Annotated in this window: 56 protein-coding genes and 1 pseudogene (1 of these 57 running past the window's edge); 25 read left to right on the top strand and 32 right to left on the bottom strand. The window is 61.9% G+C overall.

Annotation, left to right across the window (positions count from 1 at the left end; genetic code table 11):
- Nucleotides 1-21: the 5' portion of an LUD domain-containing protein gene (locus DV706_RS15930; RefSeq protein ID WP_006067915.1), read on the bottom strand. The gene continues 2,208 nt to the left of window position 1, outside the view; the window shows 21 of its 2,229 coding nt (coding positions 1-21); it begins with the start codon at nt 19-21; its stop codon lies off the left edge, out of view.
- Nucleotides 18-542, bottom strand: coding sequence for an LUD domain-containing protein (locus DV706_RS15925; protein WP_006067916.1), 525 nt, complete (start codon nt 540-542; stop codon nt 18-20). The genes DV706_RS15930 and DV706_RS15925 overlap by 4 nt, the downstream gene beginning before the upstream one ends.
- Before the next feature lie 656 nt (nt 543-1,198).
- Between DV706_RS15925 and DV706_RS15920 the strand changes: the two genes are divergently transcribed.
- Nucleotides 1,199-2,986, top strand: a complete 1,788-nt coding sequence (locus DV706_RS15920; RefSeq protein WP_006067917.1) for an L-lactate permease — start codon at nt 1,199-1,201, stop codon at nt 2,984-2,986.
- A 187-nt stretch (nt 2,987-3,173) separates the two neighbouring features.
- Here the strand turns inward: DV706_RS15920 and DV706_RS15915 are convergent, their stop codons facing one another.
- Nucleotides 3,174-3,791, bottom strand: a complete 618-nt coding sequence (locus DV706_RS15915; RefSeq protein ID WP_006067918.1) for a helix-turn-helix transcriptional regulator — start codon at nt 3,789-3,791, stop codon at nt 3,174-3,176.
- Between the two features lie 270 nt (nt 3,792-4,061).
- On the opposite strand from DV706_RS15915, the gene DV706_RS15910 reads away from it, so the two are divergent.
- The 5 genes from DV706_RS15910 to gatB all read left to right on the top strand — a co-directional run bounded on the left by DV706_RS15910 (nt 4,062) and on the right by gatB (nt 13,325).
- Entirely contained in the window at nt 4,062-5,840 is a 1,779-nt protein-coding gene (locus DV706_RS15910; protein WP_006067919.1) for an L-lactate permease, read from the top strand.
- Between the two features lie 240 nt (nt 5,841-6,080).
- On the top strand, nt 6,081-7,838 hold the full coding sequence (locus DV706_RS15905; RefSeq protein WP_006067920.1) for an L-lactate permease: 1,758 nt from the start codon (nt 6,081-6,083) through the stop codon (nt 7,836-7,838).
- 86 nt (nt 7,839-7,924) lie between these two features.
- Nucleotides 7,925-11,005, top strand: a complete 3,081-nt coding sequence (locus tag DV706_RS15900) for an FAD-binding and (Fe-S)-binding domain-containing protein (RefSeq protein ID WP_006067921.1) — start codon at nt 7,925-7,927, stop codon at nt 11,003-11,005.
- Between the two features lie 78 nt (nt 11,006-11,083).
- On the top strand, nt 11,084-11,761 hold the full coding sequence (locus DV706_RS15895; RefSeq protein ID WP_006067922.1) for a LiaF transmembrane domain-containing protein: 678 nt from the start codon (nt 11,084-11,086) through the stop codon (nt 11,759-11,761).
- A 67-nt stretch (nt 11,762-11,828) separates the two neighbouring features.
- Nucleotides 11,829-13,325, top strand: a complete 1,497-nt coding sequence (gatB, locus tag DV706_RS15890; protein ID WP_006067923.1) for an Asp-tRNA(Asn)/Glu-tRNA(Gln) amidotransferase subunit GatB — start codon at nt 11,829-11,831, stop codon at nt 13,323-13,325.
- Nucleotides 13,326-13,403: 78 nt separating this feature from the next.
- On the opposite strand, the gene DV706_RS15885 is transcribed toward gatB, so the two are convergent.
- On the bottom strand, nt 13,404-13,859 hold the full coding sequence (locus DV706_RS15885; protein ID WP_006067924.1) for an acyl-CoA thioesterase: 456 nt from the start codon (nt 13,857-13,859) through the stop codon (nt 13,404-13,406).
- Between the two features lie 132 nt (nt 13,860-13,991).
- On the opposite strand from DV706_RS15885, the gene DV706_RS15880 reads away from it, so the two are divergent.
- From DV706_RS15880 to DV706_RS15870, 3 genes are all read left to right on the top strand, one after another.
- Nucleotides 13,992-14,126 (top strand): hypothetical protein, encoded by a 135-nt coding sequence (locus tag DV706_RS15880; protein ID WP_006067925.1) that lies wholly within the window; start codon nt 13,992-13,994, stop codon nt 14,124-14,126.
- A 99-nt stretch (nt 14,127-14,225) separates the two neighbouring features.
- A complete protein-coding gene (locus DV706_RS15875; RefSeq protein ID WP_006067926.1) occupies nt 14,226-15,518 on the top strand; it encodes an NAD(P)/FAD-dependent oxidoreductase in 1,293 nt (430 codons plus the stop codon).
- Between the two features lie 150 nt (nt 15,519-15,668).
- Nucleotides 15,669-16,148 (top strand): cupin domain-containing protein, encoded by a 480-nt coding sequence (locus DV706_RS15870; protein ID WP_049890019.1) that lies wholly within the window; start codon nt 15,669-15,671, stop codon nt 16,146-16,148.
- Nucleotides 16,149-16,182: 34 nt separating this feature from the next.
- Here DV706_RS15870 and DV706_RS15865 read toward each other — a convergent pair whose 3' ends face one another.
- Entirely contained in the window at nt 16,183-16,893 is a 711-nt protein-coding gene (locus DV706_RS15865; RefSeq protein WP_006067928.1) for a metallophosphoesterase, read from the bottom strand.
- 2 nt (nt 16,894-16,895) lie between these two features.
- A complete protein-coding gene (gene artA / locus DV706_RS15860) occupies nt 16,896-17,912 on the bottom strand; it encodes an archaeosortase A (protein ID WP_049890003.1) in 1,017 nt (338 codons plus the stop codon).
- A gap of 176 nt (nt 17,913-18,088) precedes the next feature.
- Here artA and DV706_RS15855 point away from each other — a divergent pair, with 176 nt between their 5' ends.
- Nucleotides 18,089-18,868 carry a DUF7839 domain-containing protein gene (locus tag DV706_RS15855; RefSeq protein WP_006067930.1) on the top strand — a complete coding sequence of 260 codons (780 nt, stop codon included), beginning with the start codon at nt 18,089-18,091 and terminating at the stop codon, nt 18,866-18,868.
- Nucleotides 18,869-18,925: 57 nt separating this feature from the next.
- On the opposite strand, the gene DV706_RS15850 is transcribed toward DV706_RS15855, so the two are convergent.
- Nucleotides 18,926-19,825 carry a glycosyltransferase family 2 protein gene (locus tag DV706_RS15850; RefSeq protein WP_006067931.1) on the bottom strand — a complete coding sequence of 300 codons (900 nt, stop codon included), beginning with the start codon at nt 19,823-19,825 and terminating at the stop codon, nt 18,926-18,928.
- 147 nt (nt 19,826-19,972) lie between these two features.
- Nucleotides 19,973-20,680, bottom strand: coding sequence for a class I SAM-dependent methyltransferase (locus DV706_RS15845; protein WP_006067932.1), 708 nt, complete (start codon nt 20,678-20,680; stop codon nt 19,973-19,975).
- A gap of 342 nt (nt 20,681-21,022) precedes the next feature.
- Between DV706_RS15845 and DV706_RS15840 the strand changes: the two genes are divergently transcribed.
- The 4 genes from DV706_RS15840 to DV706_RS15825 all read left to right on the top strand — a co-directional run bounded on the left by DV706_RS15840 (nt 21,023) and on the right by DV706_RS15825 (nt 23,794).
- Nucleotides 21,023-21,304, top strand: a complete 282-nt coding sequence (locus DV706_RS15840; protein WP_006067933.1) for a helix-turn-helix domain-containing protein — start codon at nt 21,023-21,025, stop codon at nt 21,302-21,304.
- A 113-nt stretch (nt 21,305-21,417) separates the two neighbouring features.
- Entirely contained in the window at nt 21,418-22,203 is a 786-nt protein-coding gene (locus tag DV706_RS15835; protein ID WP_006067934.1) for an MBL fold metallo-hydrolase, read from the top strand.
- Nucleotides 22,204-22,232: 29 nt separating this feature from the next.
- Complete coding sequence (locus tag DV706_RS15830) at nt 22,233-22,940, top strand: YkgJ family cysteine cluster protein (protein ID WP_006067935.1); 708 nt, start codon at nt 22,233-22,235, stop codon at nt 22,938-22,940.
- 128 nt (nt 22,941-23,068) lie between these two features.
- Complete coding sequence (locus DV706_RS15825; RefSeq protein WP_006067936.1) at nt 23,069-23,794, top strand: heptaprenylglyceryl phosphate synthase; 726 nt, start codon at nt 23,069-23,071, stop codon at nt 23,792-23,794.
- Between the two features lie 17 nt (nt 23,795-23,811).
- Here the strand turns inward: DV706_RS15825 and DV706_RS15820 are convergent, their stop codons facing one another.
- From DV706_RS15820 to DV706_RS15810, 3 genes are all read right to left on the bottom strand, one after another.
- On the bottom strand, nt 23,812-25,176 hold the full coding sequence (locus DV706_RS15820) for a hypothetical protein (protein ID WP_006067937.1): 1,365 nt from the start codon (nt 25,174-25,176) through the stop codon (nt 23,812-23,814).
- A 182-nt stretch (nt 25,177-25,358) separates the two neighbouring features.
- The gene (locus tag DV706_RS15815; protein ID WP_006067938.1) at nt 25,359-25,763 is read right to left on the bottom strand and encodes a TRAM domain-containing protein; all 405 of its coding nucleotides are present in this window, start codon (nt 25,761-25,763) and stop codon (nt 25,359-25,361) included.
- A gap of 121 nt (nt 25,764-25,884) precedes the next feature.
- Nucleotides 25,885-27,612, bottom strand: coding sequence for a radical SAM protein (locus DV706_RS15810; protein WP_006067939.1), 1,728 nt, complete (start codon nt 27,610-27,612; stop codon nt 25,885-25,887).
- 114 nt (nt 27,613-27,726) lie between these two features.
- Between DV706_RS15810 and DV706_RS21830 the strand changes: the two genes are divergently transcribed.
- Nucleotides 27,727-27,885, top strand: coding sequence for a DUF7559 family protein (locus DV706_RS21830; RefSeq protein ID WP_006067940.1), 159 nt, complete (start codon nt 27,727-27,729; stop codon nt 27,883-27,885).
- Nucleotides 27,886-28,093: 208 nt separating this feature from the next.
- Nucleotides 28,094-28,543: an Hsp20/alpha crystallin family protein gene (locus DV706_RS15805; RefSeq protein ID WP_006067941.1), complete on the top strand. Its 450-nt coding sequence runs from the start codon at nt 28,094-28,096 to the stop codon at nt 28,541-28,543.
- A gap of 24 nt (nt 28,544-28,567) precedes the next feature.
- Here the strand turns inward: DV706_RS15805 and DV706_RS15800 are convergent, their stop codons facing one another.
- The gene (locus tag DV706_RS15800) at nt 28,568-29,752 is read right to left on the bottom strand and encodes an NAD(P)/FAD-dependent oxidoreductase (RefSeq protein WP_006067942.1); all 1,185 of its coding nucleotides are present in this window, start codon (nt 29,750-29,752) and stop codon (nt 28,568-28,570) included.
- 165 nt (nt 29,753-29,917) lie between these two features.
- Complete coding sequence (locus DV706_RS15795; RefSeq protein WP_006067943.1) at nt 29,918-30,697, bottom strand: DUF7388 family protein; 780 nt, start codon at nt 30,695-30,697, stop codon at nt 29,918-29,920.
- 198 nt (nt 30,698-30,895) lie between these two features.
- Between DV706_RS15795 and DV706_RS15790 the strand changes: the two genes are divergently transcribed.
- Complete coding sequence (locus DV706_RS15790; RefSeq protein ID WP_006067944.1) at nt 30,896-31,576, top strand: DUF502 domain-containing protein; 681 nt, start codon at nt 30,896-30,898, stop codon at nt 31,574-31,576.
- A 154-nt stretch (nt 31,577-31,730) separates the two neighbouring features.
- Here DV706_RS15790 and DV706_RS15785 read toward each other — a convergent pair whose 3' ends face one another.
- The 3 genes from DV706_RS15785 to DV706_RS15775 all read right to left on the bottom strand — a co-directional run bounded on the left by DV706_RS15785 (nt 31,731) and on the right by DV706_RS15775 (nt 34,049).
- Complete coding sequence (locus tag DV706_RS15785; protein WP_049890020.1) at nt 31,731-32,321, bottom strand: NUDIX hydrolase; 591 nt, start codon at nt 32,319-32,321, stop codon at nt 31,731-31,733.
- 64 nt (nt 32,322-32,385) lie between these two features.
- The gene (locus DV706_RS15780) at nt 32,386-32,862 is read right to left on the bottom strand and encodes a DUF7109 family protein (protein WP_006067946.1); all 477 of its coding nucleotides are present in this window, start codon (nt 32,860-32,862) and stop codon (nt 32,386-32,388) included.
- Between the two features lie 26 nt (nt 32,863-32,888).
- Nucleotides 32,889-34,049, bottom strand: a complete 1,161-nt coding sequence (locus DV706_RS15775) for a glycosyltransferase family protein (RefSeq protein ID WP_006067947.1) — start codon at nt 34,047-34,049, stop codon at nt 32,889-32,891.
- Nucleotides 34,050-34,218: 169 nt separating this feature from the next.
- Here DV706_RS15775 and DV706_RS21530 point away from each other — a divergent pair, with 169 nt between their 5' ends.
- Nucleotides 34,219-34,389 (top strand): HVO_0758 family zinc finger protein, encoded by a 171-nt coding sequence (locus DV706_RS21530; RefSeq protein ID WP_006067948.1) that lies wholly within the window; start codon nt 34,219-34,221, stop codon nt 34,387-34,389.
- 143 nt (nt 34,390-34,532) lie between these two features.
- On the opposite strand, the gene DV706_RS15770 is transcribed toward DV706_RS21530, so the two are convergent.
- From DV706_RS15770 to DV706_RS15745, 6 genes are all read right to left on the bottom strand, one after another.
- Nucleotides 34,533-35,087 (bottom strand): metal-dependent hydrolase, encoded by a 555-nt coding sequence (locus tag DV706_RS15770; RefSeq protein WP_006067949.1) that lies wholly within the window; start codon nt 35,085-35,087, stop codon nt 34,533-34,535.
- 109 nt (nt 35,088-35,196) lie between these two features.
- Complete coding sequence (locus DV706_RS15765; RefSeq protein ID WP_006067950.1) at nt 35,197-35,712, bottom strand: metal-dependent hydrolase; 516 nt, start codon at nt 35,710-35,712, stop codon at nt 35,197-35,199.
- 1 nt (nt 35,713) lies between these two features.
- On the bottom strand, nt 35,714-36,343 hold the full coding sequence (locus tag DV706_RS15760) for a hypothetical protein (RefSeq protein ID WP_006067951.1): 630 nt from the start codon (nt 36,341-36,343) through the stop codon (nt 35,714-35,716).
- Between the two features lie 59 nt (nt 36,344-36,402).
- Nucleotides 36,403-37,584, bottom strand: a complete 1,182-nt coding sequence (gene glmU, locus DV706_RS15755) for a bifunctional sugar-1-phosphate nucleotidylyltransferase/acetyltransferase (protein WP_136350762.1) — start codon at nt 37,582-37,584, stop codon at nt 36,403-36,405.
- A gap of 221 nt (nt 37,585-37,805) precedes the next feature.
- Nucleotides 37,806-39,341, bottom strand: coding sequence for an aldehyde dehydrogenase family protein (locus DV706_RS15750; RefSeq protein WP_006067952.1), 1,536 nt, complete (start codon nt 39,339-39,341; stop codon nt 37,806-37,808).
- A 65-nt stretch (nt 39,342-39,406) separates the two neighbouring features.
- A complete protein-coding gene (locus DV706_RS15745; protein WP_006067953.1) occupies nt 39,407-40,216 on the bottom strand; it encodes an RIO1 family regulatory kinase/ATPase domain-containing protein in 810 nt (269 codons plus the stop codon).
- A gap of 194 nt (nt 40,217-40,410) precedes the next feature.
- On the opposite strand from DV706_RS15745, the gene DV706_RS15740 reads away from it, so the two are divergent.
- The 3 genes from DV706_RS15740 (at nt 40,411) to DV706_RS15730 (ending at nt 43,133) form a co-directional block, all read left to right on the top strand.
- On the top strand, nt 40,411-41,601 hold the full coding sequence (locus DV706_RS15740) for a DUF7544 domain-containing protein (protein ID WP_136350763.1): 1,191 nt from the start codon (nt 40,411-40,413) through the stop codon (nt 41,599-41,601).
- A gap of 156 nt (nt 41,602-41,757) precedes the next feature.
- The gene (locus tag DV706_RS15735; protein ID WP_006067955.1) at nt 41,758-42,909 is read left to right on the top strand and encodes an acyl-CoA dehydrogenase family protein; all 1,152 of its coding nucleotides are present in this window, start codon (nt 41,758-41,760) and stop codon (nt 42,907-42,909) included.
- A 5-nt stretch (nt 42,910-42,914) separates the two neighbouring features.
- On the top strand, nt 42,915-43,133 hold the full coding sequence (locus tag DV706_RS15730; RefSeq protein WP_006067956.1) for a hypothetical protein: 219 nt from the start codon (nt 42,915-42,917) through the stop codon (nt 43,131-43,133).
- Nucleotides 43,134-43,163: 30 nt separating this feature from the next.
- Here DV706_RS15730 and DV706_RS15725 read toward each other — a convergent pair whose 3' ends face one another.
- The 4 genes from DV706_RS15725 to DV706_RS15710 all read right to left on the bottom strand — a co-directional run bounded on the left by DV706_RS15725 (nt 43,164) and on the right by DV706_RS15710 (nt 46,990).
- On the bottom strand, nt 43,164-43,985 hold the full coding sequence (locus DV706_RS15725; protein WP_006067957.1) for a DUF6517 family protein: 822 nt from the start codon (nt 43,983-43,985) through the stop codon (nt 43,164-43,166).
- Nucleotides 43,986-44,090: 105 nt separating this feature from the next.
- Complete coding sequence (locus tag DV706_RS15720; RefSeq protein WP_006067958.1) at nt 44,091-44,594, bottom strand: DUF2062 domain-containing protein; 504 nt, start codon at nt 44,592-44,594, stop codon at nt 44,091-44,093.
- A gap of 117 nt (nt 44,595-44,711) precedes the next feature.
- Nucleotides 44,712-45,968, bottom strand: coding sequence for a Glu/Leu/Phe/Val family dehydrogenase (locus DV706_RS15715; RefSeq protein WP_006067959.1), 1,257 nt, complete (start codon nt 45,966-45,968; stop codon nt 44,712-44,714).
- A 146-nt stretch (nt 45,969-46,114) separates the two neighbouring features.
- Nucleotides 46,115-46,990, bottom strand: coding sequence for an HpcH/HpaI aldolase/citrate lyase family protein (locus DV706_RS15710; protein ID WP_083902078.1), 876 nt, complete (start codon nt 46,988-46,990; stop codon nt 46,115-46,117).
- A 930-nt stretch (nt 46,991-47,920) separates the two neighbouring features.
- On the opposite strand from DV706_RS15710, the gene DV706_RS15705 reads away from it, so the two are divergent.
- On the top strand, nt 47,921-49,204 hold the full coding sequence (locus tag DV706_RS15705; protein ID WP_006067961.1) for a Cdc6/Cdc18 family protein: 1,284 nt from the start codon (nt 47,921-47,923) through the stop codon (nt 49,202-49,204).
- Between the two features lie 119 nt (nt 49,205-49,323).
- Here the strand turns inward: DV706_RS15705 and gdhB are convergent, their stop codons facing one another.
- Nucleotides 49,324-50,598, bottom strand: coding sequence for a glutamate dehydrogenase GdhB (gdhB, locus tag DV706_RS15700; protein ID WP_006067962.1), 1,275 nt, complete (start codon nt 50,596-50,598; stop codon nt 49,324-49,326).
- Between the two features lie 307 nt (nt 50,599-50,905).
- Between gdhB and DV706_RS15695 the strand changes: the two genes are divergently transcribed.
- A complete protein-coding gene (locus tag DV706_RS15695; protein ID WP_006067963.1) occupies nt 50,906-51,583 on the top strand; it encodes a PH domain-containing protein in 678 nt (225 codons plus the stop codon).
- Nucleotides 51,584-51,684: 101 nt separating this feature from the next.
- Here the strand turns inward: DV706_RS15695 and DV706_RS15690 are convergent, their stop codons facing one another.
- Entirely contained in the window at nt 51,685-52,035 is a 351-nt protein-coding gene (locus DV706_RS15690; protein WP_006067964.1) for a DUF5658 family protein, read from the bottom strand.
- Nucleotides 52,036-52,588: 553 nt separating this feature from the next.
- Here DV706_RS15690 and DV706_RS15685 point away from each other — a divergent pair.
- Together DV706_RS15685 and DV706_RS15680 are read left to right on the top strand one after the other, a co-directional pair.
- Nucleotides 52,589-53,761, top strand: coding sequence for a hypothetical protein (locus tag DV706_RS15685; RefSeq protein WP_006067965.1), 1,173 nt, complete (start codon nt 52,589-52,591; stop codon nt 53,759-53,761).
- A 143-nt stretch (nt 53,762-53,904) separates the two neighbouring features.
- A complete protein-coding gene (locus DV706_RS15680; RefSeq protein WP_006067966.1) occupies nt 53,905-54,153 on the top strand; it encodes a hypothetical protein in 249 nt (82 codons plus the stop codon).
- Here DV706_RS15680 and DV706_RS22505 read toward each other — a convergent pair.
- The 4 genes and pseudogenes from DV706_RS22505 to DV706_RS15660 form a co-directional block, all read right to left on the bottom strand.
- Nucleotides 54,150-54,380 carry an ADP-dependent glucokinase/phosphofructokinase gene (locus DV706_RS22505; RefSeq protein WP_136350765.1) on the bottom strand — a complete coding sequence of 77 codons (231 nt, stop codon included), beginning with the start codon at nt 54,378-54,380 and terminating at the stop codon, nt 54,150-54,152. The two genes, DV706_RS15680 and DV706_RS22505, sit on opposite strands and share 4 nt — an antisense overlap.
- Nucleotides 54,328-54,468 (bottom strand): annotated as a pseudogene (locus DV706_RS15670) (ADP-dependent glucokinase/phosphofructokinase); the annotation flags it as partial. The pseudogene DV706_RS15670 and the gene DV706_RS22505, both read right to left, overlap by 53 nt.
- Before the next feature lie 9 nt (nt 54,469-54,477).
- On the bottom strand, nt 54,478-55,335 hold the full coding sequence (locus DV706_RS15665) for a class 1 fructose-bisphosphatase (RefSeq protein ID WP_006067968.1): 858 nt from the start codon (nt 55,333-55,335) through the stop codon (nt 54,478-54,480).
- Entirely contained in the window at nt 55,332-56,120 is a 789-nt protein-coding gene (locus tag DV706_RS15660) for a class I fructose-bisphosphate aldolase (protein ID WP_006067969.1), read from the bottom strand. Before DV706_RS15660 ends, DV706_RS15665 begins: the two co-directional genes overlap by 4 nt.
- Nucleotides 56,121-56,160: the final 40 nt, after the last annotated feature.

Here is a 56,160-nt window from a genome sequence, read left to right as displayed (position 1 = left end):
TTCGCGTGCGTTCCCGCTCATTCGTCATCACCGCCGTTCTCGAGGACGAGAACGTGGACGTCTTTCGGGCCGTGAGCACCCTTGACGAGTGCGCCCATATCGGCGGTCGCGCTCGGGCCAGTCGCGACGATGGCGCTCCCGCCATCGCGGAGTTGGGGACCGAGCCGTTCGATCGCCGTCGACATATCCGCGACGAGATCCGCCTCCCGGAGCACGGGGACGTGGAGGTCCGGAAAGAGACTCACCTGCTCGCTGCCGTCGGGCGTCGACGGCAACACGACGCTGCCGTAGTCCGCGATTCCCAGCGAGGCCGCGGTAACACTCGTCGTCGCCGCCTCGAGCGTCGACGGGGTTGGTTCGTCGTCGACCCACGACGGTACCGACACGCCCTCGAAGGGCAGTGGCGTTCCGACGACGGGGTCGGAAACGATCGTCTCGAGTGTCGACTCGAACGCTTCCGGAGTCGTCCTGGTTACAGGGACGTCGAGATCGGCAAGGGATGCTTCGAACCGGTTTCGGATCGAACCTGTCTCGGCGCTCATGAGACGATTCTTCGACCGTGCCTATTTGATTGTTCTGTTCGTTCACGCTGGTCGGCTGACACGCCGTGGACGGAAGCAGAACATGCCGCCGCTTTCAGCCGATATCGGATACGAAAGAGCCACTCTCAGAACCTATTCGTGGCCTAACAGGTACGCCGTCAATCTATGTGTCTTGGAAGCGCGCACCAACCGTCGTAGCCATCACAGTTGTCTGTACTGGCCTCTTCACACATGTATACTTTCCTATGCACACGTGTATACAGGTCATCGTCGGTTCTCTCGCTACCCTCCAAATCGTGGGTGGCGGTGAGTATCCGATCGGAGACACTGTACAAAGTAATTCAATAACCAGCAGACAGAGCCGGGATACACAACTGTACAGGGCAGATAAGCCGCCAACCGAACGCCCCTCATCGCATCTGTTTCCGCTCAGTCGTGGCGCAGTCAGGCGTTTTCACTATTATTTACTAATTACGTTGGTGGAAATAGCGGAATACAGGTCTCAAACACCGGTTCTGTCGGGCGCACGACTCAAACGGTCGAAGATTATATATACTGGTTTAACAGTCCTCCCTCCATGCCAGATATAATTCCACATGGCATCGGCACTGATCGCTCGGCACTGACTCCGCGGCGGGACCGCCGAGGTGAGTTACATGGTTAGCACGCTCGACGTACTGCTCGCGGCGATACCGCTCGTACTCGCGGGCGTCTTGCTCGTCGGATTCTTGTGGCCCGCAACGCGGGCGATGCCAATCGCCTGGGTCGTCGCGGTCCTGGTCGGCTTTTTCATCTGGGGGATGCCGGTTGACTGGATCGCCGCGGCGTCGATCGTCGGTGTCATGACGGCCATCCAGATTCTCTGGATCGTCTTCGGCGCATTGTTACTCCTGTACACGCTGATGCAGGCCGGCGCGTTCGATCGCATCAACGAAGGGTTCGCGAAGATCAGCAACGACCGGCGCGTGCAGGTGATCCTGCTCGGCTTCTTCTTGGCGACGTTCATCGAGGGGGCAGCCGGGTTCGGGACGCCCGCCGCCGTCGTCGCCCCGCTGTTGCTCGCACTCGGATTCCCAGCGCTTGCGGCGGTGATCGCGGCGCTGATCGGACACATCATCGCCGTCACCTACGGCGCAGTCGGGACGCCGATCATCATCGGGATCGAGAACCCGCTCGCAACGACGGAATCGACCAATACGGCGATCACCGACGCCGGGTTTACCGTCCAGGCGTACTCGGTCGAAGTCGCGGTCTGGGCAGCGACCTACCACGCCCTCGTCGGATTCGTCATGCCGCTGTTCGCCGTCGGGATGGTCGTCTACTTCTTCGGCGATCAGGACGAGCGTAGCCTCCAGCCGGCGTGGGACGTCGCGCCGCTGGCGCTGTTCTCGGGGATCGCGTTCGTGGTCCCCTACTGGCTGTCGGCACAGATCAGTGCTGAGTTCCCCGCCCTGATGGGTGCGATGGTCGGCGGTGCAATCGTCGTCGGCGCGCTCAAAGCGGGCTACTTCGTCCCCGACGAGGAGTGGGACTTTCCGGACCGGGAGGAGTGGCCGGCCCACTGGGTTGGCACGATCGAACCCGGACAGGCAAGCGCTCCGGGCGTCGAGCAGGGGGCCGATGACGGTGCGACGACCGCCGATGGCGGGCTCGTCGCCAGTCAGATGTCGCTGTTTCGCGCCTGGACACCGTACATTCTGCTGGTCGTCTTGCTCGTCGTCACGCGAGTCGTCGATCCGCTTCCAGCGTTCTTGCAGGGAGAGGCCGTTGAGGTCGCCGGAACCACGATCACGGCCCACCAACTGCTGTTCACCACGACGTGGGAAGGGATCTTTGGAACCGGTCTCGACGGTGGCATCGACTGGGTGTACGTCCCCGGCTTCTGGCTGGTTCTCTGTGCACTGATCGCGATCCCGCTGTACGGAATGTCCGGCACACAGGTGAAAGCCGCCTGGGCTGAAGCGGGTGAGAAGCTCGTCGCACCGTTCATCGCGCTGGTGTTCGTCATCGCAATGGTGCAGGTGATGCTCCAGTCCGGTGCACACGCCGAGGGCGTCGAAAGCATGATCTTCGTCCTCGCACAGGCGACTGCAAACGCCGTCGGACCCGCCTATCCGTTCGTCGCCGCGCTCATCGGCGCGCTCGGCGCCGCGATGGCCGGCTCGAACACGGTGTCGAATATCACCTTCGGCGGGTTCCAGTTCGAGGCCGCCTCGCAGCTCGAGCTGCCGACCCAGCTCATCGTCGGCGCACAGGCCGTCGGCGGCGCGATCGGGAACCTCGTCGCGATCCACAACGTGGTTGCCGCGCTCGCGACCGTCGGCCTCGTCGGCCAGGAGGGACGTGTGATGCGGTTGAACCTGATCCCGCTCGTCTACTACGCAGTCGGGGTCGGAATCGTCGCAATGGTGTTCAGCTACGTCCTCTTCCCGGGTCTCTTCTAGGGCCCGGTTTCGAACGGTCTTTTTTTGACTGAACAGCTGCCGCAGGAACCCTGAGACTGTTTTTGCTCGAGCGTGAATCCGAGCGAGAGCTGTCGCGTCACGGCACCGAACGCCAACCGGATTCAGCCCCGGACCACGAGTAGCGAGTCGAGAACGGACGGAAGCCAGCGCCGGTGTAACAGCGTTCTCAGCCGAGCGTTGGCGTGAACCGATCGTCCCCGAGGAAGTTCCAGATGTGACCTCGCTCTTCGGGCGGGTCGACGGCAGGCAACTCCTTGAGCGCGGGTTGAATCGCGTTCCACCACCCTTCCGCCGTCTCGAACTCGGCTGGGTGGTCGGGATAGACGTGTTCGAGGAACTCCGACTTGGTCGCGCTCGGGTGATCGACGATGTACTCGTAGGCTGCCCGTAACGCGTCGCGGCGCGCCTCGAGCGACTGCCCGGTTCCTGGGAGGTCGGCAGTGCGGATCGCCGTCTCGATGGCGGCGGACGACTCGTCACCCTTGGTTCGTTCTCCCGCCGGCGACGCCACCTCGGGCTGTCCTCGTTCCGGTGGCGTCTCGATCGGAATCCACCACACCCGTCCTCGAGCACCCACCTTGCGCGTCTCGAGGGTCCCGCGATCGACGAGCTCATTCAGTTTGTTGTGGGCGGTTCGGCGGGAACACTCGAGCGCGTCCATGACGTCGTCAGCAGTCAGCGGCCGACCGTAATCTGACCGATCCTCGAAGACAGTGAGGGCGGCCTCCGGGGGGATTCGATCGGTGTACTGCCCGTGTTCGTTCCGTTCTCGATCAGCACCCATACGCGCTACCAGTGCAGTCGACTGTAAATGCTTTTGCCCCGCGAGCCGAGTCGGAACTGGAAATGATACCGAATTCGGTCGGATACCCGCGTGAGGAGTACACGTTTGTGGTCTCAGTTTATATCATCGTGCGATATCCGTGGGGGGTTCCGATCCGACAACTATAACTGGTACATGTACACAGATATCATACGACATGATGCCAGGGGAACGCCAGCGGCGGGGCGCTGTAGGAGTCGTCTGTGAGACCGGTGTGACGAATTGACGAGTATGGTATCGGAACTAGACGTACTGTTCGCCGCCCTCCCCCTGCTCGTCGTCGGCGTCTTGCTCGTTGGATTGCTGTGGCCGGCGACACGGGCGATGCCGATCGCGTGGCTCGCTGCCATCGGCGTCGCCGCCGTTGTCTGGAACATGCCGCCAGCGTGGCTCGCCGCGGCGACGATCGAAGGAATCCTCACCGCGATACAGATCCTGTGGATCGTCTTCGGTGCCCTCGTGCTCTTGTATACGATGATGCTAGCGGGGGCGTTCGATGCCCTCAACCGGAGCTTCGCGACGGTCAGCGAGGACCGCCGCATCCAAGTGGTTCTGGTCGCCTTTTTCCTCGCGACGTTCCTCGAGGGCGTCGCCGGCTTCGGGACGCCGGCAGCCGTCGTCGCGCCGCTGTTGCTGGGACTCGGCTTCCCGGCGCTTGCGGCAGTGATCGCAGCGCTGATCGGCCACATCATCGCCGTCACCTACGGCGCGGTTGGGACGCCGATCATCGTCGGCATCCGGGAACCGATGGATAGCGTCTTCCGGATCAGAACGGCGCTCGAAAGCGAGGGGGTGACTGCAGCGGAGTTCTCGGTCAACGTCGCAGCGTGGGCGGCGACCTACCATCTGCTCGTTGGCGTCTTGATGCCGTTCATCGCGGTCGCGATGGTCGTCTACTTCTTTGGCGAGCGCCGATCGATCAGGCCCGCACTCGAGGTCGCGCCGCTGTGTCTGTTCGCAGGCGTCGCGTTCGGCGTTCCGTACTGGTTTTCGGCCTGGTATGTCACGCCGGAGTTTCCGAGTCTGATCGGATCGATGGTCGGCGCGACGGTCGTCGTCGGCGCGCTGCGGGCGGGCTACTTCGTTCCCGACGAGGACTGGGAGTTTCCCGACCAGTCCGAGTGGCCCGACCACTGGCTGGGCGACATCCAGCCCGGCGACCGCGGATCGGTGTTGTCCAGCGAGCCACGGATGTCTCTCGTTCGTGCGTGGACGCCGTACCTCCTGTTGCTCGTATTGCTCGTCGTCACTCGGCTGGTGGAACCGCTCCCGGCACTGTTACAGGGAGAGACGGTGACGATCCTCGGCCGAGAGCTGTCGTTGACGCTCTGGTCGATCAGTACCGGCGTGGGCCAGTTTACGATCGGCCTCGTCTCCCTCGAGTGGGCCGAGATATTCGGGACGAGAATCGGCAACGAGATCGACTTCGGCTACGTCCCCGGCATGTGGCTGCTGGGCAGCGCGCTCGCGGCGATGGTGCTGTTCGATATGGAACGATCGGACGCGACAACCGCCTGCCTCGAGGCCGCCAGAAAGCTCGTGACGCCGCTGATCGCGCTGGTGTTCGTCCTTGCAATGGCACAGGTCATGCTCCAGTCGGCCGCCCATCCGGATGCACCGCCCCAGAGCATGATCGTCGTCCTCGCGATGGCAACCGCGACCGTCTTCGGGCCCGCCTACCCGTTCGTCGCCGCGCTCATCGGCGCGCTCGGGGCCACACTCGTGGGATCGAACACCGTCAGCAACATCACGTTCGGCCCGCTGCAGTTCATCGCTGCGGAGAACCTCGGCATCTCGCGGGAACTCACCGTCGGCTCACAAGCTGTCGGCGGCGCGATCGGGAACCTCGTTGCGATCCACAACGTCGTCGCTGCGCTCGCAACGGTCGGCCTCGTCGGCCAAGAGGGGCGCGTGATCCGGGTGAATCTCGTTCCGCTCGTATACTACACCGTCTTTGTGGGCGTCTGGACCGTACTCTTCGTCTACGTCCTCTTCCCAGATGTCTTCTGACCTGTGGCTTCGACGTTTCCGCGCTTGTCTCCGAACGAACACTAAATCGACCATCCCTGGATGTATGGCCAGCAATCATCCCATATATTCATTATATATGCAACAATCATGGGAGTGCTCGACAATTCCGATAAATATACATGGTGATCCCCTCGAGACTCGACCGATGCGGCCATCTCACATTCGATGGGACGACGAGAGAACAATTCAGTGGATTGAATCTTCTGGAACGGGTCCGCTATGACCGGTCTGATCGAAGTCGGAGCGGCACTGGCACCGCTCGTTATCGTCGCTGTGTTGCTGGTCGGCCTGTTGTGGCCCGCCGCACGGTCGATGCCAGTCGCGTGGCTCGTCGCTGCGATCGTCGGGTTCGTGATCTGGGATATGCCGTTCGAGTGGATCGTTGCGGCGAGTATCCGTGGCGGCATGGCGGCGATCGAGATCCTCTGGATCGTCTTCGGCGCGCTCGTATTGTTGTATACACTGATGCGATCGGGAGCGGTCGACCGAATCAACGACGGGTTCGCCTCGATCAGTGAGGATCGCCGCGTGCAGGTCGTCCTGCTCGCCTTCTTCCTCGCGACGTTCATCGAGGGAGTCGCTGGCTTCGGGACGCCGGCGGCAGTCGTCGCGCCGCTGTTGCTCGCGCTGGGGTTCCCGGCGCTGGCTGCGGTCGTCGCGGCGCTGGTCGGACACGCAGTTGCGACAGTGTTCGGCGCGGTCGGCACGCCGGTCATCGTCGGCTTCGAGGCACCACTCGGGAGCGTCGAGGATGTAATCGCCACCGGCGGGATGTCGGTCGGCGAATTTGCCGCGTCGGCCGGCGGCTGGGCGGCGCTGTTCAACGGCATTCTCGGCGTCTTGATGCCGATGTTCGCCGTCGGAATGGTCGTCTACTTCTTTGGCGACACCGAGGAGCGATCGCTCGCCCCGCTGTGGGACGTCGCGCCGCTGTGTCTGTTCGCCGGCGTCGCCTTCGCCGTCCCCTACTGGGCGTCGGCGTGGTTCATCGGCCCGGAACTCCCCTCGCTCATCGGCGCGATGGTCGGCGGCGCAATCGTCGTCGGCGCGCTCAAAGCGGGCTACTTCGAACCGGACTCCACCTGGGAGTTCCCTCCACAAGACGAGTGGCCCGACCACTGGGTCGGGACCATCGAGCCGGGAAGCGACGAGACGGACACGGCGACGGCCGATACGCAGTCGATGTCGCTGCTGCGTGCGTGGTCGCCGTACCTGATTCTCGTCGTGTTGCTGATCGGGACCCGCGTGGTCGAACCCGCCGCGGACTTCCTGCAGGGAGAGGTGGCCGAACTCTTCGGAACGACCGTCCAGACCAACCTCGTCTTCCTCGAGTGGAATTCGATTTTCGGAACCGAAATCAGCGGGGCGATCGACTGGGCCTACGTTCCCGGCACCTGGCTCATCATCAGCGCGCTGATCGCCATCCCGCTGTTCGGGATGGATCTCGAGGAGGCCGCTGGTGCGTGGCGCGAGGCCGGGAGCAAAATCGTCTCGCCGCTGGTCGCGCTCGTGTTCGTCATCGCGATGGTCGAAATCATGCTCGAGACCGACGCCCACTTCGAGGACGGAGCCGCCGCCGGCGTCCCCGACGGGAGCATGATCGTCGTCCTGGCGGATGCAACCGCAGCAGTGATCGGGCCCGCCTATCCGATGTTCGCACCGGCCGTTGGCGCGCTCGGTGCGTTCATCGCTGGCTCGATCACGGTCAGTAACATCACCTTCAGTGCGTTCCAGTTCGAAGTCGCCCAGAGCCTCGGACTGCCAACCCAGCTGATGCTCGGCGCACAGTCTATCGGCGCGGCGATCGGGAACGTGATCGCGATTCACAACGTCATCGCCGCCCTCGCGACGGTCGGACTGGTCGGCAAGACCGGCCGAATCGTTCGACTCAACCTTATCCCCGTCGCATACTATCTGTTCGTGGGCGGTCTCCTGACGACGATTGCCGCCTACGTCGTCTTCCCGACGGTGTTCTAACCGTCGCTGGCAGTATAAGCATCGACTCCCAATACCCATCTCACGAAGCGTTCGACTGACGCTAACGGACGCCTGAGACAACACCAATGACGATAACACCACCAAACCGACTCGACCCAGCGGACGATCCCGAAGCGAACTACAACTACCAGAGCGACGACATCGAACGGCCCGACCTGCTCGCAGACCTCGAGGCCCGCGTCGATGGCGACGTTCGCTTCGATAGCTACTCGAGACAGCTGTATGCGACCGACGCGAGCATTTACGAGGTGACACCGATCGGCGTTGTCTTCCCGACGTCGACCGACGATGTTGCGAGTGTCGTCTCCTACTGTGCCGACAACGAAATTCCGGTCCTCCCCCGCGGTGGCGGGACAAGTCTCGCCGGCCAGACGGTCAACGAAGCCGTCGTCCTCGATTTCACGACGTACATGGACGACGTCGTCGACATCGATCCCGACGCCCGGCGCGCAACTGCACAGACGGGGATCTATCTCGGTTCGTTCAACGAGGCGCTCGCGCCCCACGAACTGAAGTTCGCCCCTGACCCGGCGTGGGGCGACAAGAGCGCACTCGGCGGCGCGATCGGCAACAACACGACGGGTGCTCACTCCCTGCAGTACGGCAAGACCGACGCCTACGTCGAGGAAGTCGAAGTCGTGCTCGCCGATGGAACCGTCACCACCTTCGGCGAGGTCGACCTCGAGGACGTCCCGGAACTCGCAGACGGTGACGACCTCGAGTCGGCGATCTACGCCGAAGTCGCCCGAATTCTCGAGGAGCAGGGCGATCTCATCGACGACGTCTACCCCGACCTGAAACGGAACGTCTCGGGCTACAATCTCGACTGGCTCGTCGAAGACGCCTACGGCGGCGAACGCGGCATCGGCGAACCCGACTCCGAAGGTGGGACGATCAACCTCGCGAAACTGCTCTGTGGCAGCGAGGGAACGCTTGCGATCGTCACCGAGGCGACCGTCTCGCTCGAGACGATCCCCGAGGAAAAGAGCATGGCGTTGCTTGCCTACGACAGCGTCCTCGAAGCGATGGACGACGTCGAACCCATCGTCGAACACGATCCGGCCGCCGTCGAAGTGCTCGACGACGTGATGATCGACCTCGCACGAGACACTCCCGAATTCGCGCCCGTCACCGAGATGCTTCCGGACGGGACGGCCGCGGTCTTGATCGTCGAGTTCTACGCTGACGACGTCGACGACGGCAAACGGAAGGTCGCGAACCTGCTCGCGGATCGCTGTCCGAGCGTCGAGTCGGAGGGCGAGGCCGACGACGAGGACGAGCGAACGATCACCGGTGCGGACACGCTGGCGTTCGACGCCATTGAGGCCTACGACGCCGACAGTCGGGCGAAGATCTGGAAGCTGCGCAAATCCGGCCTCCCGATCTTGCTCTCGCGGACGACCGACGAGAAACACGTCGCCTTCATCGAAGACACCGGCATCCCGCCGGCAAACCTTCGGGCGTTCGTCGCCGACTTCCAGGAGGTCCTCGAGGACCACGACACCTACGCCAGCTTCTACGCCCACGCCGGTCCGGGCGTCCTCCACATCCGCCCGCTGGTGAACACGAAGACCGACGCGGGTCTCGAGGACATGGAGTCGATCACCGACGCCGTGACCGACCTCGTCGTCAAGTACGACGGCTCCGTCTCGGGCGAACACGGCGACGGCCGCGCTCGCACCCAGTGGAACCGCAAACTGTACGGGGAGGCGGTCTGGGAGACGTTCCAGGAGCTCAAAACGGCGTTCGACCCCGACTGGCTGCTCAATCCGGGGCAGGTCGTCTACCGCGACGACGACCCGACCGATATGACCAAAAACCACCGGTTCGGCCCCGACTACGAGTTCAACGCCGGCTTCGAGCCAGCACTCGAGTGGGACAACGACCAGGGCTTTCAGGGGATGACCGAACTCTGTCACGGCTGTGGCGGCTGTCGCGGCGAGCAGTCCACGACCGGCGGCGTGATGTGTCCGACCTTCCGGGCCGAAGACGAGGAGATCCTCTCGACGCGTGGTCGGGCGAACATGCTCCGACAGGCGATGAGCGGCGAACTCGAGCCAGACGAACAGTTCGACGACGAGTTCGTCGAGGAGGTGCTCGACCTCTGTATCGGCTGTAAGGGCTGTAAACACGACTGTCCGAGCGGGGTCGATATGGCCAAGCTGAAAGCCGAACTCACCTACGAACATCACAAGCGAAACGGCGTCTCGCTTCGCGATCAGTTCTTCACGAACTTCGAGACCCTCGCAAAGCTCGGTTCTGCGACGGCCCCCGTCTCGAACTGGATGGCGAAGCTGCCCGGCAGCGGCGTCCTCACCGAGAAGTTGCTTGGGATCTCCCGCGAGCGCGACCTGCCGACGTTCCAGCGCAACACGTTTGCAAAACGCGTCGCGGACCACCGACCCGCCGTGCCCGCTCGCGAGGCCGACCGCCGCGTCGTCCTCGTTCCCGACATCTACACCAACCACGAGTATCCCGAGGCCGGAGAAGCCGCCCTCGCGGTGCTCGAGGCCGCAGGCGTCCACGTCGAGATTGCTGACCCACGCGATGTCGGTCGGCCAGCGTACTCGAAGGGGCTGCTCGGTCAGGCCGCTGAGGACGCGACCGACACCGTCCACGAACTCCTGCCGTACGTCGAGGACGGGTACGACGTCGTCCTGATCGAGCCCTCCGACGCCGTCATGGTCCAGTCGGATTATCTCGACCTGTTCGACCATCCGGAGGTCGAGGCGGTCGCCACGAACACCTACGGCGTCTGTGAGTACATCGATCAGTTCGATCTCGACGCCGACATCGAGTTCGCGGCCCCCGACGAACACCTCGCCTACCACGGCCACTGCCATCAGAAGGCCCACGCGAAAGACCACCACGCCGTCGGCGTTCTTCGACGGGCCGGCTACGCGGTCGATCCGCTCGATTCGACGTGCTGTGGAATGGCCGGCTCCTTTGGCTACGAGGTCGAACACTACTCGATGAGTAAGGCCATCGGTGAGGTCCTCTACGAACAGGTCGACGACAGCACGGCCGAGCGCGTCGTCGCTCCCGGCGCATCCTGTCGGACCCAACTCGAGGACCGTCCCGGTGCGACCGAGAAGCCGCCGACGCCGATCGAGGTCGTCGCCGCGGCACTCGCCGGGCGACGGTAGTCGGAACCAGCGCCGGGGCGAGTTTCGTCGCCGGTTCTTCCCGAGTTTTTATTTAGTTGACTGGTCTGGTCTGTATGTATGTCTTCACGCCGTCTTTCAGCCCAGGAACTCCTCGGCGGGTTCATCGTACTGCTCGGCCTCCTCCTGTTACTCGACACCACTGGCGTGTACGATACGACACAGCTCCTCCAGTTCGTCCCGTCACTGTTCGTGATTGCCGGTCTCTACGCGCTCGTCTCGAGCCGCCTCCGGAACGTCACCGGCCCGCTGGTCGTCATCGTCGTCGCTGGCGGCTGGCAACTCGCCACGCTGGGTGTCGTCGAATGGCGTGACTTCGAAGCGCTCTGGCCCCTGCTTATCGTCTTACTCGGCCTGTCCGTGATCCTCGGTCAGTACCGGGCACGGGCATACGAGGTCAGCGATGCGTTCGTGACGGCGGTCGGGCTGTTCGGTGGTGCTGACCGGCGCGTGACGACCGATGGGTTCGTCGGCGGCGAGCTGACGGCCGTATTCGGCGGCGTCGATCTCGACCTTCGTGATGCAACCGTCTCCGATCGACCGGCTCGAGTCAACGCAACGGCCGTGTTCGGCGGCGTCGACGTCCGCGTTCCGACTGACTGGAACGTCCAGGTCGACGTCCTCCCGATCTTTGGCGGTGCAGAGGACGAGCGGCCACGCCGGGCCGAAGAACACGATTCGGTCGATCTCGTCGTCACCGGGTTCGCTGCGTTCGGTGGCATCACCGTCGTCGATTGAGACTGACGGACAGCCCCTCGAGTCCGTCCCGTTACGTTTTACCCGGCCCGGCCCGAATCGTGGCGCAATGACTGCCCAGACCGTCCAGCAGGGCGACCTCGTGACCGTCATCGGCCTCGAGGTCCACGTTCAGCTGGAGACCGACACGAAGATCTTCTGTGGGTGTTCGACCGACCAGACCGACGAACCGAACGAGAACGTCTGTCCGGTCTGTCTCGGCCTGCCGGGGGCGTTGCCGGTGCTCAACGAGGCCGCCGTCGAAGCCGCCGTCAAGATCGGCAAGGCGATCGACGCCGACATCCCCGAAGAGACCCGCTTCCACCGGAAAAACTACTACTACCCCGACCTGCCCAAGAACTTCCAAATCACCCAGTACGACGAGCCGATCTGTCAGGACGGCGACCTCGAGATCAGCGTCGAGGGCCAGCGCCGAACCGTCACGATCGAGCGCGCCCACTTAGAGGAGGACCCGGGCAGCCTCCAGCACGTCGGCGGCGGTGGCGGCATCGATTCGGCCGACTACACGCTCGTCGACTACAACCGCGCGGGCACGCCACTGATGGAGATCGTCACGGCACCCGACTTCCGCAGTCCGGGCGAAGTCCGGGCCTTCTTGGCCGAACTCGAGGAAGTGCTCGAGTATCTCGGCGTGTTCGACGCCGAGCGCGACGGCAGCCTGCGGATCGACGCCAACCTCTCGATTATCCCCGAAGACGAGATCGAAAGCGACGACGTCACCGAGATCAGCGACGAGGCACTCGCCGCGGCGAACCGAACCGAAGTGAAGAACATCTCGAGTCACAAGGGCGCAGAGAAGGCCTTGGCCTACGAGGAGACCCGACAGAAGAACGCGATCCAGCGTGGACGCGCGGTCGAACAAGAGACCCGCCACTGGGACGAGTCTCGGGGGATCACGGTCTCGATGCGCTCGAAAGAAGAGGAGAAAGACTACCGCTACTTCGAGGAGGCCGACCTGCCGCCGCTTCGCGTCTCGGGCTGGAAAGACGAAATTTCGATTCCTGAACTCCCGACGGCACGTCGCGAGCGATTCCAAGAGGAGTATGGGCTGAGTGAGGAAGCCGCCTCGAAGCTCACCTCGACGAAACAGGTCGCGGACTTCTACGAGGACGTCGCCGGCGAGTTCGATCCCGATCTGGCGGCGACGTGGGTTGCAGACAACCTGCTGGGCGAACTCAACTACCGCGATATGGAAATTACGGATCTCGAGGGCCGACTCGAGGACGTCATGCGACTCGTCGAACTCGTTGCTGACGACGAGATTACGGCGAAAAACGCCCACGAGACCGTGCTGCGATCGATGCTCGACGACGGGGATGCTCCCGACGAGATCGTCGACAGAGAGGGACTGGGCAAAACCGGCGAGGATGAGGTCCAGCAAGCGGTCGTTGAGGCGATCGACGAAAACCCCGACGCCGTCGACGACTACGAATCGGGCGACGATGGTGCGATCAACTTCCTTGTCGGGCAGGTCATGCAAAAGACCGGCGGCAGCGCCGACCCCGGCGACGTCAACCAGCTGTTGCGAGCCGAACTCGAGGCGTAACCGAGTCGCCGCACAGCGGGTCTCTCACCGTTTTTTGAGCTGGCCGACCGGCTACGACGGCGAGCCGGTCTCCGGCTATCACTCACTCGAGAGTCCGCCCTGAAACGCGGCCACACCCTCGCGGAACGTCTCGGGGATAGGCGTCGGGGTTTCGGTCTCGCGGTCGACGGCAACATGGGTGACGGTGCCGTCGGCGAGACACTCACCATCCGCTGCGCGCACTGCCCGATACTCCGAGGTGAAACTCGCGGTGCCGATATCGACGACGCGAACTTCGTTGATGATAACGTCGCCGAACTCGGCCGCATTGCGGTAGTTCAGTTCCGTGTTTGCGACGTGGACCTGCCAGCCGTTCTCGTGCATCCGATCGTAGCCGTAATCGATCTCCCGAAAGAGCTGCGAGATCGCCTCGTCCTGAAACGTAAAGTACTCGCCATAGAAGACGATCCCTTGCTGGTCGGTTTCGGCGAATCGAACACGGTTTTCGAAGACGGGTTGGAACTCGGGCTGTCCGGTGTTGTCAGTGGCACCCATACGACGTACCGCCGCTGCGATCGTTAAAGCCGTACCGGCCACGGCAACCAGTCGGACGTGTCTCGAGTTGGGTTTTTGTGACGCTGTCAATGCCGGCCACAACGCTACCTATCGTCATCACGACACTGTTGTATGGTCAGAGTCTCGACAATTGTGATCCTTGCCGGTATCGTACTGCTGTTCATTCCAATCCCACCAGTTGCGACGATCCTTGGGATTCTCGTGATTCTTCTCGGGGTCGCACTCAGACTGCTCGCGGGTCTCTGACAGCCCATCGTTCGGTGGCTCGAGGTTGGCACCTGAGTCGGAAACCGCCAGCCACCGTTTGGCCCTACGCCTTTGTGCGTTCCTGTCTATCGTTCGAGCATGCAGTCGACTCCACAGGTCGTCGTTGTCGGTGGTGGGCTCGCCGGGCTGGTTGCGACACGCCGGCTTGCCGACCACGGTGTTGATGTAGCGTTGCTCGAACGTCGTGACACCGTCGGCGGTCGTGTTCGAACACACGACCAGAACGGGTATCGGTTCGATCGCGGATTCCAGGTTCTGTTTCCGACGTATCCGGCCGTTCAGCGTGAGCTGGACCTCGAAGCCCTGGAGCTACGTCGGTTCACGTCGGGGGCGACCATCATCGGCACTGACCACCGGACAGTGCTCGCAGATCCACGCCAGAAGCCGAGTACACTCCCCGCGACGCTGACGAACGACGACGTAACAATGGGCGATCGACTCCGCGTCGCCCGGCTCTGGTTGGAACTCCGCCGAGTCGATCCGGACCAGTTTTTCGACGGCAAACATGAGGCAGACGAGTCGATCGAACGCTATCTTCGCAAACGCGGCTTCTCCGACCGCTTTATCGAGCGCTTTTTCGCACCGTTCTACGGCGGGATCACCCTCGATCGGTCGCTGTCGACCTCGAGTCGCGTCTTCGAGTACACGTTCGCCACCCTCGCCGACGGCGGGGCTGCAGTCCCGGCCGCGGGGATGGGTGCGATTCCAGCCCAGCTTGCAGGTCACGTCCGAGACGCCGGCGGGCGGCTCGAGACCGGAGTCGAGGTCGAAGCCGTCTCGAGTGCGGACCAGTCCGCGACAGTGACGACAGCCGATGGGGAGACAGTCGAGGCCGACGCGGTCGTCGTCGCGACCGATCCGCCGGCCGCTCGTGAGCTTACCGGCCTCGAGTCGATACCAACCGACGCGCGGGCCTGCGTGACCCAGTACTACGCGTTGCCAGCGGAAGCGGACCTCGAGACTGGGAAACGACTGCTGCTCAACGCAGTCGATGACGACGCGCCGAACCACATCGTCCCCCACAGCGCGGTCGCCCCGGAGCACGCTCCTGATGGCACGACGCTGATCAGCGCGACCTATCTCGGCGAGCCCGACCACAGCGAGTCGGAGCTGGCCGAACGGACGCAGCTGGCGCTCGAGACGTGGTATCCCGACCAGCGGTTCGACGCGCTCGAGACGCTTCGGACCGACCGGATCGAGTTCGCTCAGTTCGACCAGCCACCGGGGGTTCATAACGGACTCCCCGACACGCGAGATCCACCGGGAACCGTCTATCTCGCCGGCGACTACACCCGCTGGTCGTCGATTCAGGGTGCGATGCGAAGCGGCCAGGACGCAGCGCAGGCAGTGCTCGAGGATTACTCGCTGTAGCGTCCTGTGTTGATCCGGCGCCGGTCGACCGGTCGTCTCGAGAGCCGCACGAATTCGCGTATCAGTGGGCCCTCGCTCCGGACGCAACGCCGTGTGATCGACGGCGAATCCGAATAAACGACTATGATCGCTGGCCTGGTAGCCTACCTCATGTGCCCTGTGAACAAGGACGAACTCGAGTGGACAGCGCTCGAACACGGTGCGATGCACGTTCGGCGAAAGCAGTTGAGTGAGCAGACAGACGGTGACCAACTGGGCTGTAGCCTCTATGAACTCCCGGCTGAACACGAATCGTGGCCATACCATTACCACACCGCAAACCAAGAGGCGATGTACGTGCTCGCGGGCACGGGAACGCTTCGGCTGGCTGATGAAACCTATCCACTCACCGAGGGCGACTACGTCTCTTTTCCAGCCAACGAAACGGGTGGCCACAAGGTGATCAACGACTCGGAAACGCCGCTTCGATATCTCATGGTCTCGACGATGAACGAGCCGGACGTGACAGTGTACCCCGATTCGGAGAAACTGGGTGTGTTCGTCGGCACACCGCCTGGCGGCCGAGATGAACGGTCACTCCACGGCTATTATCCCATCGACGACGACGTCGATTACTGGGATGGAGAGTAGGACGCTCGTTCCGGTGTCGCTGCCAGTACGGCCACTACAGCAGCCGCCGACACGCTCCCAGCGGCGGAAACCACAGCAGTTCCTCGCTCGAGTCATCCCAGACGCCCGGGTGAAACGCATCTGCGTCGGTGACCAGCGGTGACTGGAACGCTCGAGCACGCATTTCGTTGACCGTCGCGCCCCCAGCAAGCGTCGTGAACGCTGGGCAGACGATCACGTCCGCTCCCTCGTAGACGGTCGGCCCGTAGAGAAAGCAGGGCCGTTTGCGTCCGTCGACGGACAGTGCGGGATGGTCGTGGCCGATGACGTACCGCGTCGCGTCCGTCTTGGGTCGTTCGTGGCCATGACAGACCACCGTCTCGTCATCCGCGAGCCGGTACTCGCCGACCATGGTCCCATCGAACACCGTCTCGAGCATCGTGTCGTGGTTCCCTGGTGTGACGACAAGCGAGGCATCGGCCGCGTCGACTGTGTCCTCGAGCGCCGCCAGATCGCGTTCGACACCGCATGGCACGCCATCGAAGGCGTGTAGCACGTCGCCGGCGACGACGACCGTCTCCGGGTCGGTTCGGGTGAGCAGGGACTCGAGTCGATCGCGAATCGCTTTGGCGTCGTCGATCGGTGCGTCAACGCTCGAGGCAGCCCCGCGGCCGAGGTGGACGTCGGCAATGACGAGCGTGTCGGCTGCAGGCACGAAGAGTGCGCGTTCGATCGGCGAAAACGGGAGGTCGACGCGAGGAGGCACAGTTAGTTGTCGTGACCGGAACCACCGTCAGCGCGCACGCGATCCTTGCCGAGAGCGTCGAAGAGGTCGTATTCGTTGCCAGTGAGAATAAAGAGGACCTCCTCGAGCGGCTCGAGCACTTCGGGAAGGATCTTGACGACGAGGTAGGTGATCCCGACCAGTGCGACGATCGATAGCGACTGAGCGATGTAGTTGTGGGCGACGAGAAAGGAGACACGACTCTCTTCGGCACCCATGTAAGTAGTCATAATGGAGACGAGCCACTCCTGTTGGAACCAGCCCCACGGGGAGGCCAGGCCGATGAAGACGTTCCGGAAGAGGTTGAGCAGCCAGATGATGCCGATTGCGGCGGCGAAGGCAGTCGCCTTCCGTCTGAGCGGCGCTTTCACGGCAGCGATCAGGCCACCGAAGATGGCCATGCTCCCGATACCAGTACAAGCAAGGATGATGTAGGTCGTTCGTCCAGTGACGGTCTCGTCGGGGTCGAAGTCGAACCGACTCTCGTAGCCGTTTGCCCCCTCATTGATGCCCGGACTGTGACCGAGCAGTTCCATCCCATAGTGGGTCTGGACTGCCGTGGTTTCGATCAGCCACGCTCGGAAGACCGGGATCGTTTCGGCTGGCAAGTAGATCAGCCCCATAAACGCGATCGCTTTCGTGAGGAGAAACAGCGAGTCACGCCCGCCCCAGAGGAGATAGCCGGCGTACGCACACAGCGGCAGCGCAACGAGCGCCAGCACCGTCTGCAACGGGCTCTGCATCTCGTAGTAGTAGTATGGCACCATCGTCAGCCAGAACCCACCGAAAGTGATCCAGGCACCTGTCGCGAGATACCGTGCCGGCTCGAAAGCCCCCTGCCAGCGGAGAACTAACGCCACGAAAAACGCAGCGATAGAGACCCATGCTAACACGTCTGTTAGTTGAATGGAACTAAAAATCGCCGGCGTCAGTGCGGTCGTGCCTGCACGCTCGAGGCCGACGACCGACACCGTGTCGGTCCCAGCAGGTAGGGACGGCATATTCGTGAAAGACTGAAGGACGCGTTCGCTATCAACTTGACGCCTTGCGTTCCAGCCGGCGATTCCCGCACTCGAGAGTGCGCTGGCACCGCCGAGCCACCACAGACGCGTCGAAAAGCCGGAACAGCTGTCGCCGACCGCGTACCTTTTTGCCTCGGTCGGGAAAGAGTAGACGTATGGTCGACGTCCTCGATAACAAGCGGACCGCGACGCGATTTCGGATTCTCGTCCAGATCGCCGAGCGCCAGCCCGCCGTCAGTCAGGGAGAGATCGCCGAGGAAGTCGGCGTAACGAGTCAGGCCGTCAGCGAGTACATCCGCGAACTCGTCGATGACGGCCTCGTCGAGAAAGAAGGCCGCTCGCGGTATCGCGTCACGAACGAAGGCGTCGACTGGCTCTTCCGGACCGCCGACGACGTCCGCCGGTTTGCCGACCACATCACCGGAGACATTCTGGGTGCGATGAGCGAGGCCGCCTACATCGCAACCGACGACATCGAAGAAGGCGACACCGTCACGCTCTCGGTGAAAAACGGCTTACTCCACGCAAGTCCCGGTAGTGAGGGGCCAGCGACTGGTGTTGCAACGACCGACGCCGAGGCTGGGACCGACGTCGGCGTCACGAGCTTCGAGGGCGTCATGGATCTCGAGCCCGGCTCCGTTACCGTCCTTCAGATACCTGCCGTTCGGACTGGTGGCAGTCGAGCAGCCGACTCAGAGCTCGTCGCCGAACAGTGTGCCGATGCCGATCTGGTCGTCGCGGCGGGTGTCGAAGCCGTCGTCGCCTGTCGACAGGATGGGGCTGAGCCAACCGTAACACTCGCCGCCGGTGAGGTTGCTGCCGAGGGTGCCAAACGAGGGCTGGATGTGACCGCAGTTGCGACGACCAACGAGGTCGGCCGCGTCACCGATACGCTCCGCGATGCCGACGTTTCGTACGAAGTCCTCGAAGGATAGCGTGAAAGGTCGAAACACGGAGACTCGAGTTGTCGTCGGACTGGTTTGCAACGCCCGTTACCGACGATCGTAGACGTGGACCGCTCGATCGTGTCGGACCGACAGCCCGTTCGGATTTCGTTGACTCGAGCGATCGGTGTAGCGAGCGGAGAGCCCATCTCGCAGTCCACGTGCGGCGTTCGAGACGACATCGGTCCCGTCCGACACCCAGCCCGTCGGCGTCTCCTCCCCGGTGAGAACACCGCGAACTCCCGCCGACCCGTCACGAAGGGCGCTGCCGATCGTCCGCCCGAGGACGGTCGGTCGAGGGCCGTAGTTTTTCGCGAGTCGATAGGACAGTGATCGATACGCTGTCCCCCAGTTGCGATCCGTCTGGCCACCATCAGTGCCGACTTCGCGTCGAGCAGCCATCTCTGCGTCCCAGTCAGTATCGAAGCCGAGCCCGGCCACACGGTGGGCACAGTCCCGTTCGCCGCCGTCTTCGAGATACTCGTCGAACCCATCTAAGGCCTCGAGGACGGTCCGGTCGAACGCGACGTTGTCGCCGTCGAAATGAACCACGCGACGGCCGGCGACGGTCCGCGGCGTCCGAGGATCGTGGTCCCGCTGTTTACCAGTCACGGGGCCAGTGACGACGTCGGTGCCGGTTGCGATCGAGCGTTCGATGGCGTCGTACCAGCTGTGTTCGATCGCACACTCGCCACCGAGGAAGGCGATCACATCGCCCTCGGCAGCCCGGAGACCAGCGTTTCGCGAGACGCTCGGGTTCCGTTCGGAGATTTCAACGAGCACATCGACGTCGGTGCGTTCACGGACGACGCCGGTCGTGCCGTCCGAAGACGGGCCGTTGACGACGATGAGTTCTGTCGACGGTGGCGTTCGCTCCGCGAGCGCGTCGAGAGACGAGAGTAACTGCTCTCGGTCGTTGAGCGTCGAGACGACTACCGAGAGCTCCATACTCTCTGGTAGAATCCATCGATAGTAAAATTACGGGGATTCGTCACCGAGAGACGAACGTCTCGGAGTCGACACCAGTAGCCGGGGTGCCGCGATGACAGCGACACGCGCACCCCCGTTCAGGAGATGGCAGCGGGCTGTCTGCTGTCAGCGGACTCGCGTGTTCCAGTAGGACACTGACGCGAGATGGTCGCTGACTGGAAGCTTGCCGATCGTCTTATCGAGCGTTCGGATCGGCGAGGCGAGTTTGTTCGGGATCGCGCGGTAAAGTCCGTACGGCGCGATGAAATCGTCCTCGACGTCGATCAACGTCAGGTTCGTCTTGGCAAGCAAGACGCTCACTTCGCTCTTCGAGTAGAGTCTCGACCCCATCGGCAGTGCCCAGTTGTAGATACTGCGGGCGCTGAACCGATTGAACGTGTCGAAGACGATCTGGTCTCGAGAGACCCGGCGCATCTCCTCGAGGAACGCTTCGGGATCGTCCGCAAGGTGGAAAAACCGCATCGCGATGACGGTATCGAAGTGATCGTCCGGGAACGGCAGTCGTCCCGCATCACCACGAAGGAACTCAAGCGTTCCCTCGAGTGTTTTGTTCTGCGCTTTTGTACGTCCCTGTTGTAACATCGCCGCCGAAATATCGAGTCCTACGACGTCGGCGCCGTGCTCGGCGAGCATCACCGTAAATCGCCCGGTACCACAGGCGATCTCGAGGATGTTCTGCCCCTCGATAGGCATGATAGCCTCGAGGACAGCCTTTTTCTCCCGGCGGTCGATCAGCTGGCCACCGCGGGAGAACCGCTTATCGTCGTATTCCTCGGCGACGTCGTCGGCTTGGTACCACTCCTGTCCTTTCACACTGGGCGAAACTACAGGAGCGGGAGGATAAAACGATACTGGAGTCTATCGGCGAGCCGGAGACAGATCGTCCCACCAACGGACGATCTCCCAACAGACTAACATATCTATCGCTGAGGGAGGAGTCGGTTCGGTCCGACAAACCGGTCTCGCGACGAGATTGTTGACAGTCGACCGGTCTGGGATGGTCGTTTCGAACGTGCCATATATAACTCGAACCCAAAGAGGGAGCCGCAATTCGACAATCGGTATTAATACTCTATGGGTAGACCTTATACAAACTGGACTGTTCGTATCCACATATAGGGAAGCTTTACCATTGGCGATTCCGGTGACGTAGGTATGAGTACGACGACAGCTGAGGACCGCGGTGTTGCTGGTGAGGAACCGCTTTCAGAGGACGAATACCGTGACCGCTTGCGTGAGTTACCACCGAGTGCGAAACTCGTTGCGAAGGTCCTGGAAACCGATTCGCCGCTCTCTCAGGGTCAACTCGCCGAGGAATCGCTGCTGCCGGATCGAACTGTTCGCTACGCTCTCAACCGTCTCGAGGACGTCGGCCTGATCGGCTCCCGATACAGCTTCCGCGACGCGCGCAAACAGGTCTACTACCTCAACTACTGAGTCTGTCGACCCCCGGCTTACGCCGACGGGGTTGGGAGAAACGTGACACCGTCGGACCTGCCAGGACAGCCGTTCTCGTCAGTGATTTGTGCCCACCTGTCGACTGTCGAGCTATGAATGTCACCCGGTGTTCGGTCCCGGTCACGACGCGTGCGCCAACTGGGACAACCAACGCCTATCTGCTTGGCTCGGAGCCGGCAATGCTGGTCGATCCGGCGGCACGAACCGACGACCTCGACCGACTGGTTCGAGCCCACACCGTCGAGCATATTCTCGTCACCCACACCCATCCAGACCACGTGGGTGCTGTCGCCGCCTACGCCGAGGAAACGAACGCGACTGTCTGGGCTCGAACCGGCCGCACTGACCGCTTCCGGGACGTGGTCGGCTGTGATCCAGACCGAACGTTCATGCCGCGGGCGACGATTCCACTCGGTGACGACCACGTCCGACTGCTCGAGACGCCTGGCCACGCCCCCGATCACATGTCGCTGGAGGTTGGGCGTGGCGGTCCGATTCTGTGTGGCGACTGTGCCGTCCGCGAGGGGAGCGTCGTCGTCGGCGCGCCCGAGGGCGACATGCGGGCGTATGTGACGAGCCTGCGTCGTCTCCGGGCGATCGACCCACCGACGCTGTGGCCCGGTCACGGCCCCGCGATCGAGGCGCCCAGAGACACCACAGAGCGACTGCTCGCCCACCGACGACGGCGGGAACAGCGCATCCTCGAGGCGGTCGAAACCGGTTCGACAACGCTCGACGAGATCCTCGAAACCGCCTACGAGAAAGACCTCACTGGCGTTCGTGACCTCGCGCGAGCGACCGTCGTTGCCCATCTCGAGAAACTCGCCGTCGAGAGACGACTCGCATGGGACGGGAGCCGTGCGACCGCGAGCGACTGACTTTTGCCCGTTGGCGGGTATCTTCAGGTGTGCAATCCCTCGAAGCCGAACTCGACACGGCGCGCCAGCTGTCGATCGACGAACTCGCCGACGCGATCGAATCGATTGGCTTCGAGTGTACCCGCTGTGGGGCGTGCTGTACGGGCGAGGCCGAGGACGACCATACGGCAACCGTCTTTCCCGACGAGATACGAGACCTCGAGGCGAGTGACACACACGACAGCGCAGCCGACTGGCGTGACATCGCTCGCCCGATGCCCTACGGCCTCGCCGAGACCGACGACGGCGACCTCGAAGGCGAAACGTTTGAGTGGGCGCTCCAGACTGACAGCTGTGGTGACTGTGTGTTTTATGAAGAGACCGACGGCGTCGGCGGCTGTACGGCCCACGACGATCGCCCACTGATCTGTCAAACGTATCCGTTCAGCGTGGCGCTTGCAGGGACCAGTCAGCCGATGGGCGAGGCCGTCGACAGCGTTGCGCTCCCGGCACAACGGGAAGCCGACGACGAGGAAGGGGTCCTCCGCGCCCACGAGTGTGAGGGGCTCGGACGGGAGATCTCCCGCGAGGACGCCGAGGAACTCGCCGGGGCGCTCAAAGAACGGGCCGTTCGTGAACTCGAGGAAGCGATCGCCGTCCGAGATACCTACGCGCCCGCCACGCCGGCTCCCGGCGAGGTTGTCGTCCACGACTCCGAGGGCCCAAAGCGAGTCGATGGGACGCCACTCGAGGAGTAAGCGGGGCGGGCTGAGAGCGGTGGTGACGGCAGGCCGGCGCACCCGCGACCGCCGATTGACTCTGCGGGAGACAGCGACAGGGTGTGACCACCGACAGAGAGTTGCATTACGTCACCGAACTGGTTAGTATGGATACCGACTGGGACGAGATCGATCACGTCACGAAGGTCGATCCGGCGAAACCACTGCCGGCTGCTCTCGACGCACTCGAGGGAACCGATCTGGTGGTCGTCGGTGGCTCTGACGGCGTCACCGCGGCCAACGCACTCGAGACGATTCGAACCATCACGGACGCGCTCCCGACGACACCGGTCTTTCAGGAGCCGTCCAGTCCGACCCACGTCTCCCAGAAAACGGTCGACGCCGTCGATGCAATCGCCGTCCCAGCGGTCTACAACGGCGACCGCGACCATTTCGTGGGCAAACACGTCGACATGTTCACTGAACTCGGGCGCAACGTGGCGTCGGTGGCCGGCGAGGGGACGACCGCGCTCCTCGAAACGCCCATCCTCGGCGAGGGGTACGTGATCCAGCATCTCGAGTCGACGGCCGCAGCCGCGTCAGGCGTCGATGCGGCGTACACACCTGAACAGGTCGCTGGCGCTGCCCTTGCGACGGAGCTGTTGTACGACTTTCCGATCTTCTATCTCGAGTACGCTGGACGCTACGGCGGCCCAGAAGACGTCGAAGCCGCCGCTCGCGTGCTCGAGGAGACGACGCTGCTGTACGGCGGTGGGATCGACAGCCGCGAGAAAGCGACCGAGATTCTCGCGGCTGGTGCGGATGCGATCGTCGTCGGTGACTGTTTTCACGACGATCTCGAGCGGTTTCGAACGACGATTCCGACGGAGTAGCGAGTCGTTGTGGACGGTTAGAGGTAGCCGAACAGCGTTCCCACGAGGACGAGCACCCACATCGCGACGCCAGCGAGTAGCATATCGTTGACCGGTGACGTCCGTGTTGCGCGTTTGGCCGCCCCGCCGGCGATCAATCCGAGCGCGATCACAACCAGTATCCGCTGGAGCACGACGTCGATCGGGAGCGAATTCAGGTTGACAAAGCCGTAGTCGAGCCAGATCGCCACGGCAAGCGAACCCGACGCGGCGACCGCAGCATCGAGTCGACTGGTGAGCCCGCGAGCGATCAGGTACGTCGAAATCGGTACCCCGAGGGCGATAAACGGGTACAGCAGTGCTGCGATCATGTGGACCGACAGGAATCCGACGTGACGGTCGAGGGCGACACCCATAACCCGAACCCCAAGAATAATCGTAATGATCGTTCCGAGGAGCACGAGGTGGCCGGCTTCGATCCGGTCAGTAGCGGCTTCGATGCGTGTTCGATCGGTCTCGGTGAGCTGTGCATCGAGTTTCGATTTCGCTGGCTCGAGCAACCCGTCACGACGGGTGGCAAGGCCAACCGTGAGCAGGACGGTCGCACTCATGAGGTTGACTTTCGTTGCCCAGCCGTCGGCATCGGAGGGGCCGCTGTTTCCGAGATTGATCCGGGCCACGTCTTCGCGTTCGTCGACTGCAGGAATCGACATCAAGTCCTTCTCGAGGCGATACTGGGCCTTTTCGACGCCGTCAACGCGGTGTCGAAGGGTGAACCAATCGAAATGCTCCGAGTGGGTCTGCATCACGACCCACTGATCGTCCTGGTTCGGACCCTCGTACATCCGGATGTGATACCGGTAGCCGTAGTACTCACCGTCCTCCAGTTGAAGGGTTTCGGTCGTCCAGTAGGCGTCGTCACCGGTTCCTGGGTCGAAGTAGGCAAGCCGGGTCGCACCGTCGGCTTTCGACCACGGCACTTCGGTGGGTGAAATGAGCTGTTCCGAATCACCGTTTTCGGAGGCGAGATCTCCACCGACGGTTTCGTTGTCTTCGTGACTTCCGTTGGCCACCGAATCGACGAGTTCTGCAGCATCGAAATGGTCGTGATCTGTCTCCTCCCAGTCTTCGTCACCGTGGTCTTTCAGTTGCTGGACGATCGTCTCGGTATCGCCCCGAACGACGACGTTCAGCGGACTCCGCTTCTCGTGGGCCTCACGAGCATTGAGATACGGCCAGAATCCACTCTCGCTGCCATCCGGAGTGACGATCTCCGGATCCGACGCGTCGTCTTCTTCCGGTGCAATGTCGGCCGTTGATGGCGAAAACAGGAGCGATGGGCCACCGATGAAGAGCAACGCGATAGTGACGAGTACCGCTGCGACAACGATTGAGCGACGCATTCGTCAAACGCACTCTTTCGATAGTATATAGTTCTGCTGTCGGGACAGTGTCCCTGTGAGAACGGTCTGACGTATTCAGAGCGTCGCGTACGGCCCGCACAGCGAGTGCTGTGTGACAGACTGGTGTGAGGCGTGGGGTTGGTGGCTGTAACACCAGCCAACTGCCTCAAAACGGTCGTTCCTCAGAACGTCTCTTCGATGATTTCGCCGACAGCGAAGTTCGATTTGACTTCGGTGACTTTGACCTTGACGCGCTCGCCGACGTCAGCACCCGGAACGATGATGACGTAGCCACGTTCGACGCGGGCGATACCGTCGCCTTGCTTGCCGATGTCTTCGATCTCGACGTAGCGTGTTTCGCCGACGTCGACCGGTGGCTGTGGCTCTGACGGCGCGCTCTGTGGCTGTGCCGTCGGCGTTTCGGTATCAGTTGCCTCGTCACGGGAGATGAGTGCGACGCGGTAGACGTCCTCCGGGTCGATATCCCCAGTTTCGACTTCTTGACGTGGTACTTCGATGACGTATCGGTCCTCCTCTGCCGAGACCTCCGTACTGAACAGACACAGGAGTTTTTCAGATATTTCCACAGGTAGACCCTCAGTCTCACCTCTGACGGGCCTCCATAATAGAACTACCGACTGGAAACCGTTATTTTCACAGCACCTTCCTTAGTATTTACTCGAGCAGGCCAGTTCTGCCGCAGTTGGGTCAGTCTGCGTGCTCGAGCGATCGCGTCGTCATGAACTGGGCAAGGTCGAACTCGGTCTCGAGGTCGGCATCACCGACGGAGTCGTAGGGACGGTTGATGACGAGATCGCCTGCGGTCCGGTCGCCGATACCGGGGATCGCGGTGAGTTCATCCATCGAGGCGTCGTTGAGATCGAGCGGATACGGAACGCCGGTGACGGATCGATAGCCGTGGTCGACGACGGCGACGTCGATCGTCTGCCCGAGGTCGCGTTCGCCCGGCACCCCGACCAACAGCGGATAGGTGCCGAGTTGGCGGCCGAACGTCGTCCCGTCCTGATGGTACTCGAGGTGGACGTCCGGAAGCACGGTTCCCGGCGGCGCGACACGTTTAAGCATCGGCTTGTCGATCTCCTCGCGGACCTGCTGTTTGTAGCGTTTGAACAGCTTCTTGTGCTCGTTGGCGATCTCGGCACCTGTATCGGACATGTCGGTGCCGTCGAACGCCATCACCTGTCGGATATTGATACGGCGGAGCATGTACCCCTCGTCGTAGACTCGTTGAAGGAACTCGAGGTTGCGCTCGTAGGTCTCCTCGCGTTCGCCCTTGAGGCCGTGGAGGAGGTTGATGCCGGGAAGCAACTTGGGGAGTCGCCGTGGCGCGTCATCGCCGACGGTGGGCGCCTCGGCCGGATCCTCTCCGGGTCGCCAGCCCCCCTCCTCGTTGACGATTTTGACCGCCTCGAAACACTCCTCGGCGCTAACGTTCAGGTTGTTCTCTTCCTGGACGATGGGGTCAGCCGACTCGAGGCCGAATGCAGCCGTATCGCCGGGCGTGTTGTACTCGGCGATAATTCGAATCCCCTCCCGGCTCTTTTCCGGCCAGTTGACAACCGTGATCGGGTTCATATTGTCCAGATGCAACGTCTCGAGGTCGGGTGCGACCTCGCGGATGCCACTGTAGAGTTGGCGGAGTGCGTCGGGGTTTGGTGCCTCGCCGTCGCCGCCGTAGGCGAGGATGTCAGCCTGCCGGCCGATTCGGAAGTGTTTCACGTCGTGATTGGAGAGCGCATCGACTTCGCCGACGACCGACGGCGGCGGCCGGAACGAGGGGTTGCCATAGAGGGGTTCCGTGCAGAACGAACAGCGATACGCACAGCCACGGGAGGTCTCGAGTTCGGCGATCAGATGATCGGGGTGGTTGGGGTGTTGGTCGACAATGAAGGCGCCGCCCTGTGCCCACCGTGTGACTTCCTCGACGTCACGCATCCGATTCGAGAAGCCCTCGAGGCCGTTCTCGACGAGGTCGTAGACGGCAGCCTCGACGTCGCCTTTGGCGACGAAATCGAAGTCCAGGTCCTGGCGTTCGGTCTCGGTCGCGCCAGCGTTTTCGTCGCCGACACCGAACTTGACGGGGCCACCCATCAGGCTCGTGCCGGTGGCGGTCCAGGCGAGCTTTCGCACTTCGTCGGGTTCGGCTGGCGTGCCGCCGACGTACTTGCCGGGAACGGTCATTCCGCCGAGATAGATCAGCAGGTCGGCCTCGTCGACGTCGCGCCACTGATCGGGCTGGTCTCGAAGCCGGTCGATTGTGTGGTATGTGATTTGTTCGCGTGGGACGCCCGCATCGACGAGCGCGCCGGCCGTATACCGCGGGTACGTCGAGATGTACGGCGGCACCCCGAAGTGGGCGGGCTCGTCGACGTAGCCGTCGACGATCGTCACCGACAGCGTCTCGGGGGCAGTCATAGCTCCCGGTAGCGCCTCGAGTGATAAAACGGTGACTACACGCTCGAGCGCACGCCATCGTGCTCGAGTCGCCGAAACCCCGACGTTGATGCGTGTCGTTCTCCTACACGGGGTATGCCACTGACCGAAGAGTTCGTCTGCACTGCCGAGGACTGTGTTCTCGATCTGTTCGAGAACCACTACACGTACGACGTCCCCGACGATCTCGACGTGACAGATCTCGCGTGTCCCGTCTGTGGCGGCACCGACTGTCTCGAGAAAGTGTCGCTGTGACAGGCGGAGCCAGGGAACGCGAAACCGCCAGCGGAGAGCGGAGAGGCCACAGGTAATAACTAATGAACAAAGAACGTGTCAGACGTTTCTTTTGTTCTATCAAAAGAGATATGAATGCGGATCGTGTAACATTTTGACAAGCCATGGCCTCGACGCACCTCCAGGTCCCCTCTGCGGCCCCGCAAGCAGCCAGTACGGGTGACTCCCAGTGAGCTTCAGAGATCTCCACAAGTCGGTTGGCGACGCCCTCTATCGGAACATTGGTCGTGCCCACAGTCAGGTTCAGAAACACCGATCGTTGCCTGTTGATATTCTGGAAAACGACACGGCGTATCTGGTCATCTTCGACGCTCCGGGTGTCGAACCCGACGACGTTCAGGTCAGATATCTCGAGGGCACTGTCAAGATCCGAATCAACAGATTTCGCCAGTTCCGCGACAGCTACGAGATGCGATTCCCCGGCCGTGGGATGGAACTCGACGGCGAAGCCGAACTCCCCGACGACGCGGTCGTCGATCCGGACGCAGGGAGGGCAACGCTGACCGAAACAGGGACGCTGCGGATCGACATTCCAAAAGATTCCGCAGTCGAGAACGGCGAAGCTGAATCGGAGATCGAGGCTGACTCCGAAACCGACGAGTTGACTGTCGACGAGTGAACTCGACTGCTGGCGACGACACACTCAGCGCTCTGTGTCAACTGCCATCCCGTCGATGATCTCGAACGACTCGTCACCATCGAATCGGGTCGGATCGAACGCATCGATCCCTTCACCGCCGCACACTTCTGTTGCGAGACGCGCACCGATCGCCGGCGAACGCATGAAGCCGTGTCCCTGAAACCCAGTTGCGACGTACAGCCCCGGCTGTAGCTCGCCGACCAGCGGCTCTCGATCCGGTGTCGCCGTACAGAGTCCAGCCCATGCCCGCTCGAGGTCGAGGTCGACGTCGGGAAGCCGATGGCGAACGCGTTCGAGCAGCCCTGTCGCGAACTCCGGGTTGGCCTCACGGTCGTACGCATCAGGGTCGGCCTCGACGTATTCGGTCCCGTCGCCGGCGAGCAGTCCCTCAGGATGTGGGCGCAGGTAGAACTCACCGCTCGCATCGTAACACATCGGCTCGTCAATATCGCCCCTCGCGACGAGCGCCTGTACGCGGTATGGCTTCATCGCGATCGAGATGCCGGCGTCGGCTAGCAGCTGTTTCGTGTGTGCACCGGCCGCCACGACCACTGCGTCGACCGCGTGTTCGGTGCCGTCCTCGAGCACGACACACGAGGGATCGGTTCGGATCTCGACGGGTGTGTTCGGCTCGAGTGTTGCACCGGCTCCGTTCGCGGCGGCAGCGAGACAGGCCGTATACGCAGCGGGATCGGTGTAGCCAGCCGCGCCGGCGATCCCGGCGACAGCGACGTCGTCCGTGTACAGCGCTGGGAACCGGTCTGCGAGCGCGTCGGCATCGACCTCGAGTGCGATGGTGCCGTTGTCCTGCATACGCTCGATCTGGTCGCGAATCGCGTTGGCTCGATCTGGCTCCCCCTCTCGGGCGAGCCAGACGTAGGGACATTCGACGAACGGAAAGGTGTCGTCGCCCGAGAGATCCCGAAAGCGTTCGATGGCCTCACGACCGATTTCGGCGTCGAGCGGGCCTGCAAAGGCGTTGTAACAGACGCCCGCGGCTCGACCGCTCGCACCACTTGCAATCGACTCGCGGTCGTACAGCGTTACATCGGCCCCCGAGCGAGAGAGGTCGTAAGCCGTCGTCGCGCCGATCGCACCCGCGCCGACCACGGCGACCTCGAGGCCGGCGCCGTCCTGGGTGAACGCATCCGCGCCGACGGCGAGTGCTGGCTCGTCGGAATCAGTCATCGACGATCACCGGTGGGCACGGTTCGGGCCTGCGATTGGCACTGCTCTCTCACACCGACTGTGGAAGCGACAATCCTCGTCATGAGCGCTACTGGGTTCGGGGGCCACTTACCTCTGGGTGGTTATTGTCGCCGTTCGAAACGCAGTCACAAACAGCGGTGGTGGTTACTCGAGAAACGGCTCGAGTCCCTGTGCCGGGTAGCCGACAATCGTGGTCGCACCAGCCTCGTGCAACATGTCGGTCTGTTCGCATATCTCGTCTGCATCACCGATGAGGGCGTAGTCGCGAGCGGCTTTGAGCAGGACCTCTCGAGCACGGCCGGTTGCACTCGCATCGGTCGCGGCGTCCTCGGGGAGCGCTCGAGCGACCGGTCGTCGTCGCGAAACGTAGTCACCGACAGCATCGAGGACGGTGTCTTCGTCGTCAGTCAAAACCGTCGGGGCGTAGAGGGCAATCTCGCCCTCGAAGCCGACTGCTCGCAGCGCCTGCAGTTCAGCAGCGGTTCGTCGAGCGAGCAGTTCGTACTGTGTCGCCCCTGTCGCCATCGCGAGTCGCTCGACGCTTTCGGTGCCGACCCAGGCGTCTGGGTCGGTCTCGAGGGCTGCATCGAGTCGGGGAGCAATGGAGCGCTCGCGCTCTTCATCGGTGAGATAGGCACCGTGGCCCGCGACGAGGACGCGGCCGACCGCGTCGGGCAACTCGTCGACCAGCGAGTCGTCACCCAGCGGGTCAAAGCCATCAACCCGGACGGGCGTCGTCAGCAAGACTGCTGTGTCGTCTGCGAGGGCCGTGAGCGTCTCGTGACTGGGGAGATGATCACGTCCTTCGTAATCGATCGCGATCGTTTCGACCGGAATCGACGCGGCAGCCGAGAGATCACATTCGGCGGGTTTGAGGGCGATTGCATCCAATCCAGCACGGGCGACGGTACTCGTTGTTAACATCGAAACTCACCTCGCGCGACGACCCGCCCGACGATGCCAGTTCTGGCGTCTATCATGGTGTGGGTCGTCTGCGCGACTCTAGCCGTGTTGTGACTGCTGTGTGGAAAAACCTGGCGTTCTCTCGAAGCGGGTTCGGTCGCGTAAGTTCACAATCTACTCGTAGGAGGCCCGCATGAATCTGGGTGTGAGCGTGGCTTCATGAGCTCGGTGAAAGGTGATTTCGGACGCGGACTCATCCTTATCCTCCCGATTCTGGTGACGGTGTTTCTCCTGTATACGCTCTATTCGTTTCTGGCGAGTGTGACGCCGGGGATTATTCTCAATGCCGACACGCTCGAGATCGTTGCTCCCGGCACCAGTGAGTTCGCTCGCGAACGGGTGGCTGGCTTCCTGCGGGTACTCACGTTCGTCGGATTTCTCGCCCTCACGATGTACGCCATCGGCCAGGTAACCGAGACGACGACCGGCGAACTTCTCGAAGGCCTTGTCGATTACGCAGCGAATCGTGTCCCCGGCATTCGAGTGATCTACAATGCGTCAAAAACCGCTACTGAGACCACATTCGGGTCCGAAGGCACCCTCCAGACGCCGGTCAAACTCGAGACGTGGGATGGGTTTCGGATGACCGCGTTCAAAACCGGGCGAACGACCCGGGATGGGCGTGTAACGCTGTTTTTGCCGACATCGCCAAACATCACCACAGGGTTCATCCTCGAGGTGTCGCCAGAGGAGATCACTGAACTGGACGAAACCGTCGAAGAAGCGCTTACACGCGTCGTCAGCGCCGGCTTCGGTGATGCAGACCGCGCGGAGACGGATCTCGAAGATGGGGTCACTGTCGTCGGAGAACTCCAGACGGATCGCAAGCGCCAGCAGTAGGGGCGTCACCATCGCAAGCGGTGGTGGGAAACGACACTCGAGGTATCGCTCAACGGACTGGTTTGCAGGGAGAGTCGGGACACATTGCGTGTCCACGACAGCCACCACTGTTCGCGTTCAGAACAGCGTATCGGACCTATCCCCACAGTCGCGACTAATACGAGCGATCGACTTGCTCCGGCGGCTCGAACGATGTCGTCAACTCGAGCAACTGGACGAGGATACGGCCGGTTGCGCCCCAGACGGTGTAGCCGTCGACGTGGAAGTAGTGGATGATGATGTCGCCGTAGTAGGGGTGGTCACGGCGCTCGTACTCGTAGTTGTCGGGGTCGAGCAACCCTGATAGCGGGAGGACGACGATCTCTGCGACCTCGGAGTCGTCGCGCTCGTACTCCCGGTCGGGAACGCGGGCGACGAAGGGCGTGACGGCATACTCCGTGATCGTCCGAATATCGTCGAGTTGCCCGATGACCTCGGTTTCGTGGGGCTCGAGGCCGATCTCTTCGTGTGCCTCCCGGAGTGCGGTGTCGAGAATCGTCTCGTCGATCGACTCGGTGCCACCGCCGGGGAAACTCATCTGCCCGGGGTGTTCGCCGAGATGGTCTGCCCGCCGGGTAAACAGCAGGTGGTCCTCGCCGTCGCGCTCGATAATCGGTGCAAGAACGGCTGCGTCGTACTCTTGATCGTCAATCTCGAGTGGGACGTGTGCCGCGACCGGCTCGAGGGTCATCGTCGTCTGTGGCATGTTGTCACACGCGTCTCTCATACGGTCGGGATTGAGTCGTCGGTCGGGTGCTCGGTCCACGAGGTCACGCTATCGCCGCCTCCAGTCTGTTCCGTTCGGCCGTGAGGTCGATCGGTGCCCACGCCTCGAGGTCGTAGCTGACATCGAGTAAGTGATCGATCCGGTCGTCATCGCCAGCATCGATCGCTGCCTCGAGTTGCTCGACAAACTGTTTGTGGGCCGTCTCACCGAGTGCATCGCGGTCGGGATCGCGCGGGTCGACATCAAGGATGTGGGGGACGTCCTCTGCATGGGTTGGGACCGATGGAAACGCCGTCGGACCGGCGACCAACAGCGGCTGGGCGTCCTGGTGTGGTCGCTCGTATCGGACGAGTGCGAACGACTCGAGTGCGTCATCGATTGCCGTCTCGAGGGCTGACTCATCGACGGACTGGCCATCGGCCCGGAACGCGGCTTCCGAGAGCGCTCGCTCGAGTTCGGGCCGTGTCAAGCCGCCGAAGAGGTCGACCACGCCTGCCAGTTCGTCGGCGGTCGCATCCATATCCGCCACAACGGGGGGTGGTCAGATTAGTCTTGTGCGCTAGAGTCGAGTTGGTCCGACTCGAGTCGTTCGTCGTGTCGGTCTGAGACAGGTTCGGTCGCCTCGAGGACGTCAGCTGGTTCGAACGGTGCGTCGATCCAGCGTGGCAGCCGGCGGTCAGGGCCTGGTGGGGCGATCGAGTCGACGTAGCGATCGAGCTGGTCGCGTTCACCCGATGGATCGTACGTGAGGCCGTTGATCGCTGCGTCGGCGCGGTACTGGTCGATCATGCGGTCGCCGGCCGTACGGTAGCGTTCCTGAAGGGTCGTGTAATCGAGGTCGACACCCCGCTCTTCGATGACACGCAGCAGTTCTCCGGCGACCGTCCGGCTCATTCCCTCGAGGCCGGTCTCGCCGGCGACCGCACGGTGGTCGTGTTCGTGGCGGCCGAGGTCGACCTGTGCGGAGCCGTCGAAGCCGGCGTGATCGAAGGCGTCACCGAGTGTCCCGACCTCGAGTCCCCAGGCACGTGGCGCCCGAAGCTGGCGGGTGAGATCCGCGGTGGCAGCGAACTCGCCGGCGAGTGCATACCGGAACGCGCCGAGGTAGTCGATGATCGGTGCGTCGTAGTCGGCCACGAGCGCACGGATGAGTGGAGCATAGAGCAAGCGGAAGAGCCGCCCGTAGAGCTGCTCGTCTTCGATGCGCGCGTAGTAGCCCTTTGAGAAGTCGAATCCCATCGAAAGCGGCGCGAGAAGTCGAGTGACGTGTGCTGCCTCGTAACTCCGGGCGTCGGCGTCGTGGACGACGACATACTCACCGGCCGCAGCGGCGGGCCCGAGAGCGAGCCAGACGTCTCGCCCTTTCCCGAAGCCGTCAGCCAGGCCGGCGCTGGTGAGAAGTTCCTCGACCGCAGGCGCATTACACCAGAGGACGCGAGTCGGAAGCGCAAACGACTCGAGCCACTCCCGAAACGGGCCGATCTGGTCGGCATCGGCGCGAACCGGAACGAAGACGCCAGCAGGGTCTGGCTCGAGCGTCTCGAGTTCCGAGAGCACGCGCTCGGCGGCCGGACTCCCGTGTTCGCGTCCAGCCATCGGAACGACGATCGTTGTCTCGGCGACTGCGTCTGCGGTGGGGACCGCTGGCGGGCCAGCCGTCCCGCTAAAATCGTGGAGCGTCGCGATTCGCTCCTGTACGTACTCCATCGGTGGATTGTTCGGCCGAATCGATAAAACGGCCACGACTCCGGCGAGATAGACTGTCACCGACCGCCGCTCGAGCTGCCGATTGATTGTCGACTGCTGTTGTCTGAATGATAGTACAGTTCAGATAAAGCACCGGTCTTTTTCTCCCCTACGTTCGTAGTAGACGAACATGAAATCTGTCCGGAAGGCACTCCGCGAAGGCGACCTCGAGAAAGACACGTACGATCGACTCGTCTGTGCCGAGTGTGGCAAGCCGTTAAAGACCGAGAACGATCCGGACCAGATCAAGACCGTCCGTATCTGTCCGGACTGCGATGCGGAGTGGAAAGAGATCCGGTAACGCGTCGTTTTTCAGCGTTGCCGTTCCGGATTCGGTCGATAGCGATCGCCCCGTCTCCAGCGACGGCGTTGTGTGCAGTCGAGCCGTGACGAGTCATGTTCGGTTCCGGCGACCGCCAACGAGGTCCAGCGCCGCTGTCTCCGTTATCCCGGCGTCGGCCACACCCGCCCGAGGGCAGTCCAAACCGGCTCGAGTCCGGGGTAGCCGTCACGACGCCAGAGTACGAACGCGATCGCGGCGAGGACGAACTCCGCGAGGAAAAACGGCTGGCCCAGTGAGTCCTGCAAGAGCGCGAGGATGGTTGGCGGCCCTTGTTCGTACTCCTCGACGGGCACCACCGGCCAGAGGAGATGTGTTGCACTCTCGTTTGGCCCCCAAAGTGCCGGCAGCGCATCGACAAGGGCGTGTGAGAGCGCACCGATCGTAAAGGCGATCCCGTACTCGCCGCGGTCGTAGTGGCTCGAGATAGCGAGGACGGCGACCGAGAGCGGGACGAGGAGGAGCAACGAGTGGGCGAGTGTTCGTCCCGTTGGGATAACGCCGAGATACCACGCCAGTGGCTTGTCCACGAGGTCGGGAAACTGGCTCCCGAAGACGAGGAGCAACGCCGGGATGTGTGCTGGCGGCGCGTCGAAGCGGGCTCGAGTCGCGATCGTATAACAGAGATAGGCGACGGCGACATGTCCGAGTGGCCACATACGCGTCAAACTGAGTGAGGGCGAATCATAACTGGCGTGGTTGTCTCGCAGACCACGGCGTCGGTCGGGTCGGTTGAGACACACGCGACAGAAACGACGGGGGACGCCGTTAGCCGAGGGCGTGCGTTTCGGACGCGTCGTCACGGCGGCGTCGAGCGACCGCCCAGACGACCACCGCGACCAGCCCGGAGGCGAGTGCCGGCCAGCGGTCGCTGCTCAAGTAGAGCCCGCCCGCCGGCGGCCGGTACCCAGTTAACGGCCAGAAGACGGCGTAGGCATCCCCTGTCGGTGTCATGAGCAACACGTCGAGGGCATGGTGGGAGAAGGCTCCGATCGCAAACAGCGCGAGCGCCTGTGCTCGATACTCGGGAGCGAGCAGGAGCGAGGCGAGACAGATCACGAGGACGGTCCCACCGAGAGTGTGCAGCGGCGACCACGAGAACGGCACACCGAGAAGCGCTGTCGCGAGGCCGTCCGGAACGAAGAGTTCGATCTTGACGAAATCAGGCGAGAGCGCGCCGATCATCACGAGCGTGACGTGTGCCGGTCGAATCCACTCGTATCGAAAGGAGAGCAGCGTCCCGATGATGTACCCAACGAGGACATGTGTGAGGATATCGGCCACGTTACTCACCACTGCTCGTCCGGACGTGTTGGTCGTGCTGGGTTTCGTCTCGATCGGGTTTGGGGTGTGTCGAGGTGCAGTCGGCGGTTTCCGATGCCTGCTCGGACGGAGCGACCGGCTGGCTGTTGTCGTCGTTCCGTCGTCGTGGGACGAACGCGAGTGTTGACCGGTCGAATCGCCACCCGCGGAGGAATCGACCAGCGACCCAGAGCCCGCCGATCATCGACACGATGTACATGTACGCCGTCTCGGACGGCTGGCGGGTCGTCGTCCGTTCGACGACGAGCGTCGACTCGTCCTCGAGGGTCCCGAAGGCGGCCACTCGGTCATCGACGTCCAACGGCCCAGCTGCGTTCTGGAGGCCATCGTCCGCGTCCACGAGGGTAAACCGTCCGTGCCCACTCGCTCGCGTCGCGATCACGACGGGGTCAGTGTCGACGACGAAGCCACCGAGGACGACCTGTTCGCCCACGTACGCCTCGGGTTCCGGAGTCACCTCGGTCTCGTCCGGATACTGACTCTCGAGTGGGTCAGCGGCCGTCGCTCCGACCCAGACCAGCGAGCCGACGAGGAGGGCACCGAGGACGAACACGGCGAGAACGCGACCGGACTGTCCGTACGGTTCCGACATGCGTAGTCCTCGAGGGAAACGCCGAGTCCGGGCAAATGTCTTCTGTTCTCCGCGCTGTGTTATCGGTCCCGATCGACGGTTTCGCCGGGCCGTGTGGTCGCGCCAGTACTCAGCTTCAGTCCAGGAGTCAGACTCGAGTTGATTCCCGTCTTGACGTCGTCACCGGCAACGATGCCGAACTTTCGCCGGCCGGTCGAGACGCGGTCGCCTTTCACGGTGAATTTGATGTCCGCATCGTCGTGGCGCAGGTTCGCGACGTTCGTTCCCGCACCGAGGTTGACGTCTCGGCCGAGCACGCTGTCACCGACATAAGAGAGGTGACTGACCGACGCACCCGGAGAGAGCACACTGTTTTTCACTTCCGCGCTGTGGCCAACTTTCGCGTCTTCGTCGACGAGCGTCGCCCCGCGAATGTAGGCGTTCGGGCCGACCGTCGCACCCGACCGAATCAGTGCTGGCCCCTCGATAACGACGCCGGCCTTTACAGTCGCGCCAGCTTCGACGACCACGTCCCCCTCGAGTGTCGCGTCGTCGCTGACGTCGCCGTCGATCCGGCGCTCGAGGTCGCTTACTTTCCACTCGTTGGCCTCGAGCAGTTCCCAGGGGCGGCCGACGTCGAGCCAGCGCTCGAGCGTGACGGGGCTGACATCGAACTCGTCGATGACGGTCGCGAGCACGTCGGTAATCTCGTGTTCACCGCGCTCGCTCGCGGGGACCTCGAGCCACTGGCGGGCCTCGGCGGGGAAGGCATACGCGCCCGCGTTGGCGAGGTTCGTCGGCGGGTCGGCTGGCTTCTCGACGATGCCGGAAACTGAGCCGCCGTCGGTACTGAGCACACCGTAGTTGCGCGGATCGTCGACTTCGATTGCACAGACGGCCGGACACTGCTCGAACAACTGGTCGATCGCCGCTGGATCGTAGAGGTTGTCGCCGTTCAACACGGCAAAGGGACCCTCGATATGGTCTCGAGCCGCGTTGACGGCGTCTGCCGTGCCAGCCTGTTCGGTCTGGACAGCGTACGAAACGGGGACGCCACGGTACTCTTCGCCGAAGTAGTCGCGGACGGTGTCGGCCTCGTAGCCGATGACGAGGACGACTTCGTTCGCACCGGCGTCGATCGCCGCGTCGATCGTGTGGGCGACAAGCGGCCGGTCTGCGACCGGCAGCATCGGTTTCGGAACTGAATCAGAGAGTGGTCGAATACGTGTGCCCTGGCCCGCGGCAAGGACGACTGCTTTCATGTATGGGCCTCTTCCATGAACCATCGGATAAGCGATTCGTTCATCACCGCGATTCGGTTGTCACCGACCATGACAGTTCGAAAGTAAAATTCGATCAGGCGCTGATTCACCGTCTCGACCGGCCGTCATACGATCTTCTGTACCGATTTGCCGCCGAACACCAGCGGCGGGATCGGTGATCGGCGGTACGTGACTACAGCAGACCGTCTCACTCGAGGCCGTCAGTCCTCGTTGGTCGTGATATCCGCCGACAGGCCCTGTGCCATCTCGATCTCTTCCGAGTTGTTCATCGTCCACGCCGTTCGTTCCGTGACGGCCTCGATGGCCTCACGCGCACTCGGATAGCCGTTGCCGGATTTCTTCACGCCGCCGAACGGGAGCTGTACTTCCGCGCCGATACACGGGAGGTTCGCATACGCCAGTCCGAGGTCAGCCCGGTCGCGGAAGGCGTTGAGTTGGCGGTAATCCTCCGAGATGATCGCACCCGCAAGTCCGTAGGGCGTGTCGTTGTGGACCTCGAGGGCGCGATCGATGTCGCCGTCGTACTCGAGTAAGGCGACGTGGGGGCCGAAACACTCCTCGTTCAGACAGCGCAGGTCGGGATCGTAGTCAATCTCGTAGACGAAGGGGCCGACCCAGTGGCCGTCTTCGTGGCCGTCGGGGATCTCGTCGGCCTCGAGTTCGAACCGGTTGACGAGGATGTCTGCGCCCTCTTCGCGGGCGAGTTCGTTGTGGGTGCGGATCTTCGCGACGTGGTCGGCCTCGATCGCCGGTCCCATGAACGTCGACGCCTCGAGCGGGTCGCCGACAGCGATATCCTCGGCGATCTCGACGAAACGCTCTTTGAACTCGTCGTAGACGTCGGTGTGGACGATCAGGCGCTCGCTCGAGACACAGCGCTGGCCGGTGGTCTTGAAGCTGGACATAACCGCCGAGTGGACGGCGATGTCCAGATCCGCGTTTTCGGTGACGATGATCCCGTTTTTGCCGCCCATCTCGCAGGCGGCGAGTTTGCCGGGTTCGCCACCGACCTTGCCGGCGATTTCGTGGCCGACCTCGGCGGAGCCGGTAAAGAGAACGGTGTCGACGCGTTCGTCGTCAGTGATCGCCGCGCCGGCGTCGCCGTAGCCCTGAACCATGTTGAAGACACCGTCGGGAATATCGGCGTCTTCGAACATCTCGGCGATGATCTGGCCACACCACGGCGTCTGCTCGGCGGGCTTCCAGACGACAGTGTTGCCCTCGACGAGCGCGATGGCCATATGCCAGAACGGGATCGCGACTGGGAAGTTCCAGGGTGTGATACAGCCGATTACACCCCGGGGCTTGCGGCGCATGTAGGCGTCTTTACCCGCGATTTCGGAGGGCACGATGTCACCGTGGGGGTGGCGGGCATTTCCAGCGGCCCACTCGACCATATGCCAGGCCTCGGTGACATCGGCTTTCCCCTCGGAAATCTCCTTGCCACACTCCTTGCTGACGATCTCGCCCAGTTCCTCGTGGCGATCGCGCAGTTCGTGGTAGATTTCCCAGAGGTACTCCGCCCGATCGATGTATGACAGCGAACGCCAGTCCTCGAACGCCTCCTGGGCGGCCTCGAGGGCAGCGTCGACGTCGTCTTCGGTTCCACGCTGGAACGTCGAAAGCGTCTCGCCGGTCGCCGGATTCTCGCTTTCAAACGTCGCAGAGTCGCTCGCATCGGTCCACTCGCCGCCGATATAGTGGCCGGATACTGCTGCTGTCGTTTGCTGACTCATACCAAACTAGACGACGAGTATCGTGAAAACCCTGCTGGTGGTTTACACGAAACACAACAGGGCGGTCACGTCTCCTCGTTGTCGGCTGCCAGCTCGAGTTCGGTCCGGAGCCCCATCGAATCGAACTCGTGATCGGGTCGCAGCCGGATGAAGTCGAGAAACCGCCGCGCCGAAAGCAGTTCGTCGGCGGTGTAGACGTCTGCAGCCGCGTCGACGGCGTCAAACGCACCGATTCGTGGCTCGAGAACGGCCAACGCACAGGCGAGATCGTACGCTGTGGTTTCGGCGACGCGGTCATCGTGGACGCTGGTGGCGTCGATAAAATAAAATTCGTCGTCACACAGCAAGATGTTCTCCGCACGCAGGTCGCCGTGGGCCATCCCGTGATCGCGCAACGCTGCCAGCATCTCGAACAGTTCCGTCGCTCGCTCGGCGACGAGCCAGTCGGGAGCGTCATCGAGCGTTCGAAACTCGGGCAGGTACTCGAGGACGAGGACACCCAGCCCGTTGACTTCGAAGGCGTCGATCGGCTGTGGTGCGTTGATACCGATCTCGCGCATCTGCTCGGTCGCCTCGTACTCGTGTTCGACCATCTCGCGTGGCGTGTCGAACCGGCCGAAAAAGCCGCCGGTGCCCGCCGACACCGCACCGACGTTGCGTCCAGTCGTCAACACGTCGTGGACGAGCGCGTTCTGTCTCGAGACGATCTTGACGAACCACTGCTCGTCGATCACACAGGGCGTCGACAACCAGTTGTCGGCCTCGAGAAACTCGACGCGGATACACTCTCGGTTGTAGCGATCCGCCAGCGTCTGCATCACGCGCTCGAGGCGGTCCCACTCGACGGTTCCTCGTGCGAGCCGGCGGATATCCATACGTCGGATGTGAGTGCCTGGGGGTTAAATGCGTCCCGAACTGTCGCCATCGAAACGTGTCGGTCGGTGGATCAATCGATACCTGGCTGAACGCTGCGAGACAGTACGCCAATCCCGACAACCACTCTCACGGATTGTGGCTGGGATCCAGAGCAGTATTGTTATCAGCAATGCAACTGAATAGTCGCCCAGTTATGGACGCGATCGACGACTTGAGTGACGCACTCGAGACGACGCGAAATCTCTTGACACCGGTCCGGCTCGGGATCTGGGTCAAACTCGCAATCGTCGTCTTCTTCGTGAGCTCACTCGGCATGGGTGGGCCGACGGTGCCCGGTGGAGACATCACGACGTTCGCCGACGAGCCGGGAATCGACGGAACCGAGGAGTTCGAATCGGAGTTCGGAGAGGAGTTCCCAGTTGAGGAGTTCATACTGGGGCTGCTCGTCATCGGCGCCATTGCGCTGGTGCTTTGGCTGCTTTACTCGGTTATCAGCGCGGTCATGGAGTTCGTCTTTATCGAGTCGTTACGCTCGAGTGAGGTCCATATCCGACGGTATTTTTCGGCAAACATCGGCAACGGGCTCCGGCTGCTCGTCTTTCAGCTGGGGGTGATACTCGTCACTGGTGCCTTGGCGAGTGCACCCGCGGCGCTCGTCTTTGTGCTGGGTGATTTCGGTGACCTCTCGGTCGGGCTGATCGGGCTGTACGCGCTGTACGGACTCGGGCTGTTTCTCATCTACTCGGTGATCCAGCGTTTTACCAGCGTGTTCGTCGTCCCGGTTATGCTTCAGGAAGACCGCGGTGTGCTCAGCGCCTGGAGTCGGTTCTGGTCGACGTTTACGGCCAACTGGACGGAGTACGTGGTCTATCTCGTGTTAGTCTGGATCCTCTCGATCGCGATTGCGATCGCCGCCTGGTTTGTCATCGCGTTCGGTGTGCTGGCACTGCTGATCCCGTTTGTGATCGTCATCGTCCTGTTGGTCTTCCTCGGAGAGATCGGTGTGTTACTGGCGATCCCCGTCGGCCTGCTGGCAGTTGTGTGCATCCTACTGTTCATCTCGCTCGTCTGGACGCCGATTGAGACCTACTTCCAGTACTACGCGCTGTTGTTGTTAGGCGATACGAACGCCGACCTCGATCTGATCCCGGAGCAGCGAGCCGCAGTGCGATCCGACGGCGGTGCCCTGACTGACCGAGACGATGACTGGAACGGCGACGACGGAGATGGGCGAGAGAACCGCGACCAATCTCGGAACGACGGCTGGTCGACAGACGACAGTGCCTCACGGAACGACGACCCGGACGACGAGTACGACCCATGGGATACCGACTCGAGTTCGTGGGACGACGACACCGACCGCGACGATAATCGGGGCTGGTAGCGACCGAACCAGTGTCATTGGGCCAGTATTTTTCAGACAGCTACCGTGTCGCCCACTGACTCGAGCGTACGACCGACCGCTCAGGGTGACACGATAGCCATCGATCACGACCGAGTTTGGCGGTGTGCTTATTCCGCTCGTTGGTGACAGTGCGGTATGGACACGGCGCTTCCCGACGAACACCGTATGATTCGGGAGACAGTCCGGGATTTCTGTGACACCGAAATCGAGCCGATCGCCCAGGCGATCGAAGACGAGCATCGGTTTCCAGCCGAGATCTTCGACCAGCTCGCCGAGCTGGATATAATGGGCGTTCCCATCGACGAGGCGTACGGCGGCCTCGGCGGTGATACGCTCATGTACGCACTCGTCGCCGAAGAGCTCGGTCGAGTCTCGGGGTCGATCGGGCTCTCCTACGTCGCGCATACGTCGCTGGGATCGAAACCGCTCGAGCTGTTCGGTACCGAAAGCCAGAAAGAACGCTGGCTGCGCCCGCTTGCGGAAGGCGAGACGCTCGGCGGCTGGGCGCTGACCGAACCGGACAGCGGCTCCGATGCGTCGGATATGGACACGACGGCGACGAAAGACGGCGATGAGTGGGTGCTGAACGGCACCAAGCAGTTCATTACGAACGCCTCGGAAGCAGGCTCGATACTCGTCAAGGCCGTCACCGACCCTGACGCCGGCTACGGCGGGATCTCGACGTTTATTGTCGACCCCCGAACGGACGACGGGTTCGAGGTCACGACGATCTGGGAGAAACTGGGGCTGAACGCCTCGCCAACCTGTGAGATTCGCCTCGAGAACGTTCGACTTCCCGAAGATCGCCTCTTGGGCGAGGAAGGCGACGGCTGGAGCCAGACGAAACAGACGCTCGATGGTGGTCGGATCTCGATTGCCGCGCTTTCGACCGGCCTTGCACAGGGGGCCTACGAGCACGCGAAGGCATACAGTATGGAGCGCGAGCAGTTCGGACAGCCGATTTCGACGTTCGATGCCATCCGAAACAAAATCGTCGACATGCATCGCAAAACCGAGCGCGCACGGCTGCTCACACACCGTGCTGCTCATACGTACGACAACGGTGAGCCCGTTACCCGCGAGTCCGCACTCGCGAAACTCGACGCCAGCGAGGCTGCTCGCGAGGTCGCTGAAGACGCCGTGCAAGTGCTTGGCGGCTACGGCTACACCACCGACTTCGCACCCCAGCGGTTCTATCGGGATGCCAAGCTGATGGAGATTGGTGAAGGAACCAGCGAGATCCAACAGCTCGTGATTAGCCGGGAGCTCGGCCTCTCCCCGAATTAAATCGTATGCTCGTACTCGTCGCCGGCCTCGCACTCGTCGGCTTCGGTGTCGCCGGACTCCGGTATGCACCGGCCATCGTCACAGCCCAGCATCGACAGGGGATGGCACCGCTCGAGGGTGACGAAATCGACGAAACAGATCGGATTCGAGCCACGAAGTGGGTCGGAGCCGTCTTCGTCATCGGTGGGCTTGCCCTCCTTGGCTACGGCATAGGGGTCGTCTGAGTCGAGTACCGATGGCGTCTGCAGCGTCAGCTACTCGAGTGTCCCCAGGAGGCCATCGTCGTCGTCGCTGTCGTTGGTCTCATCACCGTCATCCTCATCGTCACCGTCTGTCTCGCCATCCTCGTCAGCATCCTCATCGCCACCGTCTGTCTCGCCATCCTCGTCAGCATCCTCATCGCCACCGTCGTCGCTCGATGCAGTGTCGTCCAGCTCGATGTCCGTCGTGACGCCCTCCATCAGTTCGAGAATGTTCGACTGTTCCACGCTGCGAACTTGCTGGGGATAGACACCGATGGTCACGAGCAGGTCGTCGCCTGCTTCGACGGCCTCGCTGACGTGGAGATCGACCTCGAGGGAGTGACCGTCGAACGTCGCATCGGCGCTGAACCGCGACCGGGTCGTTGTCTGCTCGAGGATCGTGATATCTGCGGTCTCCTCGTTCGTGATGTCGCTGATATCGTCGTAGTTGTCCTCGACGAGTGCAACGAGTTCTTCGGCATCCATCTCTTCGACGGGATTGAAGTTCCGGCCTGCGGCCCCGATCTGTGGCGTCGTCAACACCATGAAAACAGCACCGCGCTGGCGACCGAGTGGACCCATGTCGACCGCCTTCTCGTGTTCGGTGAGATAGTTCGTGACGGCAATCGTCTCCGAGGCGGCTCCGACACCGACGTCTTCTTCGACAGTAAGCGGCTCGACATCGGTCTGGTCGTACCCCGTCTCCGACCGAACGCTCGCATCAACGCCGGCCGGCGACGACTCGTGGACGTCCATACCGAGGGTACCCAGACAGCCCGCAAGCGCCGTGAGTCCGAGGCCACCAAGGCCACCGAGCACTGCTCTTCGATTCATTTTCGATTGAATCTCTCTTGAGTTCGTAAATGGTTGTTGCTTCTCTAAGAGAGTGTTCGGCGACGATCCATCACTTCGCTGTCGTCTTCGAACGATGTCGAGGGGTTAGCGTCGGAAAAGACCAAGAATTCCCGACCCGACTGACGGCCCGGGATGGCGATCTGTCCGTCGGCGATGTACTCGAGTCAGATGCAACACCGTCACGTACCCAACAGCGCCAAGCACGATGGCGACGACGGCGTTTCCAAGGAGGAGTTGCTGAACCCCAACCCATGCAAACTCGGTCGTCGTTGCATCCCGTGAGCGAACCGAGTTCGACCCCAGTAAAAATGCGCCGATCTGAAAACTCGCGAGGTAGACCGCTGGCTTGACAAACGGGTTGAGGACGATGACGGAGGCGAAAATCGCTGGCTTGCTGATCCACGACCACAGCGAGATGAAGACGAAAAACAGGCCGACACCGACGCCACCGGTTGGCAGTGCGGTGACGAAAATGCCAATAGCGAAGCTCGCAGCGATCTGCCGTGGCGTCCGTTCCTCACGAAACGCAGCGAGGAGTTTCCGGCGAACCCGGTCGCGATACCGAGCGAGACGTTCCCCTACAGTCACTCTATCCGTGGGTTGCCAGCAACCGGCAAAAGGATATCGAGTTCGTAGATGAATAGTTACGCAACGAGTGTTTTGCCGTCTCAAGCGAGGCGCTGTCAGCGACGTCTCACCAACGAGTCAGGGGAACGAGCCGGCTTCCTCGAAGGCATTGGCGACGCGACCGATCGCAACCACATACGCCGCGGTCCGTGGGTTGTCGAGATCGTGTGCCTCGAGCGTCTCGACGAGGGCGTCGAAGGCGTTGACGATGAGTTCCTCGAGTTCCGCGTTGACTCGCTCTTCGGTCCAGTGGAACCGCTGGCGGTTCTGAACCCACTCGAAGTAGCTCACCGTCACCCCACCAGCGTTGGCGAGGATGTCCGGAATCACGAAGACGTCTTTGTCCTCGAGGATGGCGTCGGCTTCGGGGGTCAGTGGCCCGTTTGCAGCCTCGGAGATAACGTCTGCCGTGACTTCCTCGGCGAGGTCGGCATCGATCGCGTTCTCGAGGGCAGCGGGAATCAGCAGGTCGACATCCATCGTCAGAATGTCCTCGTTCGTCACTTCCGTTTCACACTCCTCGTAGCCGACGATGCTACCGGTCTCGTTTTTGTGGTCTTTGGCCGCAACCGGGTCAAACCCGTCCGGATTGTAGATCCCGCCACTCGAGTCACTGGCTGCGACGACAGTCGCCCCCATCTCGTCGATCAGTTTGGCGGCGATCCAGCCGGCGTTGCCGTAGCCCTGCACAGCGACGGTTGCGCCCTCGAGATCCTTGCCGAGATAGTCGAAGGCTTCGCGGGCAGCGATCACTGTCGAGCGGCCGGTTGCCTCGACGCGGCCTTCACTGCCACCGCTGGCGATGTTTTTACCCGTGATGACACCTGGCTCGGTGGTGTTTTCGAGTGTTTCATACGTGTCTTTGATCCAGTTCATCTCCCGCTGGCCCGTGTTCACGTCGGGTGCGGGAATGTCGCGGTCCACGCCGATCATCGGGCGCAGTTCCTTCGCGAAGGCACGAGTGACGCGCTCGAGTTCGGCCTCGGAGTACTCATCAGGATCGATGATGATTCCGCCTTTGCCGCCACCGTAGGGGATGCCGACGGTCGCACACTTGTAGACCATCCAGCCCGACAGCGCCTTCACTTCGTCACGGGAGACCTGTGGGTGGTAGCGAATGCCGCCCTTGTACGGTCCGCGATCGCCGTTGAACTGCGAGCGGAACGCCTTGAATCGCTCGAGGTTGCCGTCGTCACGCTCGATCGTGAGGTTCGTCTCGAGAACTCGCTCCGGATGTTTGAGCCGCTCGATCACGTCGTCGCCGACGTCGAGATGAACAGCTGCCTCGTCGATCTGAGACTGGAGACTTTCAAACGGGTTTGCTTCGCCAGACATTGAGTATGCCTTCCAAGGAAACCAAAATAAACGTGACGAATGCTATTCATAGTGCATAATATTCAATATAAGGTATTCAGAGGCAATTATATTTTTCCAAACTGTCGACGTCGATTCGGGTGGGAACACGGTGTTAATCGCTGGTCTCAGTGATCACTCTCAGGCCACGTCTCGGCTGCAACGGCCCGCGAGCGGATTCGTTCAGCCTGTGCGATCAACGGCGCATCGATCATCTCGCCATCGACTTCGAAGACGCCTCGACCCTCGGCATCCGCAGTCCGCTTGGCCTCGAGAACCTTTTGGGCCCACTCGAGGTCGTCTGCCGACGGTGTAAACGCCGCATTGATCGGGTCGACCTGCGCGGGATGGATCGCCAGTTTGCCGTCGTAGCCGAGCTGGACCGAAAACGCAGTATCCTCACGCAGTTGTGCTTCGTCGCCGAAATCAGTGACGAGGGTGTCGATAGCCCCACACTCGTGTGCAGCGGCAGCGAGGACGATACGTTCGCGCGCGTAGAGGACCTCCGTTCCCTCATCTGTACGGGTCGCACCGAGATCCGCCGAAAGATCCTCTGCACCGAAAACGAGCGCATCAGTCGCCTGAACGGCCGCGATCTCCGGTGCAGCGAGGACGCCCGCAGCGCTCTCGATTAGCGCAAACACGGGAAGTGAGACGTCATAACCCGCGAGTTCGTCCACGAGTCCCCGGACGTCTCCCGGCGAGTCGACTTTCGGCAACATCACGCTATCGAGCCGAACGTCGCCATCGACATCCTGCAACAGTGCCTCGAGGTCGGCCGCCACAGCCGACTCGGTCGCGTTGACGCGGACACAGACCTCACAGTCCGGATCGAACGCCGGATCAGCGAGAACTGTTCGAACAGTCTCACGTGCATCGGCTTTCTGTCCGGGCGCAACTGCATCCTCGAGATCGAAAACGATCACATCCGCCCCTGCAGTGGGCGACTTGCGCATCATCTCCGGACGATCCCCTGGCGTGAACAGAATGCTTCTCCGTCCCATACATCATGTCTGTGAGCCATTACTATATACTGTTGGACGGACCACGTGACCGAGTTTCGAGACGGACGCCGCCGTCGCCATGTCGACGACTCAAACTGGTTAGAACGGAGGTGTAGACGGGACCCCTCGTTCAGAGTGAAAAATGGTTCGGTCTACGTTGGCCAACAGAAGCGACCAGCTGGGCAACGTCGAGTCGGTCGTGTAGTCTGACTCGAGTCAGAACGCTGGAACGGAGAGACCCGTCGTTCAGAGTGAAATCGGATCACGGGTCCGCCTTTCGGTTACAGAGCAGAGCGGTGGCATGGACACCGCAGGGTAAGCCTCGAGGTACTCGCCCTGCCCAGTCTGTCGAATAGCGCAAGACCCCCACCCCCTATTCAGAGTGAAAACGGAGTACACGTGGGTTGGGGGGCGGCGAACCGTATGCGGAGATGATATTTACTACAGATTGGTTGTGAAAATAAGAGTGGCTGTAGATAAGGGATGAAATTGCCTTTATCGTAAGATATAATCGTACTATACTAGCTAGGTAGGTAGTTCTAGAAAGAGAATGAATGAGCTAGCGATCCAACAAGCAAAACGTGGCGTCGTAGTCAGTGACTCGTCCGAAGTGGGCTGTTTTCACTGCTTCCCGCTCTATCGTCTCATACGACGACGTTAGCTCATCATCCGACACTGCTCTGGACCATCACCTTCCACCACGATCTTCTTTTGACCCTCCCCCCACCGTCGTTCGCACTTTCACTCTGAATGAGGGGTGTGGGGGTCCGACACGAGCGTTCCACGAAGCGTGCACTACAGTCTGCATCCGGGGACTCTGTAGGGAAATCGAAGACAGCCGAAACATCACGTCTTAAAACGTCTACCTGATCGTTATCAGTCTGAACTACCTTCCATAGTTTTATTATGTATGTCTCGAAGAACGGAGACATGGCTGAACAGGCAGGGGACCCGCTTTTCCAATCTCACGATCCGATCTTTGATCGGAAGGAACTCCTCCACGTCGGTCACGTTCCCGACGAAGACCGGATTGTCGGCCGGGACGACGAGATCCAGTCCGTCGCCGCCGAAGTCGGTGCGATCACGCGAGGCGATCCACCCAACAACGTGATGATCTACGGGAAGACCGGCACTGGAAAGAGTCTCATCTCTCGACACGTCGCCACTCGAGCACAGACGGCCGCTCGAGACAACGAGATCGACTGTGGCGTGCTTTACGTCGATTGCTCCGAAGCGAACACAGAAACGCGCGCGACGCGCCAGCTCGCGTTGAGTCTGAAAGATCAGACTGGCTACCAGGAGAACATTCCGCTACGAGGTGTCGGGACGATGGAGTACTACCAGCATATCTGGGGAATCCTCGAGGACTTTTTTGACGCCATTATCGTCATCCTCGATGAGATTGACAAACTGGACAACAGTAATATTCTGATGCAACTCTCACGGGCGCGTGAAGCTCAGAAGACGGACGCTTACATCGGCGTGATCGGCATCAGCAACAAGGTCAAATACCGAGAGACGCTCGACGAACGCATCGACAGCAGCTTCGGCCACCGAGAGCTGTTCTTCCATCCGTACGATGCCTCACAGCTCCGGGAGATCATGCGAAACCGCGAAGATGCGTTCCAGCCCGAGGTCTTAGAAGACGGGACGATCGAACTCTGTGCAGCACTCGCTGCAAAAAAGCATGGTGACGCCAGAAAGGCGATCGAGATCCTCAAAGAGGCCGGCGAACTCGCTCGTCGCACTGGCTCGGAAACTGTCTCAGAGAGCCACATCCAGCAGGCCCAGGAGGTCGCCGAGATCAATCGAATCGAAGAGCTCACCAGCGGGGCGACTGTCCACGCAAAACTCGCCCTCTATGCGCTGGCAAGTCGGATCATCACCGGCGACCGCGAGACCCACAAGACACGGGAGATCTACGAGCGATACGTCGGGATCTGCAACATGGTCACGACCGATCCGATCACTGAAAACGGACTGTATCGGCAGCTCAAAGAGCAGGCCTTCCTCGGCGTTATCGAGTCTGAAAAAACCGGTGGAGGCCGCTCTCAGGGGAGTTATCTCTTACATCGCCTCGTCACTGACCCGAAACACATTATCAAAGCAGTCCGCCGGGACGACTCACTCGAGGAGCTTCCGACGTACGACCAACTCACTGAAACCGGACCCGCAACGAACAACCGCGACGTCGATCTCTCCTCGTTTTCCTGACCCGCCGACTGGGAGCGGGCACGCCTCTTGGACGTCGGATGACTCGTGGTGTCGTTTCAGTCTGAACGAGGGGTGTGGGCGTCGTTTGCTACACCGAGATCAAACTGCTCGTTTCGCGACTATGGCCAGAGCCCACGCACGTCGTGTGCATCGGCGATCCGTGACAGCGCCACGATGTACGTCGCATCGCGCCAGGTGACGTCGCGAGCGTCGTACTCCTCGCGGATGGCGTTCCACGCCTGGAGCATCTCGTCTTCGAGTTCCTCATGAACACGCTCGAGGCTCCATTTGCGACGGTTGATGTCCTGGAGCCACTCGAAGTAGCTCACCGTTACTCCACCGGCGTTGGCGATGATGTCGGGAATGACTGGGATTTCTCGTTCTTCGAAGATCTGGTCGGCCGTCGAAGTCGTTGGTCCGTTTGCGCCTTCGACGATCAGGTTCGCACTGACATCGCGTGCGTTCTCGGCGGTTAGGACGTTGCCGATCGCGGCCGGAATAAGGACGTCGACGTCGAGCTCGAGTAGTTCGTCGTTCGACAGCGTTTCGGGGGCGTCGTAACCCGAGACCATGCCTGGGGTTTCGTCGTGGTCTTCGACGTCGGTCGTGTCGAGGCCGTCGGGATCATAGATCGCGCCATCAATATCGGAGACGGCAACGATCGAGGCCCCGAGATTATCGAGATAGCGGGCCGCGTTGGCACCGACGCTCCCGAACCCTTGGACGGCGACAGTGGTGTCTTCCATGTCCCAGTCGTAGTACTCGATCGCCTCTCGAGCGACGATGCCGACGCTCCGACCGGGTGCTCGCTCTCGGCCGTAGGAGCCGCCGACGACTGGCGGCTTGCCAGTGACGACACCGGGCTCGGTCTCGCCCTGTTGCATCGAGTAGGCGTCCATGAACCACGCCATCTCCTGGGGACCGGTCCCCATGTCCGGCGCGGGAATGTCTTTCATCGGGCCGATCACGGGGCGGAGTTCCTCCGCAAGCCGGCGGGTGAGCCGCTCGGTTTCGTCCTTGCTGAGCTCTTTCGGATCAACGACGACACCACCTTTCGCACCACCGAATGGAAGGTCCATCACAGCGCACTTCCAAGTCATCCACATCGAGAGACCGACACACTCCTCTTCGGTTACGCCAGGATGGTAGCGCAGGCCGCCTTTGTACGGCCCACGGACGCTGTCGTGGTGGGCGCGATATCCCGTAAACATCTCACGGCTTCCGTCATCGCGCTCGAGTGGGATCGTCACGCGGTAGACGCTCGTCGGATGTCGCAGTCGCTCGACGATTCCCTCGTCGACGTCGAGATGGGCAGCTGCGCGCTCGAGTTGGCGACGGGCTGTTTCAACGGCACTCTCCGGTTCCGGCTCCGATGTGGGCTCAGTTGTTGTCATAGTATTGCCGTAGAGATTCCGCCCGAAGCGAGGGTCACGGTAGCCCTCTGTTGACAGCCGTTTTGAACGCGACGACTGTCTCGGGTACTGGGAAGCTGTTTTCCCGCGGCAGAGATAATGTTTGCTACTTCACTCGAGTTCGTGCAATATTTGCACACCACACTCTCTCGGCATGGTATTATGCAACAATTTCGAGTTGGCACCGCGCGACAAAGGGAGATGTCGAACGTTCGAACCGAGGCTCATCCTTGGCGACCTCCCGCGAGCGAGCAGTATGCTTTTGCCGTCGCTGTGTGACCTCGAGCGTATGAGTGGACTGGAAACCGACGGCGACCTCGAATGGCTGTCCCTGGATGCCGACGAGTCGGTCCGCTGGGCCGGCGGGCCGGATCTGCGGACGGTTGCACCGACGGCGTTGTTACTCGCGTTGCCTGTGCTTGCACTCGCAGTCGTCCCGTTCAATACGGTTGCCGGACTGGCACTCGTCGCAGTGCTCGGAGCGGTGACGGTTCCGATCGTCGGCTGGGCTGTCCTCTGGATTCGGAGCACGGACTACGTCGTGACCACATCCGGTCTGTACGAGAAACGCGGCGTGTTCTCGCGGGATGTCAAGCGGATCGACTTCGAGAAGGTCCAGAACACCTCCTACAGCCAGAGTGCACTCGGTACGCGTTTTGGCTATGGGCACGTCGAAATCAGCTCCGCCGGCGGTGCGGGTGTCGAAATGCGGTTTCGATCCGTTCCGGAGCCACGAGCGGTCCAGCAGCTGATCAGCAGTCACGTCTCCCGCGGGCAGGCCACTGACCGCTCTAAGACGGCCAACGCAACCGATGCGGTCCTCGAGGAGATCCTCGTCGAGTTGCGAGCAATCCGGACGGCACTCGAGGACGGCGCTGGCGATGCGGAGTCCGTCGAGACGCGCTCGAGCACACAGTCGGACGACAGCGTCCCTCTCGAACACGAGTCGGCTGACAGCAATTCGTGAGCAGTGGTGGCACGTATCAAGCCGACTCTCTCTAAAGGAGTAGGGCTGAGCGAGACTGGGACCGACCGATCCAGAAACGCAGGCTCTGGGTATTCGTCCGATCAGATCGCCGTCGAGATCATATAGACGTTGATACAGACGGCCGCTGTCCAGGGGAGCGCAAGCCCTGCGGGAACGATCGGTCGGTAGGCTGGAGGGAGCATCGGCCGACAGATCAGTCCGATAGCGACTGCGATGCCTTTGAGAGCGAGCATGCCAGCCAGCCCGTAGCCTTCGATTGCACTCCTGGCGACCGGGTTCGATTCGGCCAGTCCGAGGTGTAAACCGACGAACGTCGTCACGATGTCACCGACCAGCGATAGCGCGACGAGGACCCACAGAAGTCGCTCGAGGACGGCTGGAGAGAGGTCACGAAGCAGTTCGGTGTGGAGAGAGGCCCCGCTGAAACTCATACACTCCCCGCCGGAGTCGAACCGGTCGTTACGTAACCGTCGGGAGTGGTGTCCGCAGGTGACGGTTCCACCACTCGCGGTATTGTTATGTCAGGCGTAGCGTCTCACCACCTCTCGTAACACGTTGGTAACCACCGTGGAATGGTCCTCGAAGGGGCGTGACTGATCCGGCTGAAAACGACGGCCTCGAGAGCGTCAGTATCTGATTGCGATCGGTAGTGGGTGGTAAACCGGGTGCGAACAGCTGAGTAACGGGGATGGCCTCGACCGGCCCCAATCGAGGCTGTGGCCATAACGGCTGTCGGGACAGGGTTAGCCGACCGGCGGGTTGTAACGACCTGTTCGTAAAACCTGACACTCCCCATCACTGTTGATTACCACCTGCCGCTTAGCGGATTCGTATCTTCCACGTAATATATAACGCGTGGCACCTGCAGGCACAATGGCTTTGCTCGATTTCGTCTTCGTATCCGACAGCTATAGACGCTCCCGTGTCCGTGGTCCGTCGCTGGACGATACGGGTGAATACACCGTTATAAATCACTCTCGCGGTATGGAAGACACACACACCGAGTATCTCGTTTCCCGGCTCGCGACGATTCGTGACCGGCTCGAGGCGGGCATGGACCGTCGCGAATTCCTTCGGACCCTCGTTACTGGCGGCTACGCGCTTGGTGTTGCCCAGTTTCTCGGCGTCGACGATTTCCTTGCAGCTGATGACGGCGAGGTTCCAATCGTTACCGCACTCGTCAGGTCCGACCCCGACGACCCGTGGTCACTCGAGGAGCGGACGCGGTACGTCCCCACGTCGTGGTATGCATCTGTTACGAAGGCCTTCGAACTGAACGACCTGCTGGCGCGAACAGCATTTACCGGCTATCTCGGGAGTGCAGTCGTTCCCGGATCGTACGATCGTGGGACTGCATCCGTCTCTGTCGGTATCTCGAGCGGTCTCGATTCGTTCCGAGACACGTTCGATGGACTGGTCGACGACGTCTCACTCGATATCGAGACGATCGTCGATATCGACGGCATCGAAGACGGACACGAGGGCTTCGAGCCGCGGTTTATCGACTCGGCCTCGAGTGGGGATATTCCAAGCGGCATCGCCTGTGAAACACCGGGGAGCATTGCGACGCTCGGCCCTGTTCTGTACGATCCGGACACCCGACAGGAGTTTTTCGTGACGGCCGAACACGCGTTCGAGGACGGAGCCGATCCGGACAGTGATCGACTCTCACTGCCGGTCGATGGAGCCGACACTGTCGAACTGGGAGCCGTCGAGCGCGCTCATCCGGTCGAGGATATCGTCGCTGTTACTCCCGGAAACCAATTCAGACCCTCGAACACGATCGACACACCCTCACCGGCTCGCGTCCGTGGTCAGCTCACCCGACTCGGACTTGCTGATCTCATCGCTCGTGGCGAAGACCTCGAGAAGGTCGGTGCCATGACTGGGCATACGACCGGGACGATTCAGGGTATCGACGCGGTTACCTGCTTTACCGACGAGTTCTGTCGACGCGGTCAGATTCGCTGGGGTGGGGAAATGGATCTGACTGACGGCGACAGCGGATCGGTGAGCTATCATAACGACCCCGAGGGTGCCGACGAGGACGTCCTCGTTGCAGGCTTCAACAATGCCCGTACGTGGTGGCCAGGACAGAGCTACGTCTGGGGAATTGGCGCCTACAAACTGACCGAAACCTACGGATATCACTTCTGACTCATGGACGACGACCACGATCCGACACACGAAAGCACCACCAACTGCGACCTGAATCAGCGCCGTCCGTTCCGGCCTGCCAGATACTCGACCGGCACACCAATGTTCGTTCACCGACCACACCGCGGACAACCACCACGCCGATGAGTTCCGATACTGCTGACAGCCCCGGCCGGGCTGGCGGCACGATAAAATCGGTTGCAAACACCACTGCCCGACTCGCGATCGACCTGCTCGTCATTACCGGCTGGGTCATGCTTCTGACGCTGTTCTTTCTGCAGAACGCGTGGCCACGGTGGGCGTTTTACGCACTGCTCCTCCTCGGGATCGGTGTCTACGTCACCGTAACCGCAGCATGGCGCACCAGCGATTCCGACGAACCGACTGCCTAGAGTAACAACTGAACCGACTGACACACGCATTGTACTGTCCGCAGTTCTCGCTCGAGAAGAAAACTCGACGACGAAACGATGTCACCGATGCCGACAGTGCCTGCAGGATCGTCGACGACGCGATTAGGACAGGCAACGACCGCCGGCGTACAAGAGGAAGCCGTCGTCGGCCGTCTCGTCGACGTGCTTAGGGGTGAGATTGTGATAAGCCGCAAGCAGTGCCCCATCGACGACCGCGCCGACCTGATCAATCATTTCGTCGAGCGCACCCGCGTACAGGTCGAACTCCGGCGGCCTCGAGGCGGCGATGAACCTCTGTATCGCTTACGCGAGTGCGGCCTCGAGGCGGTCGATCAGGCTCGTGTTACCGACGTGGACCGGCACGCGCTGGTGAAGGTCGGTCGCCTCAACCTCGAGGATCGAGTACTCGCCGTTCGAGGAGCGGCCGCCGGCAGCCTCGATGACGTAGCCGATCGGGTTCCCCTCGAACTGCAAGCGGAGTTTTCCGTTTGGGCTGTCCTCGAGGGCAGGGTAGGCAAAGATGCCGCCGTAGGTGAGGACCTGGTTGACGTCGCCGATCATTGCGCCACCGTAGCGGAGCTTGTGTTGTGGGTTGGACTCGACCTCGCGGACGTACGCCTCGAAGTCATCGGGCCAGTCGGGGACGCGTCCGCCGAAACCGTAGGTGATCGGATCGTCGGGAAGGGTCACGTCGTGCTCGACGACCGTCCGCTCACCCCCGGTGAGTTCGTACTTCGTGACCGTCTCGTCACGGGCGTACACCATTGTCGTTATCGGACCGTAGAGCACGTATCCCGCCGCAACGAGGGCAGTTCCCGGGGCGGGGAGTGGCTCGTCATAGATGCCGAACACCGTCCCCATCGTGTTGTTCGACTTGAGATTCGAGGAGCCATCGAGTGGATCGACGGCCACGGAGAGCCCGTCATCATCACAGTCGATGATCTCCGCGCGCTCCTCGCTTGCGTACTGGGAAACGCCGTCGATCGACGACAGTCGCTCCGCGAGCAGGTCGTCAGCCCAGACGTCTGCCTCGGCCTGGGTCTCGCCGCTGGGGTTTTCTTCGTCGGCTTTCCCCCGTCGACCGACCAGTCCCTGTCGGATCTCGGTCGCCGAGCGGCTGATCGTCGCGACGATGTCCTCGACTGGGTCGGACACCGTCATTCCTCGAGTGCGGCGTCGGCGGTTTCGCCCTCGTAGATGACCTTCTCCAGCGCGTCGAGCAGCTGGGTCGGGTCCTCGCGCTGCCAGACGTTACGACCGACGGCGAGTCCGCTCGCACCGGCGTCCATCACGGCCTCGACCGTCGAGAGGAACTCGTAGTCGGAGGTCTTCGAGCCGCCGCTCATGACGACGTTCATGTCACCGGCAGATTTGACGGCGTGGGCCATCGCCTCCTTGCTGCCGGGGTATTTGACTTTCGCGATATCGGCACCGATCTCGAGGGCGATACGGGTCGCATAGGAGATGGTGCTCGGCTTGGTGTCGTTTTTCAGCCCCTGTCCGCGTGGGTACGACCACATGACCATCGGGAGGTCGTACTCGCGGCCCTTCTCTTGGGCGTCGCGGAACTCCTCGTACATCTCGACTTCGTTGTTCGAACCGCTGTAGACGGTAAAGCCGAGCGCGTCGGCACCGAGTTCGGCGGCGTAATCAACCGAGCAGTTGACCGGCGAGTCAGGCTCGCCCATCCAGAGGTTCGACGTGCCGTTGAGTTTGAGCAGGAGGTTGACGTCGTCCTCGTAGCTGGGATAATAGCCCTCAGCAACCCCTTTCTGGACGGCCATCGCGGTGACGGCGTCGTGCGTCGCCGTCTCGAAGACCGTCGATGGGTCGAGTTTCTCCGGTACTTCCTCGAAGTCGACCGGACCGTGTTCTAACCCGTGGTCCATCGCGAGAATCAGTGACTTGCCGTCGCGAACGATCGGAGAGTCGTCGATCGGAATCATCTGTTAGTCGGTCCAACTGGCCGCTATAAATCTTTGATGG

Origin of the sequence: Natronorubrum bangense (assembly GCF_004799645.1) — an archaeon.
Taxonomy (GTDB): Archaea; Halobacteriota; Halobacteria; order Halobacteriales; family Natrialbaceae; genus Natronorubrum; species Natronorubrum bangense.
The sequence above is the reverse complement of the archived record's forward strand: the minus strand, read 5'-3'. Positions and strand labels throughout refer to the sequence as shown.

Excerpts from the sequence above, each read along its gene's own strand:
- DV706_RS15925 (WP_006067916.1), bottom strand. The coding sequence starts at position 542 with ATGAGCGCCGAGACAGGTTCGATCCGAAACCGGTTCGAAGCATCCCTT.
- DV706_RS15920 (WP_006067917.1), top strand. The coding sequence starts at position 1,199 with ATGGTTAGCACGCTCGACGTACTGCTCGCGGCGATACCGCTCGTACTC.
- DV706_RS15915 (WP_006067918.1), bottom strand. The coding sequence starts at position 3,791 with ATGGGTGCTGATCGAGAACGGAACGAACACGGGCAGTACACCGATCGA.
- DV706_RS15910 (WP_006067919.1), top strand. The coding sequence starts at position 4,062 with ATGGTATCGGAACTAGACGTACTGTTCGCCGCCCTCCCCCTGCTCGTC.
- DV706_RS15905 (WP_006067920.1), top strand. The coding sequence starts at position 6,081 with ATGACCGGTCTGATCGAAGTCGGAGCGGCACTGGCACCGCTCGTTATC.
- DV706_RS15900 (WP_006067921.1), top strand. The coding sequence starts at position 7,925 with ATGACGATAACACCACCAAACCGACTCGACCCAGCGGACGATCCCGAA.
- DV706_RS15895 (WP_006067922.1), top strand. The coding sequence starts at position 11,084 with ATGTCTTCACGCCGTCTTTCAGCCCAGGAACTCCTCGGCGGGTTCATC.
- gatB (WP_006067923.1), top strand. The coding sequence starts at position 11,829 with ATGACTGCCCAGACCGTCCAGCAGGGCGACCTCGTGACCGTCATCGGC.
- DV706_RS15885 (WP_006067924.1), bottom strand. The coding sequence starts at position 13,859 with ATGGGTGCCACTGACAACACCGGACAGCCCGAGTTCCAACCCGTCTTC.
- DV706_RS15880 (WP_006067925.1), top strand. The coding sequence starts at position 13,992 with ATGGTCAGAGTCTCGACAATTGTGATCCTTGCCGGTATCGTACTGCTG.
- DV706_RS15875 (WP_006067926.1), top strand. The coding sequence starts at position 14,226 with ATGCAGTCGACTCCACAGGTCGTCGTTGTCGGTGGTGGGCTCGCCGGG.
- DV706_RS15870 (WP_049890019.1), top strand. The coding sequence starts at position 15,669 with ATGTGCCCTGTGAACAAGGACGAACTCGAGTGGACAGCGCTCGAACAC.
- artA (WP_049890003.1), bottom strand. The coding sequence starts at position 17,912 with ATGCCGTCCCTACCTGCTGGGACCGACACGGTGTCGGTCGTCGGCCTC.
- DV706_RS15855 (WP_006067930.1), top strand. The coding sequence starts at position 18,089 with ATGGTCGACGTCCTCGATAACAAGCGGACCGCGACGCGATTTCGGATT.
- DV706_RS15850 (WP_006067931.1), bottom strand. The coding sequence starts at position 19,825 with ATGGAGCTCTCGGTAGTCGTCTCGACGCTCAACGACCGAGAGCAGTTA.
- DV706_RS15840 (WP_006067933.1), top strand. The coding sequence starts at position 21,023 with ATGAGTACGACGACAGCTGAGGACCGCGGTGTTGCTGGTGAGGAACCG.
- DV706_RS15835 (WP_006067934.1), top strand. The coding sequence starts at position 21,418 with ATGAATGTCACCCGGTGTTCGGTCCCGGTCACGACGCGTGCGCCAACT.
- DV706_RS15825 (WP_006067936.1), top strand. The coding sequence starts at position 23,069 with ATGGATACCGACTGGGACGAGATCGATCACGTCACGAAGGTCGATCCG.
- DV706_RS15820 (WP_006067937.1), bottom strand. The coding sequence starts at position 25,176 with ATGCGTCGCTCAATCGTTGTCGCAGCGGTACTCGTCACTATCGCGTTG.
- DV706_RS15810 (WP_006067939.1), bottom strand. The coding sequence starts at position 27,612 with ATGACTGCCCCCGAGACGCTGTCGGTGACGATCGTCGACGGCTACGTC.
- DV706_RS21830 (WP_006067940.1), top strand. The coding sequence starts at position 27,727 with ATGCCACTGACCGAAGAGTTCGTCTGCACTGCCGAGGACTGTGTTCTC.
- DV706_RS15800 (WP_006067942.1), bottom strand. The coding sequence starts at position 29,752 with ATGACTGATTCCGACGAGCCAGCACTCGCCGTCGGCGCGGATGCGTTC.
- DV706_RS15795 (WP_006067943.1), bottom strand. The coding sequence starts at position 30,697 with ATGTTAACAACGAGTACCGTCGCCCGTGCTGGATTGGATGCAATCGCC.
- DV706_RS15790 (WP_006067944.1), top strand. The coding sequence starts at position 30,896 with ATGAGCTCGGTGAAAGGTGATTTCGGACGCGGACTCATCCTTATCCTC.
- DV706_RS15785 (WP_049890020.1), bottom strand. The coding sequence starts at position 32,321 with ATGCCACAGACGACGATGACCCTCGAGCCGGTCGCGGCACACGTCCCA.
- DV706_RS15780 (WP_006067946.1), bottom strand. The coding sequence starts at position 32,862 with ATGGATGCGACCGCCGACGAACTGGCAGGCGTGGTCGACCTCTTCGGC.
- DV706_RS15775 (WP_006067947.1), bottom strand. The coding sequence starts at position 34,049 with ATGGAGTACGTACAGGAGCGAATCGCGACGCTCCACGATTTTAGCGGG.
- DV706_RS21530 (WP_006067948.1), top strand. The coding sequence starts at position 34,219 with ATGAAATCTGTCCGGAAGGCACTCCGCGAAGGCGACCTCGAGAAAGAC.
- DV706_RS15770 (WP_006067949.1), bottom strand. The coding sequence starts at position 35,087 with ATGTGGCCACTCGGACATGTCGCCGTCGCCTATCTCTGTTATACGATC.
- DV706_RS15760 (WP_006067951.1), bottom strand. The coding sequence starts at position 36,343 with ATGTCGGAACCGTACGGACAGTCCGGTCGCGTTCTCGCCGTGTTCGTC.
- glmU (WP_136350762.1), bottom strand. The coding sequence starts at position 37,584 with ATGAAAGCAGTCGTCCTTGCCGCGGGCCAGGGCACACGTATTCGACCA.
- DV706_RS15750 (WP_006067952.1), bottom strand. The coding sequence starts at position 39,341 with ATGAGTCAGCAAACGACAGCAGCAGTATCCGGCCACTATATCGGCGGC.
- DV706_RS15745 (WP_006067953.1), bottom strand. The coding sequence starts at position 40,216 with ATGGATATCCGCCGGCTCGCACGAGGAACCGTCGAGTGGGACCGCCTC.
- DV706_RS15740 (WP_136350763.1), top strand. The coding sequence starts at position 40,411 with ATGGACGCGATCGACGACTTGAGTGACGCACTCGAGACGACGCGAAAT.
- DV706_RS15735 (WP_006067955.1), top strand. The coding sequence starts at position 41,758 with ATGGACACGGCGCTTCCCGACGAACACCGTATGATTCGGGAGACAGTC.
- DV706_RS15730 (WP_006067956.1), top strand. The coding sequence starts at position 42,915 with ATGCTCGTACTCGTCGCCGGCCTCGCACTCGTCGGCTTCGGTGTCGCC.
- DV706_RS15725 (WP_006067957.1), bottom strand. The coding sequence starts at position 43,985 with ATGAATCGAAGAGCAGTGCTCGGTGGCCTTGGTGGCCTCGGACTCACG.
- DV706_RS15715 (WP_006067959.1), bottom strand. The coding sequence starts at position 45,968 with ATGTCTGGCGAAGCAAACCCGTTTGAAAGTCTCCAGTCTCAGATCGAC.
- DV706_RS15710 (WP_083902078.1), bottom strand. The coding sequence starts at position 46,990 with ATGGGACGGAGAAGCATTCTGTTCACGCCAGGGGATCGTCCGGAGATG.
- DV706_RS15705 (WP_006067961.1), top strand. The coding sequence starts at position 47,921 with ATGGCTGAACAGGCAGGGGACCCGCTTTTCCAATCTCACGATCCGATC.
- gdhB (WP_006067962.1), bottom strand. The coding sequence starts at position 50,598 with ATGACAACAACTGAGCCCACATCGGAGCCGGAACCGGAGAGTGCCGTT.
- DV706_RS15695 (WP_006067963.1), top strand. The coding sequence starts at position 50,906 with ATGAGTGGACTGGAAACCGACGGCGACCTCGAATGGCTGTCCCTGGAT.
- DV706_RS15690 (WP_006067964.1), bottom strand. The coding sequence starts at position 52,035 with ATGAGTTTCAGCGGGGCCTCTCTCCACACCGAACTGCTTCGTGACCTC.
- DV706_RS15685 (WP_006067965.1), top strand. The coding sequence starts at position 52,589 with ATGGAAGACACACACACCGAGTATCTCGTTTCCCGGCTCGCGACGATT.
- DV706_RS15680 (WP_006067966.1), top strand. The coding sequence starts at position 53,905 with ATGAGTTCCGATACTGCTGACAGCCCCGGCCGGGCTGGCGGCACGATA.
- DV706_RS22505 (WP_136350765.1), bottom strand. The coding sequence starts at position 54,380 with ATGGGGCACTGCTTGCGGCTTATCACAATCTCACCCCTAAGCACGTCG.
- DV706_RS15665 (WP_006067968.1), bottom strand. The coding sequence starts at position 55,335 with ATGACGGTGTCCGACCCAGTCGAGGACATCGTCGCGACGATCAGCCGC.
- DV706_RS15660 (WP_006067969.1), bottom strand. The coding sequence starts at position 56,120 with ATGATTCCGATCGACGACTCTCCGATCGTTCGCGACGGCAAGTCACTG.